Origin of the sequence: Streptomyces sp. NPDC006207 (assembly GCF_040613835.1) — a bacterium.
Lineage (GTDB): Bacteria > Actinomycetota > Actinomycetes > Streptomycetales > Streptomycetaceae > Actinacidiphila.
The window spans coordinates 1-57,311 of record NZ_JBEXSX010000029.1; the positions used below are offsets into that span (position 1 = coordinate 1).

General features: G+C 73.4%; 48 protein-coding genes. 26 read left to right on the forward strand and 22 right to left on the reverse strand.

What is annotated here, in order from left to right:
- The 5 genes from ABZ312_RS23125 to ABZ312_RS23145 all read left to right on the forward strand — a co-directional run.
- Positions 1–392: LLM class flavin-dependent oxidoreductase (locus tag ABZ312_RS23125; protein WP_500438655.1), on the forward strand; the 392-nt coding region annotated here is incomplete at its 5' end.
- Between the two features lie 18 nt (positions 393–410).
- Entirely contained in the window at positions 411–1,949 is a 1,539-nt protein-coding gene (locus ABZ312_RS23130) for an NCS1 family nucleobase:cation symporter-1 (RefSeq protein WP_500359638.1), read from the forward strand.
- A gap of 57 nt (positions 1,950–2,006) precedes the next feature.
- Positions 2,007–2,825, forward strand: a complete 819-nt coding sequence (locus ABZ312_RS23135; RefSeq protein ID WP_500321590.1) for an inositol monophosphatase family protein — start codon at positions 2,007–2,009, stop codon at positions 2,823–2,825.
- Positions 2,822–4,252, forward strand: coding sequence for a phytoene desaturase family protein (locus ABZ312_RS23140; protein ID WP_500321589.1), 1,431 nt, complete (start codon positions 2,822–2,824; stop codon positions 4,250–4,252). The genes ABZ312_RS23135 and ABZ312_RS23140 overlap by 4 nt, the downstream gene beginning before the upstream one ends.
- Positions 4,253–4,350: 98 nt before the next feature.
- On the forward strand, positions 4,351–5,334 hold the full coding sequence (locus ABZ312_RS23145; protein ID WP_500321588.1) for an aldo/keto reductase: 984 nt from the start codon (positions 4,351–4,353) through the stop codon (positions 5,332–5,334).
- Positions 5,335–5,394: 60 nt separating this feature from the next.
- On the opposite strand, the gene ABZ312_RS23150 is transcribed toward ABZ312_RS23145, so the two are convergent.
- Positions 5,395–6,135 carry an SIR2 family NAD-dependent protein deacylase gene (locus ABZ312_RS23150; protein WP_500438656.1) on the reverse strand — a complete coding sequence of 247 codons (741 nt, stop codon included), beginning with the start codon at positions 6,133–6,135 and terminating at the stop codon, positions 5,395–5,397.
- A gap of 154 nt (positions 6,136–6,289) precedes the next feature.
- Here ABZ312_RS23150 and ABZ312_RS23155 point away from each other — a divergent pair, with 154 nt between their 5' ends.
- The gene (locus ABZ312_RS23155; protein WP_500438657.1) at positions 6,290–7,213 is read left to right on the forward strand and encodes a cupin domain-containing protein; all 924 of its coding nucleotides are present in this window, start codon (positions 6,290–6,292) and stop codon (positions 7,211–7,213) included.
- A 42-nt stretch (positions 7,214–7,255) separates the two neighbouring features.
- On the opposite strand, the gene ABZ312_RS23160 is transcribed toward ABZ312_RS23155, so the two are convergent.
- On the reverse strand, positions 7,256–8,074 hold the full coding sequence (locus ABZ312_RS23160) for a nucleotidyltransferase domain-containing protein (protein WP_500321584.1): 819 nt from the start codon (positions 8,072–8,074) through the stop codon (positions 7,256–7,258).
- Positions 8,075–8,115: 41 nt separating this feature from the next.
- Here ABZ312_RS23160 and ABZ312_RS23165 point away from each other — a divergent pair, with 41 nt between their 5' ends.
- Positions 8,116–9,915, forward strand: coding sequence for a gamma-glutamyltransferase family protein (locus ABZ312_RS23165; RefSeq protein WP_500438658.1), 1,800 nt, complete (start codon positions 8,116–8,118; stop codon positions 9,913–9,915).
- Between the two features lie 177 nt (positions 9,916–10,092).
- Here the strand turns inward: ABZ312_RS23165 and ABZ312_RS23170 are convergent, their stop codons facing one another.
- Genes ABZ312_RS23170 through ABZ312_RS23180 form a run of 3 tightly spaced genes read right to left on the reverse strand, consistent with a single transcriptional unit; the run spans position 10,093 to position 12,665 of the window.
- Positions 10,093–10,611: an NUDIX domain-containing protein gene (locus ABZ312_RS23170; protein ID WP_500321582.1), complete on the reverse strand. Its 519-nt coding sequence runs from the start codon at positions 10,609–10,611 to the stop codon at positions 10,093–10,095.
- Positions 10,608–11,600 (reverse strand): ketopantoate reductase family protein, encoded by a 993-nt coding sequence (locus ABZ312_RS23175; RefSeq protein ID WP_500321581.1) that lies wholly within the window; start codon positions 11,598–11,600, stop codon positions 10,608–10,610. Before ABZ312_RS23175 ends, ABZ312_RS23170 begins: the two co-directional genes overlap by 4 nt.
- Positions 11,601–11,609: 9 nt before the next feature.
- Positions 11,610–12,665: an ADP-ribosylglycohydrolase family protein gene (locus ABZ312_RS23180; RefSeq protein ID WP_500321580.1), complete on the reverse strand. Its 1,056-nt coding sequence runs from the start codon at positions 12,663–12,665 to the stop codon at positions 11,610–11,612.
- A 95-nt stretch (positions 12,666–12,760) separates the two neighbouring features.
- Here ABZ312_RS23180 and ABZ312_RS23185 point away from each other — a divergent pair, with 95 nt between their 5' ends.
- A complete protein-coding gene (locus ABZ312_RS23185; protein ID WP_500321987.1) occupies positions 12,761–13,864 on the forward strand; it encodes a glycerate kinase in 1,104 nt (367 codons plus the stop codon).
- 70 nt (positions 13,865–13,934) lie between these two features.
- On the opposite strand, the gene pssA is transcribed toward ABZ312_RS23185, so the two are convergent.
- The 8 genes from pssA to ABZ312_RS23225 form a co-directional block, all read right to left on the reverse strand.
- On the reverse strand, positions 13,935–14,786 hold the full coding sequence (gene pssA, locus ABZ312_RS23190) for a CDP-diacylglycerol--serine O-phosphatidyltransferase (protein ID WP_500321579.1): 852 nt from the start codon (positions 14,784–14,786) through the stop codon (positions 13,935–13,937).
- The gene (locus ABZ312_RS23195; RefSeq protein ID WP_499514813.1) at positions 14,773–15,429 is read right to left on the reverse strand and encodes a phosphatidylserine decarboxylase; all 657 of its coding nucleotides are present in this window, start codon (positions 15,427–15,429) and stop codon (positions 14,773–14,775) included. The genes pssA and ABZ312_RS23195 overlap by 14 nt, the downstream gene beginning before the upstream one ends.
- Positions 15,430–15,600: 171 nt before the next feature.
- Positions 15,601–16,812 carry an acyl-CoA dehydrogenase family protein gene (locus ABZ312_RS23200; protein WP_500321578.1) on the reverse strand — a complete coding sequence of 404 codons (1,212 nt, stop codon included), beginning with the start codon at positions 16,810–16,812 and terminating at the stop codon, positions 15,601–15,603.
- A 12-nt stretch (positions 16,813–16,824) separates the two neighbouring features.
- The gene (locus tag ABZ312_RS23205) at positions 16,825–17,328 is read right to left on the reverse strand and encodes a MaoC family dehydratase (RefSeq protein ID WP_396569326.1); all 504 of its coding nucleotides are present in this window, start codon (positions 17,326–17,328) and stop codon (positions 16,825–16,827) included.
- Positions 17,329–17,383: 55 nt separating this feature from the next.
- The gene (locus ABZ312_RS23210) at positions 17,384–19,396 is read right to left on the reverse strand and encodes a protein meaA (protein ID WP_500321577.1); all 2,013 of its coding nucleotides are present in this window, start codon (positions 19,394–19,396) and stop codon (positions 17,384–17,386) included.
- A gap of 14 nt (positions 19,397–19,410) precedes the next feature.
- Complete coding sequence (ccrA, locus tag ABZ312_RS23215) at positions 19,411–20,748, reverse strand: crotonyl-CoA carboxylase/reductase (RefSeq protein WP_500321576.1); 1,338 nt, start codon at positions 20,746–20,748, stop codon at positions 19,411–19,413.
- Positions 20,749–21,145: 397 nt separating this feature from the next.
- On the reverse strand, positions 21,146–21,928 hold the full coding sequence (locus ABZ312_RS23220; protein WP_500321575.1) for a TetR/AcrR family transcriptional regulator: 783 nt from the start codon (positions 21,926–21,928) through the stop codon (positions 21,146–21,148).
- A gap of 109 nt (positions 21,929–22,037) precedes the next feature.
- Positions 22,038–23,825: a 3-hydroxyacyl-CoA dehydrogenase family protein gene (locus tag ABZ312_RS23225; RefSeq protein ID WP_500321574.1), complete on the reverse strand. Its 1,788-nt coding sequence runs from the start codon at positions 23,823–23,825 to the stop codon at positions 22,038–22,040.
- Between the two features lie 323 nt (positions 23,826–24,148).
- On the opposite strand from ABZ312_RS23225, the gene ABZ312_RS23230 reads away from it, so the two are divergent.
- Positions 24,149–25,636: a HEAT repeat domain-containing protein gene (locus ABZ312_RS23230; RefSeq protein ID WP_500438659.1), complete on the forward strand. Its 1,488-nt coding sequence runs from the start codon at positions 24,149–24,151 to the stop codon at positions 25,634–25,636.
- Here the strand turns inward: ABZ312_RS23230 and ABZ312_RS23235 are convergent.
- The 3 genes from ABZ312_RS23235 to ABZ312_RS23245 form a co-directional block, all read right to left on the reverse strand.
- Positions 25,602–26,117, reverse strand: coding sequence for a GNAT family N-acetyltransferase (locus tag ABZ312_RS23235; RefSeq protein ID WP_500358671.1), 516 nt, complete (start codon positions 26,115–26,117; stop codon positions 25,602–25,604). The genes ABZ312_RS23230 and ABZ312_RS23235 overlap by 35 nt on opposite strands.
- A 51-nt stretch (positions 26,118–26,168) precedes the next feature.
- A complete protein-coding gene (locus tag ABZ312_RS23240) occupies positions 26,169–27,224 on the reverse strand; it encodes an Rv2578c family radical SAM protein (RefSeq protein ID WP_500321571.1) in 1,056 nt (351 codons plus the stop codon).
- A gap of 161 nt (positions 27,225–27,385) precedes the next feature.
- Positions 27,386–28,552, reverse strand: coding sequence for an alanine--tRNA ligase-related protein (locus ABZ312_RS23245; RefSeq protein ID WP_500438660.1), 1,167 nt, complete (start codon positions 28,550–28,552; stop codon positions 27,386–27,388).
- A gap of 381 nt (positions 28,553–28,933) precedes the next feature.
- Between ABZ312_RS23245 and ABZ312_RS23250 the strand changes: the two genes are divergently transcribed.
- The 8 genes from ABZ312_RS23250 (at position 28,934) to ABZ312_RS23285 (ending at position 40,739) form a co-directional block, all read left to right on the forward strand.
- Entirely contained in the window at positions 28,934–29,377 is a 444-nt protein-coding gene (locus tag ABZ312_RS23250) for an SRPBCC family protein (protein WP_500438661.1), read from the forward strand.
- Between the two features lie 215 nt (positions 29,378–29,592).
- Entirely contained in the window at positions 29,593–31,986 is a 2,394-nt protein-coding gene (locus tag ABZ312_RS23255; RefSeq protein ID WP_500438662.1) for an MFS transporter, read from the forward strand.
- Positions 31,987–32,206: 220 nt separating this feature from the next.
- Complete coding sequence (locus tag ABZ312_RS23260; protein ID WP_500438663.1) at positions 32,207–34,696, forward strand: SpoIIE family protein phosphatase; 2,490 nt, start codon at positions 32,207–32,209, stop codon at positions 34,694–34,696.
- Between the two features lie 136 nt (positions 34,697–34,832).
- Positions 34,833–35,555: a class I SAM-dependent methyltransferase gene (locus tag ABZ312_RS23265; RefSeq protein ID WP_500358673.1), complete on the forward strand. Its 723-nt coding sequence runs from the start codon at positions 34,833–34,835 to the stop codon at positions 35,553–35,555.
- Positions 35,556–35,640: 85 nt separating this feature from the next.
- Positions 35,641–36,477, forward strand: coding sequence for a M55 family metallopeptidase (locus ABZ312_RS23270; protein ID WP_500358675.1), 837 nt, complete (start codon positions 35,641–35,643; stop codon positions 36,475–36,477).
- On the forward strand, positions 36,470–37,810 hold the full coding sequence (locus ABZ312_RS23275; protein WP_500438664.1) for a M20/M25/M40 family metallo-hydrolase: 1,341 nt from the start codon (positions 36,470–36,472) through the stop codon (positions 37,808–37,810). The genes ABZ312_RS23270 and ABZ312_RS23275 overlap by 8 nt, the downstream gene beginning before the upstream one ends.
- On the forward strand, positions 37,807–39,804 hold the full coding sequence (locus tag ABZ312_RS23280) for a S9 family peptidase (protein WP_500438665.1): 1,998 nt from the start codon (positions 37,807–37,809) through the stop codon (positions 39,802–39,804). Before ABZ312_RS23275 ends, ABZ312_RS23280 begins: the two co-directional genes overlap by 4 nt.
- The gene (locus tag ABZ312_RS23285) at positions 39,801–40,739 is read left to right on the forward strand and encodes a S66 peptidase family protein (RefSeq protein ID WP_500438666.1); all 939 of its coding nucleotides are present in this window, start codon (positions 39,801–39,803) and stop codon (positions 40,737–40,739) included. Before ABZ312_RS23280 ends, ABZ312_RS23285 begins: the two co-directional genes overlap by 4 nt.
- A 17-nt stretch (positions 40,740–40,756) precedes the next feature.
- On the opposite strand, the gene ABZ312_RS23290 is transcribed toward ABZ312_RS23285, so the two are convergent.
- Positions 40,757–41,458 carry a DUF4232 domain-containing protein gene (locus ABZ312_RS23290; protein WP_500438667.1) on the reverse strand — a complete coding sequence of 234 codons (702 nt, stop codon included), beginning with the start codon at positions 41,456–41,458 and terminating at the stop codon, positions 40,757–40,759.
- Positions 41,459–41,723: 265 nt separating this feature from the next.
- On the opposite strand from ABZ312_RS23290, the gene ABZ312_RS23295 reads away from it, so the two are divergent.
- Complete coding sequence (locus tag ABZ312_RS23295; RefSeq protein ID WP_500358680.1) at positions 41,724–42,911, forward strand: L,D-transpeptidase; 1,188 nt, start codon at positions 41,724–41,726, stop codon at positions 42,909–42,911.
- A 16-nt stretch (positions 42,912–42,927) separates the two neighbouring features.
- On the opposite strand, the gene ABZ312_RS23300 is transcribed toward ABZ312_RS23295, so the two are convergent.
- The gene (locus ABZ312_RS23300; RefSeq protein WP_500321560.1) at positions 42,928–44,064 is read right to left on the reverse strand and encodes a serpin family protein; all 1,137 of its coding nucleotides are present in this window, start codon (positions 44,062–44,064) and stop codon (positions 42,928–42,930) included.
- Positions 44,065–44,652: 588 nt separating this feature from the next.
- Here ABZ312_RS23300 and ABZ312_RS23305 point away from each other — a divergent pair.
- From ABZ312_RS23305 to ABZ312_RS23325, 5 genes are read left to right on the forward strand one after another with little or no spacing between them, the layout of a single operon-like run.
- Entirely contained in the window at positions 44,653–45,633 is a 981-nt protein-coding gene (locus tag ABZ312_RS23305; RefSeq protein ID WP_500438668.1) for an ABC transporter substrate-binding protein, read from the forward strand.
- The gene (locus tag ABZ312_RS23310) at positions 45,630–46,403 is read left to right on the forward strand and encodes an ABC transporter permease (RefSeq protein WP_500321558.1); all 774 of its coding nucleotides are present in this window, start codon (positions 45,630–45,632) and stop codon (positions 46,401–46,403) included. Before ABZ312_RS23305 ends, ABZ312_RS23310 begins: the two co-directional genes overlap by 4 nt.
- On the forward strand, positions 46,400–47,173 hold the full coding sequence (locus ABZ312_RS23315; protein ID WP_500358682.1) for an ABC transporter permease: 774 nt from the start codon (positions 46,400–46,402) through the stop codon (positions 47,171–47,173). The genes ABZ312_RS23310 and ABZ312_RS23315 overlap by 4 nt, the downstream gene beginning before the upstream one ends.
- A complete protein-coding gene (locus tag ABZ312_RS23320; protein ID WP_500321556.1) occupies positions 47,166–47,966 on the forward strand; it encodes an ABC transporter ATP-binding protein in 801 nt (266 codons plus the stop codon). The genes ABZ312_RS23315 and ABZ312_RS23320 overlap by 8 nt, the downstream gene beginning before the upstream one ends.
- The gene (locus ABZ312_RS23325; protein ID WP_500321555.1) at positions 47,963–48,466 is read left to right on the forward strand and encodes a methyltransferase family protein; all 504 of its coding nucleotides are present in this window, start codon (positions 47,963–47,965) and stop codon (positions 48,464–48,466) included. The genes ABZ312_RS23320 and ABZ312_RS23325 overlap by 4 nt, the downstream gene beginning before the upstream one ends.
- On the opposite strand, the gene ABZ312_RS23330 is transcribed toward ABZ312_RS23325, so the two are convergent.
- Together ABZ312_RS23330 and fes are read right to left on the reverse strand one after the other, a co-directional pair.
- Positions 48,439–48,957 (reverse strand): GNAT family N-acetyltransferase, encoded by a 519-nt coding sequence (locus ABZ312_RS23330; protein ID WP_500321554.1) that lies wholly within the window; start codon positions 48,955–48,957, stop codon positions 48,439–48,441. The two genes, ABZ312_RS23325 and ABZ312_RS23330, sit on opposite strands and share 28 nt — an antisense overlap.
- Positions 48,958–50,168: 1,211 nt before the next feature.
- Positions 50,169–51,521, reverse strand: a complete 1,353-nt coding sequence (gene fes, locus ABZ312_RS23335; protein ID WP_500321553.1) for an enterochelin esterase — start codon at positions 51,519–51,521, stop codon at positions 50,169–50,171.
- A 172-nt stretch (positions 51,522–51,693) separates the two neighbouring features.
- Here fes and ABZ312_RS23340 point away from each other — a divergent pair, with 172 nt between their 5' ends.
- From ABZ312_RS23340 to ABZ312_RS23350, 3 genes are all read left to right on the forward strand, one after another.
- Positions 51,694–53,619, forward strand: a complete 1,926-nt coding sequence (locus ABZ312_RS23340; protein WP_500438669.1) for a DUF5107 domain-containing protein — start codon at positions 51,694–51,696, stop codon at positions 53,617–53,619.
- 73 nt (positions 53,620–53,692) lie between these two features.
- Positions 53,693–54,763 (forward strand): RNA ligase (ATP), encoded by a 1,071-nt coding sequence (locus ABZ312_RS23345; RefSeq protein ID WP_500321551.1) that lies wholly within the window; start codon positions 53,693–53,695, stop codon positions 54,761–54,763.
- Positions 54,764–54,851: 88 nt separating this feature from the next.
- The gene (locus ABZ312_RS23350; RefSeq protein ID WP_499514843.1) at positions 54,852–55,265 is read left to right on the forward strand and encodes an SseB family protein; all 414 of its coding nucleotides are present in this window, start codon (positions 54,852–54,854) and stop codon (positions 55,263–55,265) included.
- Positions 55,266–55,342: 77 nt separating this feature from the next.
- Here ABZ312_RS23350 and ABZ312_RS23355 read toward each other — a convergent pair whose 3' ends face one another.
- Positions 55,343–56,812, reverse strand: a complete 1,470-nt coding sequence (locus ABZ312_RS23355; RefSeq protein WP_500321985.1) for a bifunctional phosphatase PAP2/diacylglycerol kinase family protein — start codon at positions 56,810–56,812, stop codon at positions 55,343–55,345.
- A 111-nt stretch (positions 56,813–56,923) separates the two neighbouring features.
- Complete coding sequence (locus ABZ312_RS23360; protein WP_499514844.1) at positions 56,924–57,304, reverse strand: DUF2795 domain-containing protein; 381 nt, start codon at positions 57,302–57,304, stop codon at positions 56,924–56,926.
- Positions 57,305–57,311: the final 7 nt, after the last annotated feature.

The window sequence follows — 57,311 nt, forward strand, 5'->3', positions numbered from 1 at the left end:
TCACCGAGGACGACTCCCCGCAGGCGCTGGCCCACGCCCGCGAGCAGTGCCGCTGGTTCGGCGGCATGGTCGGCAACCACGTCGCCGACCTGGTGGCCCGGTACGGCGAACACTCCGCCTCCGTGCCCGACGAACTCACCGACTACATCAAGGCCCGTCAGGGGTACGACTACTCCCACCACGGCCGTTCGGGGAACCCCGACACCACGTTCGTCCCCGACGAGATCGTCGACCGCTTCTGCCTCCTGGGCACCGCCGAGCGGCACATCGAGAAGCTGCGCGCCCTGAAGGCCCTCGGCGTCGACCAGTTCGCGGTCTACGACATGCACGACGCCAAGGAGTCCACCATCGACGCCTACGGCTCCACCGTCATCCCCGCACTGCGCGGCTGAGGGGGGAGCAGCGCACCCATGCCGGCCCCCACGCCGCCCGACCAGATCACGCACCCCGACGGCCGCGTCGAGCTCCGCCTCGACGCGGCCGTGCCGCACGGTCCGTACGCCAACGAGGACCTGCTGCCGATCCCCGTCGCCAAACGGCACTGGACCACCTACAACTTCACCGCGCTGTGGATCGGGATGGCGCACAACATCCCGTCGTGGACGCTCGCCTCCGGCCTGGTGGCCCTCGGCATGGACTGGAAGCAGGCGGTGTTCACCATCGCCCTGGCCAACGTCATCGTGCTCGCGCCGATGCTGCTCACCGGCCACGCGGGCCCCAAGTACGGCATCCCCTTCCCGGTGCTGGCCCGTTCCTCCTTCGGGGTGCGCGGGGCCAACCTCCCGGCGATGCTGCGCGCCGCCGTGGCCTGCGCCTGGTTCGGCATCCAGACCTGGATCGGCGGCCAGGGCATCTTCGTCCTCCTCGGCAAGATCTGGGGCGGCTGGGCGGGCGCCGCGCACGTGGCGGGCTACCCGTGGACGCTGTGGGTCTGCTTCCTCGCCTTCTGGGCGCTGGAACTCGCGATCATCTACCGGGGCATGGAGACGCTCCGCCGCTTCGAGAACTGGGCCGCGCCCTTCGTCCTCGTCGGCGCCGTCGTCCTGCTGGTCTGGATCACCAACAAGGCGGGCGGCCTCGGCCACCTGCTGGACCAGCCCTCCGCCCTCGGCTGGGGCGGGGACTTCTGGAAGGTCTTCTTCCCCGCCCTCATGGGCATGATCGGCTTCTGGTCGACCCTCTCCCTCAACATCCCCGACTTCACCCGTTTCGGGGCCGGGCAGCGCGCCCAGGTCTGGGGCCAGTCGCTCGGGCTGCCGACCACGATGACCTTCTTCGCCGTCCTGTCGGTGCTGGTCACCTCCGGCTCCCAGGCGGTCTATGGCGAGGCCATCTGGGACCCGGTCGAACTGGCCGGCAAGACCGACAACGTCATCGGCCTGCTGTACGCCCTGGTCACGGTGCTGGTGGCCACCATCAGCGTCAACATCGCGGCCAACGTGGTCTCCCCGGCGTACGACCTGTCCAACCTCGCGCCCCGGCACGTCGACTTCCGCACCGGCGCGCTGATCACCGGCGTCGTGGGGGTGCTGATCTTCCCCTGGAAACTGACCTCCACCCCCGAGCTGTACATCTTCACCTGGCTGGGCGTGGTCGGAGGTGTCCTCGGCACCGTGGCCGGCGTCCTCATCGCCGACTACTGGGTCGTCCGGCGCACCCACTTGGCGCTGCCCGAGCTGTACGAGGCAGGTGGCGGCCGTTACTGGTACCACCGCGGCTGGAACTGGCGGGCGGTGCTCGCCCTCGTCGTGGGCGGCCTGCTGGCGGTCGGCGGCTCGTACTCCACCGTCGACGCCGAGGGCCGCAAGCAGGGCCCGTTTCCCGTCGACGGCCTGATCCCGCTGCTGAAGCCGCTCGCGGACTACGGCTGGGCGGTCGGCCTGGTCAGCTCGTTCGTGCTGTACAGCGCCCTGATGCGGAAGGCGGGCCCCGCCGCACGGACGGCGTGAACCCGCCAAAGCCACCACGGGTGCGCGGCGCCGCGGACGATCTGGTCTGATGGAGGAGTGATCGATGACGCACTCTTCAAGGCGGTCGAGGACACGGTGCGCGCGACCGCCGAGGCGGAGGTCGTGCCGCGCTGGCGCCGGCTGAGCGCAACCGACATCAGCCACAAGACCGGACCGGGCGACCTGGTCACCGTCGCCGACCGCGAGGCGGAGCTGCGGCTCGCCGAGGAACTGCCGGCGTTGCTGCCCGGTTCGGTCGTGGTGGGGGAGGAGGCCGTGCACGCCGACCCGGGCGTCCTGCGCCGCATCGGCGGGGACGACCCGGTGTGGATCGTCGACCCCGTCGACGGCACCGCCAACTTCGTCGCGGGCAGGCCCGAGTTCGCCACGCTCGTCGCGCTCGCCCGCGGCGGCGAGGTGCACGCCTCCTGGACGTACGTGCCGAGGCTGGCCCTCATGGCCACCGCCCGACGCGGCGGGGGCGCCCTGCTCAACGGCGAGCCGATCCGCACCGCCCGCGACTCCGGCGGGTCCGCGCTCACCGTCGCCACCTCGCAGTTCGCCTTCCTCGACGAACAGGAGCGGCGCCGGTTCGAGGGGCTCGGCACCGACGGCGTCGAGTCCCGTCAGTGCACCTGCGCAGGGCTGGACTACCTGGAGGTCGCCCGGGGCGCCATCGACGCCGTCGCCTTCACCTGGGAGTCGCCCTGGGACCACGCGGCCGGACTGCTGCTGGTCACCGAGGCCGGCGGCGCCAGCATCACCGCGGAGGGCGTGCCCTTCCGCATCGGCGGCGGCAACGCCTTCCCCTTCTCCGTGGCGCGCGACGAGGCGACCGCGCGACGGGTCGTCGACCTCATGGCAGGTGACCGATGAGCAGGGCACACGTCACGGACGTCATCGTCGTCGGAGCCGGGCCCAACGGCCTGACCGCCGCGGTCGAACTCGCCCGCGCCGGGCACTCCGTGGAGCTCTTCGAGGCCGGCGACCAGGTCGGCGGCGGCGCGCGCACCGAGGAGCTGACCCTGCCGGGCTTCCGCCACGACCCGTGCTCGGCCGTGCACCCGCTCGGCGCCGGCTCGCCCGCGTTCAACGCGATGCCGCTCGCCGACCACGGCCTGCGGTGGCTCCACCCCGAGCTGCCGCTCGCGCACCCCTTCGACGACGGCACCGCGGCGGTGCTGGACCGCACCGTCGGCGCGACCGCCGCCTCGCTCGGACCGCGCGACGCGGGCACCTACCGCAGGCTCCTGGCCCCGTACGTCGGCCGCTGGAAGACCCTCGCCCACGACTTCCTGCGCCCCCAGTGGCGGGGACTGCCCCGCGACCCGCTGCGCTTCGCGAGCTTCGGGCTGACCGGGCTGCCGCCGGTGTCCGTGCTCGCCCGGCTGTTCCGCGACGAGAAGGCCCGCGGGCTGCTGGCCGGTCTCGCCGCCCACGCGATCGCCCCGCTGACCAGCCCGCTCACCGGTGCGACGGCGCTGATGTTCGCCGTCTCCGGCCACGAGGTCGGCTGGCCGGTCCCGCGCGGCGGCTCGCAGTCGCTCGCCGACGCCCTCGCGTCCTACCTGCGGCTGCTTGGCGGCACCGTCCACACCGGCGTCATGGTCCGCAAGCTCGACGAGCTGCCGCCGGCGCGCGCGTACGTCTTCGACACCTCGCCGACCGCGCTGGCGCGCATCGCCGGGCTCGGCGACGCGTACCGGAACTACCGCTACGGACCCGCGGTCTGGAAGGTCGACTACGCCCTGGACGGCCCCGTGCCCTGGACCGCGGCAGAGGCCCGCCGGGCCGGCACCGTGCACATCGGGCCGAGCTTCGGCGAGATCGGCGACGCGCTGAACCGGGCGGTACGCGGCCGCCCGCCGCAGACCCCGTTCCTCATCACCGCCCAGCCCACCGTCGTCGACCCCGGGCGGGCGCCCGAGGGCAAGCACGTCTTCTGGGCGTACGGGCACGTGCCCAACGGCTTTCGGGGCGACGCCACCGAGGCCGTCGAGCGGCAGATCGAGCGCTTCGCCCCCGGCTTCCGGGACCTCGTCCTTGCCCGGGCGGTCAGCGGACCGGCCGAACTCGCCGCCCGCAACGCCAACTACGTCGGCGGTGACATCGCCAGCGGGGCCTTCGCCGGCCTCCAGACGGCCTTCCGCCCCAAGCTGCAGTGGAACCCGTACACCACCTCGCGCCCCGGGGTCTTCCTCTGCTCCTCCGCCAGCCCGCCCGGCCCGGGGGTCCACGGCATGTCCGGCCACCACGCGGCCCGCGCCGTGCGCCGCCACCTGGAGGGGACCGCCCGCCGGTAGCCCGGTAGCCCGGTAGCCCGGTAGCCCGGTAGCCCGGTAGCCCGGTAGCGCCCGCCCCGTCGGCCGCGGCCGGCGGGGCAGCGACTAGCATCGAAGGCATGGAGCAGCGCGTATTGGGCAGGACGGGCCGCAAGGTGTCCGTCGTGGGTCTCGGCACCTGGCAGCTGGGCGCCGACTGGGGCGAGGTCCGCGAGGAGGACGCACTCGCCGTCCTGGACGCGGCCGTGGCGGAGGGCGTGACCCTCTTCGACACGGCGGACGTCTACGGCGACGGACGCAGCGAGCAGCTGATCGGGCGCTACCTCCGGGAGCGCCCGGACGCCGGGATCTTCGTCGCCACGAAGATGGGCCGCCGGGTCGCCCAGGTCCCCGAGAACTACGTCCTGGACAACTTCCGCGCCTGGAACGACCGGTCCCGGGCCAACCTCGGCGTCGACACCCTCGACCTGGTGCAGCTGCACTGCCCGCCGACCGCCGTCTACTCCTCGGACGCGGTCTTCGACGCCCTCGACACCCTCGTCGAGGAGGAGCGCATCGCGGCCTACGCCGTCAGCGTCGAGACCTGCGAGGAGGCGCTGACCGCGATCGCCCGGCCGGGCGTCGCGAGCGTGCAGATCATCCTCAACGCCTTCCGCCTCAAGCCTCTGGAGCAGGTCCTGCCGGCCGCCGCCGAGGCCGGGGTGGGCATCATCGCCCGCGTGCCCCTCGCCTCCGGCCTGCTGTCCGGCCGCTACACCAAGGACACGGTCTTCCCGGCCGACGACCACCGCACCTACAACCGGCACGGCGAGTCCTTCGACCAGGGCGAGACCTTCTCCGGCGTCGACTACGCGACCGGCCTGGAGGCCGCCGCCGAGTTCACCGCCCTCTCCCCGCAGGGCGCGACCCCGGCCCAGACGGCGCTCCGCTGGATCATCCAGCAGCCCGGCGTCACCACCGTGATCCCCGGCGCCCGCTCCGTCGAGCAGGCCCGCGCCAACGCCGAGGCCGCGGCCCTGCCGCCGCTGCCGCAGAGCACGCTGGACGCCGTGCGGGACCTGTACGACCGGCGCATCCGCGCCCAGGTCCACCACCGCTGGTGACCGCCGCGGCGAACCTGCCCTGAGCCGTGCCCCCGGACGATCCGTCCGGGGGCACGCGCGTCACCCCGCGGCGGCCTCGCGGGCGATCCCGTCCAGGAGCGCGGGCAGCGAGCTCCCGATCGGCTCGCGCACCAGCTCGTCCGCGATCACGTCGTACGGCGTCGGCTCGGCGTTGACGATCACCAGCCGCGCCCCGTGCTCCGCCGCGATCCCGGCGAGCGACGCCGCAGGCTGCACCTGCAGGCTGGTGCCGACCGCGATGAAGACCGTGCAGCCCTTGGCGATGGCCATCGCGTTGCCCAGCACCACCGGATCCAGCCGCTGCCCGAACATGACGGTCGCCGACTTCAGGATCCCGCCGCACTTTCCGCACGCCGGGTCCGGCTCGCCCGCCCGGACCCGCGCCAGCGCCTGGTCCATCGGCGCCCGGTCGTGGCACCGCGTGCACACGACGGCGCGGGCCGTGCCGTGCAGCTCCAGCACCTTGCGCTCGGGCAGCCCCGCCATCTGGTGCAGCCCGTCGACGTTCTGCGTGATCACGCGCACCGCCACGCCCGACCGCTCCAGCCGGACGATCGCGTCATGCCCCGCGTTGGGCCGAGCCTCCAGCGTCGGGCTCTCCATGCGCATCCGCCACGACCTGCGGCGCACATCGGGATCGGCCATGTAGTGCTCGTACGTCACGAGCTTCTCCGCCTCCGGATCGCGCCGCCACAGCCCGTTCGGACCGCGGTAGTCCGGGATGCCGGAGTCGGTGGAGATACCTGCGCCACTGAGGACGGCTACGAGAGGCCTGGCCATGCGCCGAGGGTAGGACGGCTGGCGGCCCGGCGCGAACGTATATCGGGGGTGCCGCTCGCCCACCGGCCACACCCGCGTTCACCTGCGATTTTGTCTCGACTAACAGCGGTCGTGAACAGTCTCGTACCACTGGACCAAGCAGGGAAAGGTGACCATGAAGCAGTCAGCAGAGGTCTTGCGGGCCCCCCGATCCTTGAGCATCCGCCGGGGGAACTCCCTTGAGTTCGTCGAGTCGCACCCGAGTGAGCCGGGCAAGGGCGTCAGGGTGGCGCATTTCCTCGGCCCGGACAGCGGCGCCAGCCACTTGTCGATCGCGATCGTCGAACTCGAGCCCGGTGGCCAGGTCATCGGTCACCGGCACCCGTTCGAGGAGTCGTTCTTCGTCCTGGAGGGCAACCCGCTGCTCGCGGTGGCCGACCACCGGTACGCCCTGCGTCCCCATGACTTCGGCCTCGTGCCCTACGCCGTCGGTCACGCGTGGAGCAACCCCACGGATCAGCGCGTGCGCATGTTGCGTGTGCACGCTCCCCAGCCGCGCCCCATCGACGGCAGGGGGACGTGGGGGGTGTTCGAAGCGCCTGAGACCCGGGTGCCGACGCAGGGCGTGGCCGTCGACGAACTCGACCCGGCCAAGCCGTACGTCGGTCACTTCGATCAGACGGACATGGCGCCGCCCGGGTCGATCTCCATGCCCGGCTACCACGGGGCGAACGTGCAGAACGTCCAGATCCGCATGATGGTGGACGACCTCCTCGGGGCGCGCCACCACGCGATGTTCATCGTGCAGTTCACCCCGGGCGTGGTGGACAACGCCCCGCTCAAGACGGCGAAGGAGCACTTCCATCCGTTCGAGGAGATCTACTACCTGATCTCCGGACAGACGCGGTCCTTCTGTGACGGTGAGCAGGACCTGGCCGGGGTCGGCGACCTCGTCTTCGCGCCCGTCGGCGCGTCGCACGGATTCGCGGCCCTCGGCACGGAGCCTCTGTGCTGGATCGAGGTGCAGTCGCCGATGCCGCCGGCGAGCGGCGGGTTCACCTTCCACAACGACTGGGCGCAGCACACCAACATCGGTTGATCCGCTCGTCCGGCGCCGGGACCCGCGCGTTTCCGCCCGGGGTCAGCCCAGCGCCGCGCGGACGTCCGCGACGAGGGCGGCGGCGTCCTCCACCGCCGTGACCGGGTCGCCGAGGCCGGACAGCACCGCTTCGGCGCGGGACCGGAAGCCGGGCGGGGTGTCGGGGAGGGCGCCCGCGGCGGCGAGGGCGCCCTTCTCGTTGAGGCACCACACGCGGTGGTGGGCGTGGAGCGACTGCGTCAGCACCCCGACCGCCCGTGAAAGGCACAGGGCGGCGTGCAGGACGTCCCCGCCACCCGCGGACTTGCGGGCGTTCACGACCAGGAAGTCCGCCTCCCAGGAGGCCCCGACGAGGGCCTCGCGCAGCGGCTCCGGGTAGACCAGCGTCCGCTCGCGCAGCGCGGTCAGCTCACCCGCCGGGTCGGCCAGGACGCGGCCGAGGGCGACCTCACCGGCGTACACGGGGGACCAGAAGCCCAGCGGATGGCCGGCCTGGACACCGACCTCGTAGCGGCCGGCGCGGCAGTCGTCCCACACCCGCCCCACCCGGTCCAGGTCCCGCAGGATCCAGTCGACCTGGACGCCGTCGACGCGCAGCCACGCCCCGCCGTTCACCCAGGGACCCCAGCCGCCGGGGCCGGCGATCTCCACCGGTGTGCCCGTCGCCTCGTCGGCGAGCGCGGCGAGCGCCGCCAGGTCCGGTTCGCCCCGGTAGTACACGCCGAGGTCCCAGTCGGAGTCGGGGCGGTGCGTTCCGCGCGCCCGGCTGCCGCCCAGCATCACCGCGACCACACCGGGGACCCGGGCGAGCGACCGTGCCATGGAGGAGACTGGGGGTACGTGTTCGCGCTCGTGGGGCATCGTGCGAGTGTAGGTGCACCCCCGGCGCGAGGAGTACGGAATTGTTCACGACCCGGCCCACCCTCCAAGGCACCTTCGGCATGGCCTCCTCCACGCACTGGCTCGCCTCGCAGTCGGCGATGGCCGTGCTGGAGAGCGGCGGCAACGCCTATGACGCGGCGGTGGCCGCCGGGTTCGTCCTGCACGTGGTGGAGCCGCACCTCAACGGGCCCGCGGGCGAGGTGCCGATCATCGTCGCGCCCGCCGGCGGTCCGGTGCGCGTGCTCTGCGGCCAGGGCCCCGCCCCGGCCGGGGCGAGCGTCGACCACTACCGAGCGCTGGGCCTGGACTTCGTCCCCGGCACCGGTCCGCTCGCGGCCGCCGTGCCCGGTGCGTTCGACGCCTGGATGGTGCTGCTGCGCGACCACGGCACGAAGCCGCTCGCGGACGTGCTCTCCTACGCCATCGGCTACGCCGAGCACGGCCACCCCGCGGTGGAGGCGGTCGGCGCCACGGTCGGCTCCGTCCAGGCGCTGTTCGAGACGGAGTGGACGACCTCGGCCGAGCTGTACCTGGCCGGCGGCCGCCCGCCCCGGCCGGGAGACCTGCTGCGCAACCCCGACCTCGCCGCCACCTGGCGGCGGTTGCTGCGGGAGGCGGAGGCCGCCGGCAGCGACCGGGAGGCGCAGATCGAGGCGGCCCGGCGGGTGTGGCGCGAGGGCTTCATCGGCGAGGCGCTGGCCACCTTCGCCGCCCGTCCCGCGATGGACACCACGGGGGAGCGGCACGCCTCCACCCTGACCGGGGACGACCTCGTCGCGTACGAGGCGCACCACGAGGACCCGGTGACCTTCGACTGGAACGGCTGGACGGTCTGCAAGGCGGGACCGTGGAGCCAGGGCCCGGCTTTCCTGCAGCAATTGGCCCTGCTGCCGCCGGATCCCGCGGAACTGGAGTACGGCTCCGTCGACTACGTGCACACCCTGGTCGAGGGCACCAAGCTGGCGATGGCCGACCGCGAGGCCTGGTACGGCGACGCCCAGGACGACGTCCCCCTCGCCGAACTGCTGTCACCCGCCTACAACGACGCACGGCGCGCCCTGGTCGACCAGGCGAGGGCTTCCCACGAGCTGCGCCCCGGCAGCCCGCGCGGCCGTACTCCGCGGCTGCCGCACTTCCCGCTCCACGACGCCGCCGCGGCAACGGGATTCGACGCCATGGGCGTCGGCGAGCCGACCGTCGCCCACAACGGCGCGACCCGCGGCGACACGTGCCACCTCGACGTCGTCGACCGCTGGGGCAACATGGTCGCCGCCACCCCCAGCGGCGGCTGGCTCCAGTCCAACCCGGTGGTCCCCGGGCTCGGCTTCCCGCTCGGCACCCGCCTGCAGATGACCTGGCTGGAGCCCGGGCTGCCGAACTCCCTCACCCCGGGCCGCCGTCCGCGCACCACGCTCACCCCGTCGCTCGCGCTGCGCGACGGCGTGCCGGTGATGGCCTTCGGCACCCCCGGCGGCGACCAGCAGGACCAGTGGTCGCTGCACTTCTTCCTGGGCGTCGCCCTGCGCGCCCCCGTCCGCGGCGGCCTCGACCTCCAGGGCGCCATCGACGCGCCCAACTGGCACAACGACAGCTTCCCGAGCTCCTTCCACCCCCGGGAGATGCGGCCCGGCAGCCTCACCGTGGAGAGCCGCTTCGAGGAGTCCGTCATCGCCGGGCTCCGCAGCCGCGGCCACGACGTCACCGTTGCCGCCCCCTGGTCCGAGGGCCGCCTGTGCGCGGTGGCCCGCGACCCGGAGACCGGCGTCCTGTCCTCCGCGGCCAACCCCCGCGGCATGCAGGGTTACGCGGTGGGCCGCTGACCCGCCGCCCGGGCAGGCGCCGGCCGCCGGCACGGCCGGCAGGGCGGCGCGGACCTGTGGTGGAGGCCGGTGGCGGGACTGCTCCTCGGTCTCCGGGGGCGTTGCCATGCGCCGGGCGGACAGCCCCGTGGCCCGCGACCCGGAGACCGGTGCGGCCGACCCCCGCGGCATGCGGGGTTACGCGGTGGGCCGCTGACCGACCACCGGGGGGCGGCCGTTGACCAGTTCGACGGGGCAGGCGCCGTCCGCCTGTGCGGCCAGGGCGGCGCGGACACGGCGGTAGAGGCCGGGGGAGAGGTACTCCTCGGCCTCCTCGGGCGTCGCCATCCGCCAGGCGGACAGTTCCTCCTCCTGCAGCACGATCGCGCCGAGCGCGGCCTCGCCGAGCACGCCGCCGTCGTACAGGTAGGAGGTCAGCGGCGGGCGGCCCGGCCACTGCACCCAGTCGACGGCGAGCAGGGCGCCCGGCTCGACGTCCAGACCGACCTCCTCCAGGGTCTCCCGGCGCGCCGCCTCGCGGGGGGTCTCCCCGTCGGCCGACTCGATGGTGCCGCCGGGCAGCACCCACTTGCCGTCCTGGCGGTAGGTGGTCTCGGCGATCAGGATCCGGCCGTCGCCGTCGCGGAAGAGCGTGCTGGCCCCGGCGAGGATCTTCGGCAGGCTGTCGATGTAGGCGTCGAAATCGGTGGTCGTCACGAGCCCCAACCTACGGGTTCGCGACCCTCGACGGCGGCGGCCACCTGCGCCGGGTCCAGGCTTCCGGGGGCGCGGCGGTCGCGTGCCGCACGGTTCGCGAGCCGTCGCAGCGTCTCGTTGACCGGGACGGGTATCCCGTGGAGCCGTCCCAGCAACACGATCTCGCCGTTGAGCCAGTCCGCCTCGACGCTCCCGGTGCCCCGGGTCAGGCTCTGCCAGGACGAGCCGCCGCCCCGGGCGAAGCCGTCGACCGGTCGCAGGCTCACCCGGTCGCCGCGGACCGCCGCCTGCTCCTCCTCGCCCGCGTACGGGATGCCGGCCGCGTCGAGCACCTGGGCGCCCTCGGCCCGCGCCCGCTTGACGAGGCCGGCGGCCGTGTCGTCCCAGCCGCCGCAGAGCGCCTCGACCGCGTTGCCGAGGTTCGACAGCAGCTTGGCGTACTTCCAGCGCATCACGTCGGCCACGACCGGGGCGGCGAACGAGGACTTCTCCAGGTCCGCGGAGACGGCCCGCGCGAGCCCGTCCGTTCCGTGCGGGTAGCGGCCCAGGTGGAGGATGCCGGTGAGCGGACCGCAGGGGGCGACCACCTCGCCGGGCTCCAGGTGGGTCGACGGCAGCCACACGCACATGCCGTACACGTCGCGGAAGCGGCGCAGCGCCATGCGTTCGTTGGCGACGCCGTTCTGGGCGCAGACCAGCGGCAGGTGGTCCGCGACCGGGGCCCAGGCAGCGAGCGCGGCCTCCGTGTCCTGCGTCTTCACGGCGAGCACCAGCACGTCGTCCTCGCGCAGCGTCAGCCCCTCCGGGCCGCCGGCCACCGGGACGGGCAGCGACAGCGTCCCGTCCGGCGTCCGCAGCGTCAGCCCACGCTCGCGCAGCGCCTCCAGGTGCGCTCCCCGCGCGACCAGGACGACCTCGTGACCGCTCTCGTACAGCCGGCCGCCGATCGTCGCGCCGACCGCGCCCGCTCCCACAACGATGTATCGCACACGCGGACCCTACGGCACGAGCAGCGCCGTGCGACGGGCGAGTTCGCTGATCGCCACGCCGTCGAAGCCGAACACCGCGCTGCGCACCCGGTCCTCCAGCGGTTCGGTCCACTGCGGCGGGATCGCCGCTGCGCCGCAGAACACCCCGGCCACCGAACCGGCGGTCGCGCCGCCGGAGTCGGTGTCCAGACCGCCGCGCACGGTCAGCGCGATCGTGGCGGTGAAGTCGCCCGCGCCGTACAGCAGCCCGGCGGTGACGAGCGCGGCGTTGGGGACGGCGTGGATCCAGTGCAGCCCGCGCGTCTCCTCGTCCAGCTCCGCCATCGTGCCGGCCCAGTCCAGCCCCGCCGCGTGCAGCGCCATCGTCCGGCGCACCGTGCGGGCCAGCCGGCAGCCCGGCGGGACGTGCTGCAGCGCCGACTCCAGCGCGGCCCGGGCGTCGGGCGCGGTGAACGCCGCCGCGATCAGCGCCGCGGCCCACATCGCGCCGTACACCCCGTTCCCCGTGTGCGACAGCACCGCGTCCCGGCGGGCGAGCGACGCGGCCCGCCGAGGGTCGCCGGGGGAGGTCCAGCCGTGGACGTCGGCGCGGATCAGCGCCCCGATCCACTCCTGGTACGGGTTGTCGGCCGTGGCCGTCAGCGGCGGCTTCATCCCGCCCGCGAGGTTGCGGTACGCCGCGCGCTCGGCGGTGAAGGTCTGCAGGTAGGGAAGGCGCAGCAGCCACAGCTCGCCGACCTGCTCGGTGGTGAAGTCCGGGCCGTACGTCTCCAGCAGGTCGAGCCCGAGGATCGCGTAGTCGACGTCGTCGTCCCGCGCGCTGCCGTGGATGTTGCCGCGGGTGCACTGCGGCCACTCCGGGCGCAGCTCGAACTCCGCCGGATCCGCAGGCGGGTCCAGCGCCGGGATGTAGTCGGTCAGCGGCAGCGCCCCGGCCCGGCGTAGGTAGCGGTCGATGCGCTCCCGGGTCCAGTGGTCGCCGCGCTCGACGGGCTTGCCGAGCATGTTGCCGGCGATCCGGCCGAGCCAGCCGCCCAGGATGCGGTCGTGGAGAGAGAGGGCCATGCCTCCGGTGTACCGCCCGGACACCCCGGGATAGGGTCCAAGCGGCGCGACCTGCCGTAAGGGAGATCAATGTGACGGACGCACGGCCCGCGCGGGTGCTCATCGCCGCGGACAAGTTCAAGGGCTCGCTCACCGCCGTCGAGGTGGCGGAGCGGCTCGGGGCGGGGCTGCGGAACGCCGCCCCCGACCTCGTCGTCGAGTCCGTGCCGGTGGCCGACGGCGGGGACGGAACGGTGGACGCCGCCGTCGCCGCCGGATTCGAGCGGCGCCTGGTGGAGGTCACCGGGCCGCTGGGGGAGCCGGTCACCGCCGCGTACGCACTGCGCGACGGCACCGCCGTCGTGGAGATGGCCGAGGCCTCGGGGCTGCGGCACCTGCCGCCCGGCGTCTTCGCGCCGCTGACGGCGACCACCCGCGGCACCGGTGAGCTGCTGCTGGCCGTGCTCGACGCGGGCGCGCGGTCCGTCGTGCTCGGCGTCGGCGGCAGCGCGACCAACGACGGGGGCGCGGGCATGCTCGTCGCGCTCGGCGCCCGCCTGCTGGACGGCCGGGGCGAGCCGGTGGGCCCGGGCGGCGCGGCGCTCGCCGGGCTGGCCTCGGCGGACCTGTCCGGCCTCGACCCGCGGCTCGCTGCGACCGAGGTCGTCCTCGCCAGCGACGTCGACAACCCGCTGCTCGGCCCGAAGGGCGCCGCCGCCGTCTACGGCCCCCAGAAGGGTGCCACGCAGGAGGACGTCGCCACGCTGGACGCGGCGCTCGCCCACTACGCGGAGGTGCTGGAGGCCGGTGCGGCCGCCGAGGCCCCGGGGGCGGGTGCGGCCGGCGGGGTCGGGTTCGGGGCGCTGGTGGGCCTGCGCGCCTCCTTCCGGCCCGGCGTCCAGGTGCTCCTGGACATGCTCGGTTTCGCGGCGGCTCTGGAGCGGGCCGACCTGGTGATCACGGGCGAGGGCTCGCTGGACGAACAGACCCTGCACGGCAAGGCCCCGGCCGGTGTCGCGGCCGCCGCCCGTGCCCGGGACGTGGACGTGGTCGCCGTCTGCGGCCGCCTCGCGCTGTCCGGCGCCGCCCTGGGCGCGGCCGGCATCCGGCGGGCGTACGCCCTGACCGACCTCGAGCCGGACCCGGCGCGCTGCATGGCCGAGGCCGGGCCGCTGCTGGAGCGCCTCGCCGAGGACATCGCGCGCGACCTGCCGGCCTGACCTGGGAACGTCAGGGGCCCCGAGCCTTCCCGGCTCGGGGCCCCTGACACGTACGTCGTACGTCGTGCGGCTACGGAAGCTGCGCCGTACGCGCCTCGCGGCGGTTGTTGCGGATCGTGTTGACCCGGCGGGTCGTCGCGAAGAGCGGGATCACCGCCGCCGCGCAGATCTGCAGGGCCGCGCCCGTCTGCAGCAGCACGTCACCGCCGGGGACGGCGAACGCCCAGCAGACCAGGCAGCCCATGCTCAGCACGATCCAGGCCAGCGTGATCGTGGCGAGCCGGCCGCGGGGCTTGGGGTACTCGACCCGGCTGACCATCAGCCACGCCACACCGACGATGGCCAGCACCGTCGGGATGAAGGGCAGCTCCAGCAGCACGACGGAGATGACCGTCATCGCCCCGAAGGGGCTCGGCATGCCCTGGAAGATCCCCTCCCGCACCGTCGTGCAGGAGAACCGGGCCAGGCGCAGGACGACCGCGAGCAGCACCACGACCGCCGCCACCGCCGACAGCTTGCCGTAGGCGTCGTCCGAGATCAGGCCCCAGACGACCACGAAGTAGGCGGGGGCCAGGCCGAAGCTGATCAGGTCGGACAGGTTGTCCAGCTCCGCGCCCATCGCCGAGCTGCGCAGCTTGCGCGCCACGAGGCCGTCGAAGAGGTCGAAGACCGAGGCCATGAGCATCAGCAGCACGGCGGTGGCGGCGCTGTGCCGTGTCATGCCGCCGTCGGTGTTGCCCATCAGGTGCGGGACGAGCACCCCGGTGGTGGTGAAGTACACCGCCATGAATCCGCAGATCGCGTTGCCGAGGGTGAGGCCGTCCGCTATCGACAGCCGCGTCGACAGCGGCATGTCATCGTCGTCGTCCTCGTCCACCGCGGCGACCCACGGTGCCTGGGTGTCGGGATCAATCACGGTCAAGGCGCGTCACCCCAGCCACGGTGGTCTGGCCGACCTCGACGTCGGGCTCGACGCCCTCCGGCAGGTAGATGTCCACACGGGAGCCGAAGCGGATCAGGCCGATGCGCTCGCCCTGCTCCACCTTGGTGCCCTGCGGCACGTAAGGGACGATGCGGCGCGCCACGGCTCCGGCGATCTGCACCATCTCGATGTCGCCGAGCTCGGTGTCGAAGTGCCAGACGACCCGCTCGTTGTTCTCGCTCTCCTTGTTGAACGCCGGAACGAAACCGCCGGGGATGTGCTCGACGGACGTGACGGTGCCGGCGAGCGGCGCGCGGTTCACGTGGACGTTCAGCGGGCTCATGAAGATCGCGACGCGGGTGCGCCCGTCCTTCCACGGCATGATGCTCTGCACCACACCGTCGGCCGGCGAGATGACGCGGCCCTGGGTGATCTCACGCTCGGGGTCGCGGAAGAACCACAGCATGCCCGCCGCGAGGGCGGTGGTGGGGACGGCCACGGCCGCCCAGCGCCCGGAGCGGCGGGCGCGGACGAGGCTGATCGCGGCGGTGGCCACGGTCGGGAGGAGCCACGGCGACGCTCCGCGCGCGAGGCGTACGCCGGCCCGGCTGTCGCGTTGTGCAGAGGAATGGCTGTGGGGCATGGAAGACCTTCGTAGCGGAGGGTGCCGCAATGATGGTGCAGGGGACGGCGGCTTTCCGTGAATGGTATCGGGAGTGACCGGCAACTGGGCAAGCCAGCAGTCGAGTCAGTGGCCGGTATTTGATGACTGGGTGTGACCTTTGGCTCGCACAAAGTGTCACAACCCAGACATTCACCCCTGGATTCGGTACTCCTCGAGCAGCCGACGCCCGATGATCATTTTCTGGATCTCGGCGGTGCCCTCACCGATGAGCAGCATCGGGGCCTCGCGGTAGAGGCGCTCGATCTCGTACTCCTTGGAGAAGCCGTAGCCGCCGTGAATGCGGAAGGCGTCCTCCACGACCTCCTTGCAGTACTCCGCGGCCAGGTACTTCGCCATGCCGGCCTCGAGGTCGTTGCGCTGGCCGGAGTCCTTCTTGCGGGCCGCGTTCACCATCAGCGCGTGGGCCGCCTCGACCTTGGTGGCCATCTCGGAGAGCTTGAACTGGATCGCCTGGTGCTGCGCGATCGGCTTGCCGAAGGTCTGCCGCTGCTGGGCGTACGCGATCCCCAGTTCGAAGGCGCGCTGTGCGACGCCGCAGCCGCGGGCGGCCACGTTGACCCGGCCGACCTCAACCCCGTCCATCATTTGGTAAAAACCGCGGCCGCTCTGACCGCCCAGGACGCGATTTGACGGAATCTTCACATCCTCGAGGATGAGTTCGGTCGTGTCGACGCCCTTGTACCCCATCTTCTCGATCTTGCCGGGCACGGTGAGGCCCTTCACCGTCGGGTTCGGCCCGAAGCCCGGCTCCTTCTCGATGAGGAAGGTCGTCATCGACTTGTGCGGGGCCGCGTCCTCCGGCTGGCCCTCGTCGGTCCGGCACAGCACCGCGACGAGGTTGGAGGTGCCGCCGTTGGTCAGCCACATCTTCTGGCCGTTGATGACGTAGTCGTCACCGTCCCGGACCGCCTTGGTGCGGATCGCCGAGACGTCCGAGCCGAGGCCCGGCTCGGACATCGAGAAGGCGCCGCGCACGTCGCCGGCGGCCATGCGGGGCAGGAAATGGTCCTTCTGCTCCTGGGTGCCGTGCTGCTTGAGCATGTAGGCGACGATGAAGTGCGTGTTGATGATGCCCGACACGCTCATCCAGCCGCGGGCGATCTCCTCGACCGTCAGGGCGTAGGTGAGCAGGGACTCGCCGAGGCCGCCGTACTCCTCGGGGATCATCAGGCCGAAGATGCCGAGTTCCTTGAGGCCCTCAACGATGTCGGTGGGGTACTCGTCCTTGTGCTCCAGCTCGTTGGCGACCGGGATGATCTCCTTGTCGACGAAGCTGCGGACGGTGGAGAGGATCTCCTGCTGGACGTCGGTCAGCCCGTCGGTCTGCGCGAGGCGGCTCATGTCTGCTGTCTCCTAGGCGTTCAGCTCGGGGCGGCCGGGCTGCTCGCCGCCGCGCTCCTTGATGTACGTGGCGGTGGGGACCATCACCTTGCGGCGGAAGACGCACACCAGGGTGCCGTCCTGCTTGTAGCCCTTGGTCTCCACGTGGACGATCCCGCGGTCGTCCTTCGACTTCGACGGCCACTTGTCCAGCACCGTCGTCTCGCCGTAGATGGTGTCGCCGTGGAAGGTCGGCGCCACGTGCTTGAGCGACTCGACCTCCAGGTTGGCGATCGCCTTGCCGGACACGTCCGGCACCGACATGCCGAGCAGCAGCGAGTAGACGTAGTTCCCCACGACCACGTTCTTCCCGAAGTCGGTGGTCCTCTCCGCGTAGTTCGCGTCCATGTGGAGCGGGTGGTGGTTCATGGTCAGGAGGCAGAAGAGGTGGTCGTCGTACTCGGTGACCGTCTTCCCGGGCCAGTGCTTGTAGACGGCACCGACCTCGAACTCTTCATACGTACGGCCGAACTGCATCTCTCCTACGCCTCCGGGGTGTCGAACGTGTTCGTACGGGTGTTCGCTGCCGGGGTCACGCGGCGACCTCCAGCGGCTCCAGCTTGTTGGCCCTGCGGATCTCGTCCACGATCCTGCCGATGATCTCGGTGATCCCGAAGTCCTTCGGCGTGAACACGGCCGCGACGCCGGACTCGACCAGCTTGGCCGCGTCCGCCGGCGGGATGATGCCGCCGGCGATGACCGGCACGTCGTCGACCCCGGCCCTGCGGAGCCGGTCCAGCACGTCCGGGACCAGCTCGGCGTGCGAGCCGGAGAGGATCGACAGGCCCACGCAGTGGACGTCCTCGGCGACCGCCGCCGACACGATCTGCTCGGGCGTCAGCCGGATGCCCTGGTAGACCACCTCGAAGCCGGCGTCCCGTGCCCGTACGGCTATCTGCTCGGCGCCGTTGGAGTGACCGTCCAGGCCCGGCTTGCCCACCAGCAGCCGCAGCTTGCCGGTGCCCAGCTCCTCGGCGGTCAGCGCCACCTTGCGGCGTACCGCGGCCAGCGGCGTGCCCGGCTCGGCGGTGACCGCCACGGGGGCGCTGCTCACGCCCGTCGGCGCGCGGAACTCGCCGAAGACGTCGCGCAGCGCCCAGGACCACTCGCCGGTGGTGACACCCGCGCGGGCGCACTCCAGGGTGGCCTCCATCAGGTTGCCCGTCCCGGCGGCCGCGGCCTTGAGGGCCTCCAGCGACCGCTGCGCCCGTACTTCGTCCCGGTTGTCGCGCCAGTCGTGGAGGGCGGCGACGACCCGTGCCTCGTTCTCCGGGTCGACGGTCATGATGGCGCCGTCCAGGTCGGAGGTGAGGGGGCTGGGCTCGGTGCCCTCGTAGCAGTTGACGCCGATGATCTTCTCCTGGCCGGACTCGATCCGCGCCCGGCGCTCGGCGTGCGAGGAGACCAGCTGCGACTTCAGGTAGCCGGACTCCACGGCGGCCATGGCGCCGCCCATCTCCTGGATGTGCTCGATCTCGGCCAGGGACCGGTCGACGAGCTCGGCGACCTTCGCCTCGACGACGTGGCTGCCGTCGAAGATGTCGCCGTACTCCAGCAGGTCGCTCTCGTGGGCCAGCACCTGCTGGATGCGCAGGGACCACTGCTGGTCCCAGGGGCGCGGCAGGCCGAGCGCCTCGTTCCAGGCCGGCAGCTGCACGGCGCGGGCCCGGGCGTCCTTGGAGAGCGTCACCGCCAGCATCTCCAGCACGATGCGCTGGACGTTGTTCTCCGGCTGGGCCTCGGTCAGGCCGAGCGAGTTGACCTGGACCCCATACCGGAAGCGGCGCTGCTTGGCGTCCTCGATGCCGTAGCGCTCGCGGGTGATCTCGTCCCAGATGCGGGTGAAGGCCCGCATCTTGCACATCTCCTCGACGAAGCGCACGCCCGCGTTCACGAAGAAGGAGATGCGCGCGACGACGTCGCCCATCCGCTCCTGCGGCACCTGGCCGGAGTCGCGGACCGCGTCGAGGACGGCGATCGCGGTGGACATGGAGTACGCGATCTCCTGCACCGGCGTGGCCCCGGCCTCCTGCAGGTGGTAGCTGCAGATGTTGATGGGGTTCCACTTGGGGATGTGGTTGACCGTGTACGCGATCATGTCCGTCGTCAGCCGGAGCGACGGGCCGGGCGGGAAGACGTACGTCCCGCGCGACAGGTACTCCTTGACGATGTCGTTCTGCGTCGTCCCCTGGAGCCTGGTGACGTCGGCGCCCTGCTCCTCGGCGACCACCTGGTAGAGCGCGAGCAGCCACATGGCGCTGGCGTTGATGGTCATCGAGGTGTTCATCTCCTCCAGGGGGATGTCCTGGAAGAGCCGGCGCATGTCGCCGAGGTGGGCGACCGGGACCCCGACCCGGCCCACCTCGCCGCGGGCCAGGATGTGGTCGGGGTCGTACCCGGTCTGCGTCGGGAGGTCGAACGCGACCGACAGCCCGGTCTGGCCCTTGGCGAGGTTGCGCCGGTACAGGGCGTTGGACGCCTCGGCGGTGGAGTGCCCCGCGTACGTCCGCATCAGCCACGGACGATCCTTCTGACGCTCGCTCATGCTCGTTCCCGTTCTCAGACGTTCCGGAAGCGGTTGATGGCGTCGAGGTGCTCGGCGCGCAGCTCCGCGTCGCGGACGCCGAGGCCCTCCTCTGGGGCGAGCGCGAGCACGCCGACCTTGCCCTGGTGCACGTTGCGGTGCACGTCGTGCGCTGCCTGGCCGGTCTCCTCCAGGCGGTACGTCTTCGACAGCGTGGGGTGGATCTTGCCCTTGGCGACGAGGCGGTTGGCCTCCCACGCCTCGCGGTAGTTCGCGAAATGGGAGCCGACGATGCGCTTGAGCGACATCCACAGGTAGCGGTTGTCGTACTCGTGGTTGTAGCCCGAGGTCGACGCGCAGGTGACGATCGTGCCGCCCTTGCGGGTGACGTAGACCGAGGCGCCGAAGGTCTCGCGGCCCGGGTGCTCGAAGACGATGTCGACGTCCTCGCCGTCGGTCAGCTCGCGGATGCGCTTGCCGAGGCGCTTCCACTCCTTCGGGTCCTGGGTGTGCTCGTCCTTCCAGAACCGGTAGTCCTCGGCGGTGCGGTCGATGATGGCCTCGGCGCCCATGCGGCGGCAGATCTCCGCCTTCTGCGGCGAGGAGACCACGCAGATCGGGTTGGCGCCGCCGGCCAGCGCGAACTGGGTGGCGTAGCTGCCCAGGCCGCCGCTGGCGCCCCAGATCAGGACGTTGTCGCCCTGCTTCATGCCGGCGCCGTTGCGGGAGACCAGCTGGCGGTAGGCGGTGGAGTTCACCAGGCCAGGGGCCGCGGCCTCCTCCCAGCTGAGGTGCCTGGGCTTGGGCATCAGCTGGTTGGACTTGACCAGCGCGATCTCCGCGAGGCCGCCGAAGTTGGTCTCGAAGCCCCAGATGCGCTGCTCGGGGTCGAGCATCGTGTCGTTGTGGCCGTCCGCGGACTCCAGTTCGACGGACAGGCAGTGCGCGACGACCTCGTCGCCCGGCTTCCAGAGGTTCACGCCGGGGCCGGTGCGCAGCACGACGCCCGCCAGGTCGGAGCCGATGACGTGGTAGGGCAGGTCGTGGCGCTTGGTGAGCGGGGAGAGCCTGCCGTACCGCTCGAGGAAACCGAACGTCGACACCGGCTCGAAGATCGACGTCCACACCGAGTTGTAGTTGACCGAGCTGGCCATGACGGCCACCAGGGCCTCGCCCGGGCCGAGCTCGGGCACGGGCACCTCGTCCAGGTGCAGCGACTTGCGCGGGTCCTTCGCGCGGCTGTCCACGCCCTCGAACATGCCGGCCTCGTCCTTGTGGACGGTGATGGCGCGGTACGACTCGGGAAGCGGCAGCGCGGCGAAGTCCGCGGCCGTGCTTTCGGACGCCATGATTGCGTCGAGGATGTCCTTCACGGTGATGCCTCCGGCGAAGCGCGACGTAGGGACGCTTGAGGGAACGTCGGGGGTTGCGGTGGGTGGTGCCGTCGGTTCGGCGGTGGTGCTGCTGTCCGTGGCGGTCGCACGGATGGAGCGGGGGCGCTTGGTGGCGCGGTGAATGCCTGTGACGCAGGCGTCCGGGCCTTTGGGGACAGACGGCGTGCGACGGATCCCAGCACGCCGCCCGCCCGGACAGTTCTCACGTTATGGCACCGCGTGCCACCCTGCAAGACACTGCGTGCCAACAATTTTTCTCAGATGGCACCACGGCTTCACGTTTGAGCAACACGCGAAAGCGCCCCCGGCGCGAGGGCCTGGGGGCGCTGGTGGGATGCCGGAGGCGCGGGAGGACGCCGGGGGCGCGAACGGGCGGCTACGCGCCCTTCAGGGCTTTTTCGATCGTCCGCATGACCTCGGCGGGCGAGGCGTCCGTGCGGGCCACCGCGACGACGACCTCGCCCTGCTCGGAGGTGAGGACCGGGGCGGGGGCGGGGGTGGGGCGCCGGCCGATGCCGGTGCCGAAGGTCTGCTTGATCACCTCGAAGGCGTGGTCCAGCTGGGCCTCGACGTCCCCCTTGCCGCCGGCGCGCAGCCAGCGCCGCAGCACGTGGTTGTGGGCGGCGACGACGGCGGACGCGGCGACCTCCGCCAGCAGCGGGTCGTCGTCCCCGTCGTGGTGGGCGCCCTCGTCGAAGTGGCCCAGCAGGTAGCGGGTGAACAGCCGCTCGTAGCGGGCCACCGAGGCGATCTCGCGCTCCCGCAGGATCGGGATCTCGCGGGTCAGGCGGTAGCGCTCCACCGAGACCTCTGGGGCCTCGGCGTACATGCGCAGCACCTCGGTGATGCCACGGCACACCGTGTCGAGCGGGTGCTCGTGCGGTTCGGCGGAGTCCAGCACCTGCCCGACGCGCACGAGGGTGTCGTCGTGGTCGGGGAAGATCGCCTCTTCCTTGGAGCGGAAGTGCCGGAAGAACGTCCTGCGCGCGACCCCCGCGGCCGCGGCGATCTCGTCGACCGTGGTCGCCTCGTAGCCCTGGCTCGCGAACAGGTGCATCGCCGCGGCGGCCAGTTCCTGGCGGACACGATGGCGCTGGGCGGTGGTGGAGGACGCACGGGCGGGCTTCACGGGCTGGGGCATACCGCGAACGTACTGCATTCCCGCTGCACCGTGGGCCGGGCCCGGTTTCCGGAGGCGGTGGGGCGGCCCCAGGAGACCGCCCCAGCCACCGGGATCGTCCCGGCCGTCCCAGCCGCTGCCCGCGTAATCAGCGGCGGGCATACTCGCGGAAGCCGCGGCCGGTCTTGCGGCCGAGGCAGCCCGCGGACACCAGGTGCTCGAGCAGCGGCGCCGGCGCCAGGCCCGGGTCGCGGAACTCCTTGTGCAGCACCTGCTCGATCGCGAGCGAGACGTCCAGCCCGACGACGTCGAGCAGTTCGAAGGGCCCCATCGGGTAGCCCCCGCCGAGCTTCATCGCCGAGTCGATGTCCTCGACCGTCGCGTAGTGCTCCTGGACCATCTTCACGGCGTTGTTGAGGTACGGGAACAGCAGCGCGTTGACGATGAAGCCGGCCCGGTCGCCGCAGTCCACGGCGTGCTTCCTGATCCGGCCGCAGACCTCGTGGACGGTGGCGTGCACGTCCTCGGCGGTCAGCACGGTGCGGACCACCTCGACCAGCTTCATGGCGGGGGCCGGGTTGAAGAAGTGCATGCCGATCACGTCCCGCGGACGCGACGTCGCGGTGGCGACGGCCACCACCGGCAGCGAGGACGTCGTCGTGGCCAGCACCGCGCCCGGCTTGCAGATCTTGTCCAGGGTCGCGAAGAGCTGCTGCTTGACCGGCAGGTCCTCGGCGACCGCCTCGACGGCCAGGTCCACGTCCGCGAAGGCGTCCAGCGATCCGGCCGCGGTCACCCGCGCCACGGCGGCGTCGCGCTGCTCCTGGCTGAGCCGGCCCTTGGCCACCGACCGGTCCAGGGACTTGGCCAGCGCCGCGACCGCCTTGTCGGCCTTCTCCTGGCCGCGGGCGGCCAGCACGACCTCGTAACCGGCCTTGGCGAAGACCTCCGCGATGCCGGTGGCCATGGTGCCCGAGCCCGCGACGCCGACGCTGCGCACGGGGCGCCCGCCGGTGGCACCGGCGGCCTCGGCCGGCGTCTCGGCGTCCGGGACGACGCTCGCGCTGCCGGGGGCCTGGTAGGTGTAGAAGCCGCGTCCTGCCTTGCGGCCCTTGAGGCCGGCGGCGGAGAGCTGCTTCAGGATGGGCGCGGGGGCGTGCAGCCGGTCGCGCGAGGCCTCGTACATCGCCTCCAGGACGGTCTGCGCGGTGTCGATGCCGATCAGGTCCAGCAGGGCGAGCGGGCCCATGGGCAGGCCGCAGCCGAGCCGCATGGCGGCGTCGATGTCCTCGCGGGTGGCGTACCGGGCCTCGTACATGGCCGCGGCCTGGTTGAGGTAGCCGAAGAGCAGCCCGTCGGCGATGAAGCCCGGGCGGTCGCCGACCGCCACCGGCTCCTTGCCGAGCGAGCGGACCAGCTCGGTCACGGAGTCCGTGGTCTCGGGGGAGGTGAGCACGGTGGAGACCACCTCGACCAGCTTCATGGCCGGCGCGGGGGCGAAGAAGTGCAGACCGAGGACGCGGTCGGGGCGCGAGGTGTGCGAGGCCAGCTGGGTCACCGACAGCGCGTTGGTGCCGGTCGCCAGGACGGCGCCCGGCTTCAGGAGGGCGTCCAGGGCGGTGAGGACCTCGCGCTTGATCTCGAAGTGCTCGGTGACGACCTCGATGACCAGGTCGGCGTCGGCCGCCGCCTGGAGGTCGGAGAAGGTGCGGAAACGGGCCAGGACGTCGCCGCGCTCGGCCTCCGTGATCCGCTCGCGCTGCACGGCGCGGGCGGTGGAGGCCTCCAGGGCGGCGACGGCGCGGAGCGCGGCCGCGTCGTCGATCTCGATGCCGATCACTTCGTGGCCGGCCCGGGCGACGACCTCGGCGATGCCGGTGCCCATGGTGCCGAGACCGATGACGGCGACGGTGGGGAAGGGTCGTGGACGGTCCATCGCGGAACTCCGAATGCTGAGGGTCCGCGCCGTGCGTCTCTGCTGCGCAGGCGCGGGGGCGGGAGAGTCGAGGAGCCGCGGGGGTGCGTACGCGTGTGTGGGCGTACCCGCGTGAGAACCGGCGAGCCCTGTCCCGGGGCTGCGCCGCGATGGTGCCGAACCGACAACGGCTGCACGCGGTGGCTGCGTCACCAGGCCCACGCGTGCGTTGGTTAGAGGGTAACCGGTGAGTAACCTCGGCGCCAGCCCTCGCGCCCATGTGATTTACGCCTCCTACAGATGAGCGCGCCATTAGGGTGGACGCACGGGGGAGAGGGGGGACCGTGGAACGGGAGCACGGGGGCGCCGGTTACTCGGCGCGGCGCGCGGACGAGCTGTACGGGGCCGTACGGTCGGGGGAGACGGACGTCGCGCGGCTGCGCGGGCGCGGGGAACCGCGCCGCGTCCTGGGGCTGCTGGAGTTCGCCGGCCAGGGGCGGTGCGAGGAGCGCGGCGCCTATCTGAGGCGGCTCGCCGCCTCACCGGACGCCGCCGCCATGGTGCGGCCCTGGCTGGGGCCCGCCGAACGCGCGCGCCTCGACGTCGCCGGCGGGCGGGCCCCCGCCGTCCCTGCGCTGCTGGCCATGCTTCCCCGTGGCACGGAGGAGGAGCGCCGCTATGCCCTGGAGGCGTTGGCGGTGAAGCGCCCCATGGAGGCGACGGCACCGCTCTTCGACCTGCTCGGCGCATCCGGGCAGGAGGAGCCCTCCTGGTACCCCGGGTTGATGGAGGACACCATCAGCCGCATCGTCATCGGTCGTCACCTGCCCTTCTGGCGCTGGGCAGCCAGGACCGGCCCCGTGCCGCCCGCCGTCTGCGTGCCCCTGCTGCTGCGTCAGGCCTGCCAGGAGGCGCCCCGGGCCCGGCGGCTCGCCCTGACCCTGCTCGGCTGCGACCGCGACCCGGCGCATCTGGACCTGTTCCTCGCGGCCGCCGGCGACCCGGACGAGTCGGCGGCCGAGGAGGCGCTCGTCGCCCTTTGGCGGCGGGACGTCCCCGAGGCCCGGGACCGCCTCGCCGCCGTGCTGACCGAGCCGTCGCGCTCCGTGCAGGAGCGTCTCGTCGCCTCCGTCCTGCTGGGGAGGGCCGGTGACCGGCGGGCCTTCGAGACCCTCGTGCTGTTCCTCAACCACCGCGACGCCTGGAACACCCTTGCCGCGGCCGAGGCCCTGATCCGGCTCGGCGACCCGCGGACCGCGCGTGCCGCCGCCGCGCTCGCCACGAACCGGCTGCGGATCCGCTACGCCCTGGCCGCCGTGCATCTGCTGGGGCGGTTGCGGGCGCCCGAGTCGCTGCCCGCACTCACGTCCACCCTCACATGGCTCATGGACGAGGGGCGGACGGGCTACCAGGCGGCCGCGGGCTGCGTCGAGGAACTGGGACGGCTGGCGGACGTGCGGGCGGTGCCCGTCCTGACCCGGGCCGTTGCGGATCCCCGCCTGCGCGCCGCGGCGGTGGACTCCCTCGGCCGGATCGGCGGCCCGCAGGTACTGGAGACGCTGCTCGGCGTCGCTTCTGACGAGGACGCGGAGGTGCGGGTGGCCGCGGCGCGCGGACTGGCCCGCTACGAGGACGAGCCCCGCGCGACCGCCGCCCTTGTGGGGCTGTGCGCGCCGCCGTACCCCAGGCGGATCGTGCGCGCCCTGGTGCGGTCGGGCGATCCGGTGGCCGCAGCGGTGCTGGCCGCGGCGCGGGAGGAGGCACCGAGTGCCACGACGCGCCGTCTCGCCGGGCGCTTCAGACCAGATCCGTCGCGTACCGCAGCTCCTTGAGCGGGACGCCGTCGTACCTCTCGATCTGGTCGGTGCCGTCCGGTGCGAGACCGGACCGTTCATAGAAGCGCAGCGCCCGCGCGTTGTCCGCGAGGACCCACAGGCGCAGGCTCCGGAAGCCGCGTTCACCGGCGCGGGCCCGTACGGCGTCCATGAGCGCGCGGCCCGCGCCCCTGCCGATCCGGTCGGGTCGTACGTAGATCGCGTACAGCTCGCCGACCTCGGCGTCGTCCGGCTCACCCCGGTAGGGGCCGAGCGAGGCCCAGCCCGTCACCTCGTCGCCGTCCGTGGCGACCAGGGTGTCCACCCGGGTGCCGCCCGCGTCGAACCACTCCCTGCGACGCTCCGCGTCCGCCCCGATGTCCATCGCTTCGAGGTACGCCTGCGGCACGATCCCCGCGTAGGCCGCCTGCCATCCCCGTACGCGGATCGCCGCCACGGCGTCGATGTCATCGCGGGTCATCACCCTCACAACCGTCATGCCGCGACGTTAAGGGGGGTGGAGCCCGGTGGGCACCCGCTTTTCGTGGGCTCAGATCAGGGTCAGTTGCGTCGGCGGGGCCGGCTGGGCGGGCTCGGGTGCGGCGGGCGGCCCGGGGGTGTCCTCCTCGGGCGCGGAAATCCGGCGCGCGGTCCCGGAGCGGCTGGGCCCGATCCCGAACTCGGCGGCGAACTCGTGCACTTGGCGGGTGATGCGCCGCTGGTACCAGGTGGGCGCGTAGGCGCCGTCCGCGTAGAGCGCCTTGTAGCGGGAGATCAGCCGCGGGTGGTGCACCGAGAGCCAGGCCATGAACCACTCCCTCGCCCCGGGGCGCAGGTGCAGCACCAGCGGGGTGACGGACGTGGCACCGGTCCCGGCGATCGCGCGGACCGTCTCGCGCAACTGCTCCGGGGAGTCGCTGAGGTACGGCAGCACCGGCGCCATCAGGACGCCCGAGGGGATGCCGTGCTCATTGAGCGTGCGGCAGACCTCCAGGCGCTTCGCCGGCGACGGCGTGCCCGGTTCCACGGTGCGCCACAGGTCCCGGTCGGTGAAGCCGACGGAGACCGCGGTCGAGACGTCGGTGACCTGGGAGGCCTGCACCAGGAGGTCCAGGTCGCGCAGGATCAGAGACCCCTTGGTGAGGATCGAGAAGGGATTGGCGTGGTCGCGCAGCGCGGCCAGGATGCCGGGCATGAGCCGGTAGCGGCCTTCCGCGCGCTGGTAGCAGTCGACGTTGGTGCCCATCGCGATGTGCTCGCCCTGCCAGCGGGGCGAGGCGAGCTCGCGGCGCAGCAGCTCGGGCGCGTTGACCTTCACGACGATCTGGGAGTCGAAGTCGAGGCCGCTGTCGAGGTCCAGGTAGGTGTGCGTCTTGCGTGCGAAGCAGTACACACAGGCGTGACTGCAGCCGCGGTAGGGGTTGATCGTCCACTCGAACGGCATCCGGGACGCGCCGGGTACGCGGTTGACGATCGTGCGGGCGCGCACCTCGTGGAAGGTGATCCCGCGGAACTCGGGGGTATCGAACGTACGGGTCACGGCGTCCACGCCGAAGAGCGCGGGTGTGGTCGCCGCCGTGTCGCGGCTCAGGTTGTCCCACCTCATGCCGCCTCCTTCGTTGCTCTCCTCCCGAGAATAGAACATCTGAGCGAATAGCGTCGAGGGGATCCGGGGGATTCCCGGGACCACTGTGCGTGACCGCGTGTGACGCAGGGCCCCGGGCGTGCCGTAGGCGCCGTCCGGGGCCCTGCCGGGGCCGTCCACCGTCACTGCGGCCGCAGGCTCAGGACGAGGTCGCGCGGCAGGCCGTGGGTGTCGTGGAGGTAGTGGAAGTCCTCCTCGTCCAGCGGGCCCCGGAAGCGGGGGCGGGCCAGCACCTGCCGGCCGCGCTCCAGGAGCCGCCCGAACCGGCGCTCCTCCTCGAGCAGCACCCGGAGCGGCTCGTCCGGGTCCACGCCCTGGCGGAAGTGGTCCAGGGTGTGCCGGACCAGTTCCTGCGGCAGATCGCCGAGGCAACGGGACGGGTCGTCCCGCCACAAGGTGGTGAGGACCCGCCGCACCAGCCGGCGCAGCACGTACCCGCGGCCGGTGTTGGACGGGCGCACCCCGTCACCGATCACCACCACGGCCGAGCGCAGGTGGTCGCAGACCAGGCGCAGCGACGGTTCGTCCAGTGGCCACAGGGACGGTACGAGACTGCGCCAGGGGGTGAAGACGTCGCACTCGAACACCGACGTGCGTCCCTGCAGCAGCGAGGCCAGGCGTTCCAGGCCGAGTCCGGTGTCGACGTTGCGCTGGGGGAGCGGCACGAGCGAGCCGTCCTCGAGCCGGCGGTGGCGCATCATCACGTGGTTCCAGACCTCGACCCAGCGGTCGTCGCGGGTGGGCGTGGACCGCGGCGGGGTGTCGCCGGTCCACAGGAAGATCTCCGAGTCGGGGCCGCACGGGCCGGTCGGCCCGTTGGACCACCAGTTGTCCTCGACGGTGAGTTCCACCGGGACCCCGTGCTTCTCCCACAGCTCCAGGGAGCCGGTGTCCGGACCCGTGCGGTCGTCGCCACCGAAAACCGTGACGTGCAGCCGCCCCGGGTCGATGCCGAAGCCCTCGGTGAGCAGTCCGTAGCCCCAGTCGAGGCTCTGCGGGCCCTCGTAGTCGCCGAGCGACCAGGTGCCGAGCATCTCGAAGACCGTCAAATGGGTGGGATCGCCGACCTCTTCCAGGTCGGTGGTGCGCAGACAGCGCTGCACGTTGACCAGCCGGCTGCCGAGCGGGTGCGGGCGCCCCTCCAGGTACGGGGTCAGCGGATGCATGCCCGAGGTCGTGAACAGCACCGGGTCGCCGGGCGGCGGCAGCAGCGTCGATCCGGTGATTCTGCGGTGGCCCCGGTCCTCGAAGTACTCGACGAACGTGCGGACGATCTCTTCGGTGTTCATGGGGGGTGGCTCCTTCGCATGGAGGGCGGGGAGGCACCGGAGAACGGGTCCGCTCGATCACCGGAATCGCGGCGGGGCGCCACGAGACCACCGGCGGGCCGTTCCCGGTCGCCGGTGGTGAGGAAGGGGGTACGTCAGGCGGCGGCAACCGGCGAGCTGGTCGCTCGCGCGGTCGCGGTGATGCTGTGGCCGGTGACGTTCATGGAGCCGACGATAACGCGCCACGGCCGGCGGGGCACGTGATTTCCCGCCGGGCGGCGGCCGGACCCCGTGGGCCGTCGTACGGAGGTGCCCCTCCGGGAGGGCGGCCCGATTTCGCGGGCACGCGGCCGTGGTGATTGGCTTGTCGGCGACGGCACACGGATCGACGGAGGACGGCGCATGGCACAGGTCGAGGCCACCACTCAGCGCGAGATCGCGGCGAGCCCGGAGAGCGTCTTCGCGGCGCTCGCCGACTACGCGGGCACCCGGCAGCGACTGCTTCCCGAGCAGTACAGCGAGTACGAGGTGCGCGAGGGCGGCAGCGGCGCGGGCACCCTGGTGCACTGGAAGCTGCAGGCGACCGAGAAGCGCGTGCGGGACTGCCTCCTCGCGGTGACCGAGCCGACCCCGGGACAGCTGGTCGAGAGCGACCGCAACTCCACCATGGTCACCACCTGGACGGTCACCCCGGCCGGCGAGGGCCGCGCCAAGGCGGTCGTCACCAGCACGTGGACCGGCGCCGGCGGCATCGGCGGCTTCTTCGAGCGCACCTTCGCCCCCAAGGGCCTGAACCGCATCCACGACGCGGTGCTCGCGCGCCTCGCCGCGGTGACCGAGAAGTAGCAGGCGGCACAAGGGAGGCGGCCGGAGCCGGGTGACGCCCGGTCACCTCCCTTGACGCGCCGCACGGGTACGCGCCCCATGCGCCGGGCCGGCGCCCGGTGGGCGCACGCCGGTGGGCACGTCACTTGAAAGGGTGGATCTGCCGCGCTCCGGCGCATCCCCGGCGCCCCAGATCGTTGTCGCAGGGCAGGCGCGACGAGGGGAGCGGTACGCAGATGGGCGGCACCACCGGGACGACCCTGTCCGAGGAGACCGGCACCCTCACGGACGTGACCGGCGCCGGCACGGGCCCCGAGGACCGACCCGCAGCCGTGCCGCAGGAGCAGGGGGCGCCCGTCGGCGGACTGAGCCCGCGCAGGGTGCGTCTGGTCTTCCTCGGGCTCATGCTGACCCTGCTGCTGGCCGCGCTCGACCAGATGATCGTGGCGACCGCGCTCCCCAAGATCGTCGGCGAGCTGCACGGCCTGGACAAGATGTCCTGGGCCGTCACCGCTTACCTGCTCGCCTCCACCGTCGGGCTGCCGATCTACGGCAAGCTCGGCGACCTCTTCGGGCGCAAGAGCGTCTTCCAGTTCGCCATCGTCGTCTTCGTCATCGGCTCGGCGCTCGCCGGCTGGTCGCGCTCCATGGACGAGCTGATCGCCTTCCGCACCGTCCAGGGTGTCGGCGGCGGGGGGCTGATGATCGGCGTCCAGGCGATCATCGCGGACATCGTCCCGCCCCGGGAACGCGGCCGGTACATGGGCCTGATCGGCGCATCCTTCGGCCTGGCCTCCGTTGCGGGGCCGCTGCTCGGCGGTTTCTTCACCGACCACGCCTCATGGCGCTGGTGCTTCTACATCAACGTGCCCTTCGGGCTGCTGACCCTGGCCGTCATCGCCGTCGTCCTGAAGCTGCCGCGGCCGGCCGTGCGCCCCCGGCTGGACGTGCTGGGCGCACTGTTGCTGGCAGCCGGCTCCACCTGCCTGGTGCTGCTGACCAGTTGGGGCGGGACGACGTACGCCTGGCGCTCGGACGTGATCATCGGGCTGGGCGCGGCATCGCTCGGCTGCGCCGTGCTGTTCGTCGTGGTGGAACGGTTCGCCGTCGAACCCATCATCCCGCTGCGGCTCTTCCGCGACGGCATCTTCACCGTCTCGGCCCTTATCGGGGCCGTCGTCGGCGTCGGCCTCTTCGGCGCCGCCAGCTACCTGCCCACGTTCCTGCAGATGGTGAACGGCGTCAGCGCCACCGAGTCCGGGCTGCTGATGCTGCCCATGATGCTCGGCGTCGTCCTGGCCTCCGTGGTCTCCGGCCAGTTGATCAGCCGTACCGGGCGCTACAGGGTGTTCCCGCTGGCCGGCGGGGCGCTCTCGGTGGCCGGCATGTGGCTGCTGTCGCTGCTGGAGACCGACACCCCGCGCGTGGAGTACAGCGTCTACATGGGCGTGCTGGGGCTGGGCATCGGCCTCGTCCTGCCGGTGCTGATCCTCGCCGTGCAGAACTCCGTGCGGCCCGCCGACCTCGGCGCCGCCACCAGCGCCAACAACTACTTCCGGCAGATCGGCGGCTCGGTGGGGGCGGCCGTCTTCGGCACCCTGTTCGCCAACCGGCTCGCCGACGGGCTCGCCGACCGGCTGCCGCGCGGCGTCGACCTGCCGGACCCCCAGTCGATCACGCCGCAAATGGTGCACGCGATGCCGGCACCGCTGCGCGAGGCCTATGTGCGGGCGTACGCCGAGGCCATGCCGCGCATCTTCCTCTACCTGGTGCCGGTTCTCGCCCTCGGCTTCCTGCTCGCCTTCCTGCTCAAGGAGAAACCCCTGGTGACCCAGCACGTCCCCACCGCCCGCAAGGCCGACACCGTCGGCGTCGGCGTCCCGGTGTGCGGCACCGTCCAGCACGCCGACGGCAGCACCGTAGGCCGGGCGGCCCTGACCCTCATCGATGTGACCGGCCGACAGATCGGGCGTGGCGCGACTGGTGAGGACGGACGTTACGCGTTGAGCACCCCGGGCAGCGGCAGTTACGTCCTGATCGCCGCCGCCGGGGGACACCAGCCGCAGGCCGTCAGCGTCACCGTCGGGGAGCGCCCCGTCGAGCTCGACGTGGTGCTCGGCGGCGCCGGGCGGCTCGCCGGCACGGTGCGCACCGCCGACGGCACGGCCGTACGGGAGGCCACCGTCACCCTCACCGACTCCCGCGGCGACGTGGTGGCCACCACCCGTACCGGCAGGGAGGGCGACTACGTCCTGAGCGACCTCGTCGCGGGGGAGTACACGCTCGCCGCCAACGCCCCCGCCTACCGGCCCGCGGCGCTCCCCGTGTCGGTGCACGCGGCCCGGGAGACCCGGCAGGACGTCGAACTCGCGGGCGGCGCGATGCTGCGCGGCACCGTGCGCGGCCCGGGCGGCAGCCCCGTCGAGGACGCGCGGGTCACCCTGCTGGACGCGGCGGGCAACGTCCTGGACACCGTGACGACCGGCCCTGACGGCGTCTTCCGCTTCGTCGACCTGGCCGCGGGCGAGTACACCGTCGTGGCCTCGGGGTACCCGCCGGTGGCCACCGTGCTGCGGCTCAGCGGCGGTGAGCGCACCGAGCGCGACGTGCACCTGGGCCACGAGGACTGACCTGCCCCTGACGGCCCCTCAGTGCCGGGGCGTGCGCCCGCGCATGCCCCGGCGCATCCACGGCCCCCCGCGGGCGCACACCGGATTCGTCCAATGCCCTCCGCGGCACCCGGTGTCGGTCGTACCGTGGTTGCGGAGCCGCAGATCTTGCGCCGGGGGCCGACCACCTCCGCGCCTCTGTCGGGATCCGGGCGCCGCAGGGGAAGGAGCCGCTCGCGTCATGCAACGTCGCACTCCGCCGGGGGAGGGGAGCCGCGCCGCGCTGCCGGAGCAGCGGACCGGACTCTCCGGACGCGTCCCGCTCGCCGTGGTCGTGGTCGACGGCGACGGGCTCGTCTCGCACTGGAGCACGGGCGCCCGCAAGCTCTTCGGGCCCACCCGGGAGGAGGCCGTCGGCCGCCCTGCCGTCGACCTGCTGCCGGTCTCCGGCGCGCTCGGCGAGGAGCCCGGCCCGGACGGACCCGAGGTGCCGCCCGGGGCCGACCTCGACGCCACGCTCAGCGGCGTGACCTCCTACCCGACCGCCGGCCTCGCGCGGCTCAACCAGGGACCTGACCCCGACCCCCTCGGCCTCCCCGGCGACGTCCTGTGGTGGGCCTACCCGCTGGTCGGCCCGGGTCCCGAGCGCCTGCTCGTGCTGGCCGCCGACGCCGCCCTGGTGCACGGCGAGGACGACTCCCCTCCCCGGGAGTCCGAGCGGGTCGCGCCCGGCTTCGCCCTGCACACCGAGTTCCCCGGCGCGGACGGGCTCGCCAAGCGGCTCCCCGAGATCCTGCCCAGCATGAGCGTCGCCGAGAGCGGGCGCATCGTCTCCCAGGTGCTGGAACTCGGCTACCCCGTCCTGGAGATCAGCCGGCACGACCGGGTGCCCGTCACCCCCGACTGGGGCGTGCCCCGACGGGACGAGCGCAGGGCCCGCAGGCGGCGTGCCGTCCGTGAGTCCGCCACCGAACCGCGCGCCATCGGGTCCGAGGCGCTCGAACCCGACCTGGAGTACGCCGCCGTCCGCGAGCGCCTGGAGTTCCTCAACGAGGTCAGCGGGCGCATCGGCAGCTCCCTGGACCTGACCCGCACGATCCGGGAGGTCAGCGCCGCCGTCGTACCGCGCTTCACCGACGTCGCGGGCACCTACCTGCGCGAACAGGTGCTGGCGGGCGAGGGCTTCCCCGACGGCCCGCCCGACGTCACCATGTGGTACCGGGTCGCCCTGGAGCACACCGACGAGCCCGGCCGCTGGGACGACGTCGTACCGGTCGGCGAGTCCATGCCTTTCCCCGAGCACACACCGTTCTTCCAGTGCATGACGAGCGGTCAGCCGGTGCTGGTGCCCAGGATCACCGAACCCATGGGCGAGGCGATCGCCTCGCAGTTCGAGAAGCGCGACATCCGGCCGCTGATCACCGGGCGGTCGATGCTGGTCGTGCCGCTGAAGGCGCGCAACGTCGTCCTCGGTTTCATGATCCTGTTGCGGCACGGCGAGCGCCCGCCGTTCAACGACATGGACCGCGTGACGGGCGCCGAACTGGCCGCCCGCGCCGGGCTCGTCCTGGACAACGCCCGCATGTACACGTACCAGGAGAACGTCGCCGACACGCTGCAGGACAGCATGCTGCCGCAGATCACCCCGCGCATGCCGGGGTGCGACGTGGCGACCCGCTACCTGCCCGGCACCCGGCTGGGCCGGGTCGGCGGCGACTGGTTCGACACCATCAAGCTGCCCGGCTCCCGGCTCGCCCTCGTCGTGGGCGACGTCATGGGGCACGGGCTCAACGCCGCCGCGATGATGGGCCAGTTGCGCACCGCAGTGCAGACCATGGCCGCGCTGGACATGCCGCCGGCGCAACTGCTGCGCAACCTCGACGACCTGGCGCAGCGCCTCGGCGAGCACTACCTCGCGACCTGCCTGTACGCCGTGTACGACCCGATCCGGTCCGAGCTGCTCATCGCCAACGCGGGCCACATCCCGCCCGTGCTGGTGAGCGCCGAGGACGGCCGCAGCGTGCTGCTCGACGTCCCGACGGGTGCCCCGATCGGCATCGGAGGGGTGCCCTTCGAGACGGTCAAGGTCGCCGTCGGCCCCCGCGACCGGCTCGTGCTGTGCACGGACGGGCTGGTAGAGGTACGGGGCCAGGACATCGGGGCCGGGCTCGCCGCGCTCTGCGAGAGCGCCGCGCATCCCGCGGCCTCGATGGACGACGCCTGCGACACGATCATCCGCGCCCTTAACCCGCCGGGTGGCCGCAAGGACGACGTCGCCCTGCTGATGGCCCGGCTCAACGGCATCGCCCGAGAGGACGTCGTCACCTGGCAGCTCGCCCTCGACCCCCGCGAAGTGGGCAGGGCCAGGATCCTGACCCGGGGCGCCCTGGAGGGCTGGGGGCTGGAGGAGGCGGCGGAGGCGGCCGAGCTGATGGTCGGCGAGGTGGTCACCAACGCCGTCCGGCACGCGCACTCCCGGCACGTCGAGCTGCGCCTGGTGCGTACGGACGCGCTGCTGTGCGAGGTCTCGGACGACGACCACGCCGTACCCGTCCTGCTCGGCGCCGGGCCCGAGGACGAGTCGGGGCGGGGACTGCGGATCGTGAGCCGGCTGGCGCGGGAGTGGGGCGCGAGCCGTACGGCGCAGGGCAAGACGGTCTGGTTCGAGCAGGCGCTGCCGTGGCGGCGGACCGGCGGACGCGGCGGGGCCCCGGCCGGGCCTCGAACGTAGCGAACGCGAGGTCACGACTTCGCCCGGACGCTTGCCCTCACCGACGGCCGCCGGTAGCACGGACGCTGACGGGGCTTCGGCCGCGCGGCCGGGCACGGTCCGCGGCGACGGACACGTGGACCTGGGGAGAGATCGCATGGACGTCACCGGCACGAACCTGCAGGCGTGGGAGGGCTTCTGGCGCGACGCCCCCGGAGAGCCGGGGGCGGTGTTCTGGGACGCGGAGGCGGAGGTCACCGCGGCGGCCCACCTCCCCTTCTTCGAGGCGCACTTCGACCCGTCGCTGCCGGTCGTCGACCTCGGCTGCGGCAACGGCACCCAGACCCGCTTCCTGGCCAAGCACTACGGACGGGCCGTCGGGGTGGACCTCGCGGCGGCCGCGATCGGCCACGCGCGGCACCAGGACCCGGGCAGTGTCGCCGAGTACCGGCAGCTCGACGCGGCCGACCCCGAGGCGGTCCGGCGGCTGAGCGAGGAGCTGGGCGAGGCGAACGTGTACATGCGCGGAGTGCTCCACCAGTGCCTGCCCGAGGAGCGCGCACCGCTGGTCGAGGGCATCGCCGTGCTGACCGGCGGGCGCGGCCGGGCGTTCGCGGACGAACTCGCGGCGTCGGCGAAGGACGTGCTGGCCAGGTTCGCGCAGGGGCCGGGCGGGCCGCCCGCCAAGCTCGCGGCCGTCTTCTCGCACGGGATCGCGCCGGCCGCGTTGCCCGATGAGACCGTCCCGGAGCTCTTCCGCGCGGCGGGGATGGAGGTGCTCGCACGCGGTGAGGTCGCGCTCGTGACGACGGAGCGGCGGGCGGACGGCACGCGGCTCGAGGTACCGACGAACTGGCTGGTGGCAGGGGGTGCCGGCTGACGCCACCGGTCTGGGCCACTGAAGTTTTCCACAGGCGGGGCGGGGGCCTGGTGTGCCGCGGTGACTTTGCGTAACGTTCCATGCCATGAAGATCCTGATCAGCGCGGACATGGAGGGCGCCACCGGGGTGACCTGGCCCGGTGACGTCCTGCCCGGCACGGAGGGCTGGCAGCGGTTCCGGCATCTGTTCACCTCGGACGTGAACGCCGCGATCGCCGGCTTCTTCGACGGCGGCGCCGACGAGGTCCTGGTCAACGAGGCCCACTGGTCCATGCGGAACCTGCTGCTGGAGCAGCTGGACGAGCGGACCCGGATGGTCACCGGGCGGCACAAGGACCTGTCCATGGTCGAGGGCGTGCAGCACGGCGACGTGGACGGCATCGCCTTCGTCGGCTTCCACACGGGTGCGGGGACGGAAGGGGTGCTCGCCCACACCTACCTCCCCAACTCGATCACCGGCGTGTGGGTCAACGGCGGTCCACCGGCGAGCGAGGGCCGGTTGAACGCACTGGTGGCCGCCGAGTACGGAGTGCCCGTCGTGCTGGTCACGGGGGACGACCGGACCGGCCTCGACGCCCGCGACTACGCGCCGGCGGCGCGGACGGTCGCCGTCAAGGACTACGTGTCGCGGTACGCGGCCGTGTGCCGGCCGCCGGCCCGTACGGCGGCGGACATCCGCTCCGCCGCGAAGGACGCGACCTCGCTCGCCGTGCGCCACGAGCCGGCGCGGGGCGGGCCGTTCACGATCGAGGTCGAGTTCGACGCGGCGCACCTGGCGGGGGCCGCCGCGATCGTGCCCGGTGTGGAGCGCACGGGCGAGCGCCGCGTCACGTACACGTCACCGACCATGTACGAGGGGATCCGCTGCTACAAGGCCGTGACCACCCTCGTCTCGGCAGCTGTGGAGGAGCAGTATGGCTGACACCCTGGCACTGGACGAGGCGGTCCGCTTCACCTCGGAGCTGATCCGGATCGACACCACCAACCACGGCGGCGGTGACGGCAACGAGCGTCCCGCGGCGGAGCACGCCGCGCGGCTGCTCGACGAGGCCGGGATCGAGGCCCGCATCCTGGAGTCCGCACCGGGCCGGGCCAACGTCGTGGCGCGGATCGAGGGTGCCCCACGCGCCGGGAACGGGCAGGGCGCGCTGCTGGTCCACGGCCACCTGGACGTCGTGCCCGCCCGGTCGGAGGACTGGAGCGTGCACCCCTTCTCCGGCGAGGTACGGGACGGAGTGGTCTGGGGCCGCGGCGCGGTCGACATGAAGGGCACGGTGGCGATGGTGCTCGCCACCGTCCGCTCCTGGGCCCGCCGGGGCCTGCGCCCCGAGCGGGACATCGTGCTCGCGCTGACGGCCGACGAGGAGGACAGCGCCACCTACGGGGCGACCTACCTCGTCGAGCAGCACGCCGAACTGTTCCGCGACTGCACCGAGGGCATCAGCGAGTCCGGCGGCTTCACCTTCCACGCCGGACCCGGGCTGCGGCTGTACCCCGTGGCGGCCGGGGAACGCGGCACCGCGTGGCTGAAGCTCACGGCGCACGGCAGGGCGGGGCACGGCTCCAAGGTCAACCCGGCCAATGCGGTGACCCGGCTCGCCGCCGCCGTCTCCCGCATCGGCGAGCACCGCTGGCCGGTGCGGATCGTCCCCACGGTGCGGGCGGCGCTGACCGAACTGGCCGCGCTGCACGAGGTCGAGCCCGACTTCGACGACGTGGACACCCTGCTCACCAAGCTGGGCACCGCCGCCGCCCTGGTGGAACCGGTGATCCGCAACAGCGCCAACCCGACCGTGCTCGAAGCCGGCTACAAGGTCAACGTCATCCCGGGCAGCGCCGTCGCCTACGTCGACGGCCGGGTCCTGCCCGGCGGCGACGAGGAGTTCACGACCACCATGGACGAGCTCACCGGCCCGGACGTCGAGTGGGAGTTCCACCACCGCGAGATCCCGCTGGAGGCCCCCCTGGACGCGCCGGTCTACGCCGCGATGCGGGAGGCGCTGATCCACTTCGACCCGGATGCCCACGTCGTGCCCTACGTGATGGGCGGCGGCACTGACGCGAAGCAGTTCTCGCGGCTCGGCATCACGGGGTACGGCTTCTCCCCGCTGAAGCTCCCCGAGGGCTACGACTACGCGGGGATGTACCACGGCGTCGACGAGCGGGTCCCGGTGGAGGGGCTGCACTTCGGCGTCCGCGTACTCGACCGGTTCATGCTGGGCCGGCAGGACACGACCGACGGAGCTGCCCGATGACGCGTGCCCCGATCATCGCCCCCTACGGTGCCTGGGAGTCGCCGGTCGACGCCCGCACCGCCGCCTCACACGACGGGCGCCCCGAGTTCCCCGGGTTCGTCGGTGACGAGGTGTGGTGGACCGAACCACGGCCGGCGGAGGGCGGCCGCCGCGCCCTCGTCCGCCGCCGCGCGGACGGCAGGGTCGACGGCCCGCTGCCCGCGCCGTGGAACGTCCGCACCCGCGTCATCGAGTACGGCGGCCGGGCCTGGACGGGTACGGCACGGCCCGGGGGAGGACCGCTGATCGTCTTCTCCCACTTTCCGGACCAGCGGCTCTACGCGTACGAGCCCGACGCGCCAGGCGCCGTGCCGCGGCCGCTGACCCCGCTCTCCCCCGTCGGTGACGGGCTGCGCTGGGCCGATCCGCAGATCCATCCGGACCGCGGTGAGGTGTGGTGCGTACTGGAGGAGTTCACCGGGGCGGGCCCGAGCGACGTACGACGGGTCCTCGCCGCCGTTCCGCTCGACGGCTCGGCCGCCGAGGACCGCTCCGCCGTGCGTGAACTCTCCGACGACGCACACCACTTCGTGACCTCGCCCCGGCTCTCCCCGGACGGCCGGCAGGCCGTGTGGACCGCCTGGGACCACCCCCGGATGCCGTGGGACGGCACGGAGCTCAAGTACGCCGCCGTCGGCGCGGACGGCACCTTCGGCGCCGCCCGGAGGATCCTCGGCGGCCCCACCGAGTCGGTGGCCCAGGCGGAGTGGACACCGGACGGGACCCTGATCGCCGCCACCGACCGCGACGGCTGGTGGAACCTGCACCGTGTCGACCCGGCCACCGGTGACGCGGTCAACCTGCGGCCGGCGCAGGAGGAGTTCGCCGGGCCCGGCTGGCAGATGGGCGCCCGCTGGTTCGCCCCGCTCGCCGCGGGGACGCTGGCGGTGCTGCACGGCAAGGGGGCACAGCGACTGGGGATACTCGACGCGGCGACCGGCGAGCTGGTCGACGCGCCGGGGCCGTGGACCGAGTGGACCGCCGCGCTGTCCACCGAGGGCACCCGGGTGGTCGCCGTGGCAGCGTCGGCCCGCAGCTCGTTCGAGGTCCTCGAACTCGACACCTGCACCGGCCGTACCCGCGTCATCGGTGCCGCCCACCACGACACGGTGCCAACGGAGTTCCTGCCCGAGCCCGTGGAACGCACCTTCACCGGGCCCGGCGGACGGGAGATCCACGCCCAGCTCTACCCGCCGGCGAACCCCTACTTCGCCGCGCCCGAGGGAGAGCTGCCGCCCTACGTCGTCTGGGTGCACGGCGGCCCCACCAGCCGGGCCCCGCTCGTGCTCGACCTGGAGATCGCCTACTTCACCTCACGGGGGATCGGTGTCGTCGAGGTCAACCACGGCGGCTCCACCGGCTACGGGCGCGCCTACCGCGAGCGGCTGCGCGAGCAGTGGGGCGTCGTCGACGTCGAGGACTGCGCCGCCGTCGCGAGGGCGCTGGCGGAGGAGGGCACCGCGGACGGGCAGCGGCTCGCGATCCGCGGCGGCAGCGCCGGCGGCTGGACGAGCGCGGCCTCCCTCACCGGCACCGACGTCTACGCCTGCGGCGTGATCAAGTACCCCCTCCTCGACCTCACCGGCTGGGCCGAGGGCGGTGAGACCCATGACTTCGAGTCCCGCTACCTCGACTCGCTCATCGGCCCCTACGCCGACGTCCCCGAGCGCTACCGCGACCGTTCGCCGGTCACCCGGGCCGACCGTCTCACCGTGCCGTTCCTGCTGCTGCAGGGGCTGGAGGACGTGATCTGCCGGCCCGTGCAGTGCGAGCGGTTCCTGGAGCGGATCACGGGACGCGGTGTCCCCCACGCCTACCTCACCTTCGAGGGCGAGGGGCACGGCTTCCGCCGCGAGGACACGATGATCACCTGCCTCGAGTCCGAACTCGCCCTCTACGGCCAGGTCTTCGGCTTCACCCCGCCCTCAGTACCCCCTCTGGAGCTCACCAAGTGACACCGCTCGTCCCGCTCACCCGCCCCCGTCGCCTGGTCCCCGGGGACCGGGTCTGCGTCGTCGCCCCCAGCGGACCCGTCCCCCGGGAGCGGCTCGACGCGGGGCTCGACATCCTCCGCGGCTGGGACCTCGACCCGGTGGTGGCGCCGCACGTCCTGGACCGGCACCCCACGTTCGACTACCTGGCCGGACAGGACGCGGCGCGCGCCCGCGACTTCCAGGAGGCGTGGTGCGACCCGTCGGTGGCCGCCGTGCTCTGCGCGCGCGGCGGCTACGGCGCCCAGCGCATGACCGACCTCCTGGACTGGGAGGCGCTGCGGGCGGCCGGGCCCAAGACCCTCCTCGGCTTCAGCGACATCACCGCGCTGCACGAGGCCTTCGCGGTCCGGCTGGGCCTGGCCACCCTGCACGGCACGATGACCGCGGCGGAGGGCTTCCTCAAGGACGAGCCCACGCGCGCACAGCTGAAGGACACCCTCTTCGCGCCCGAGCGGACGCGGGTGCTCGGCGCACCGACCGCCCGCCCCCTCGTCCCCGGCACGGCACGCGGTGTCACCGTCGGCGGCTGCCTGGCCCTGCTCGCCTCCGGCCTCGGCACGCCGGACGGGCGGCCCGGGGTGCCCGGCGGCATCCTCCTGCTGGAGGACATCGGCGAGGAGCCCTACCGGATCGACCGGATGCTGACCCAGTTGCTGCGTGCCGGCTGGCTGGACGGCGTGGCGGGCATCGCCCTCGGCTCCTGGCGGGACTGCGGCCCCTACGAGGAGGTGCGGGCGGTGCTGCTGGACCGGCTGGGCGGACTCGGCGTCCCGGTCGTCGAGGAACTGGGCTTCGGCCACTGCGAGACCAGCCTGACCGTGCCGCTCGGCGTCCCCGCGGTGCTGGACGCCGACGCGGGCACCCTCACGGTGGAGGCGCCCGCACCGGCCGGCTGACCTGGGGGCCTACGCCCTCAGGACGGCTGGTCCGCCGACAGCGCGGTGACGGCGACGACACCGTCGCACTCGGCGAACACCCCGTCGTCCAGGGCGACCTGGTGCCTGCCCGCCCCGCCGGGCAGGCCCAGCACCATCGTCGGGTACTGCACCGGCGCCTCCCCCGAGACGCAGGAGCCGTCGCCCTCGCCCTGGACCTGGTGGAACGTCAGCTTCACCCACGCGCGGCCGCCCGGCGCCAGCCTGACGGGCGCGGCCGCACCGGTGTGCCGCACCGTCAGCGGCACGTTCATCTCCGGGGAGCCGTTGGCCGCCCCGGCCACCGTCGGGAAGCCCTCGACGACGCAGGGCGCGCCGGAGGTGTTGGTGAAGCCGGCCACCGCCGCCCCGGTGCCCGTGCCCTGGGGACGTACGGCGGCCTGGTGCGCCGCGGTCGCCTCCAGGTCCTCCGCGCCGCAGCGGTCCGCGGGGCCCGCCGTGGAACCTGACGAGGAGGCGGAGGATCCGGTGCCCCCGGGCTCCGGGGACGTGCTGGAGACCGGGAGGGTGCCACCCGCGGTCCGTGACGGCGCGGCGGCCGACGCAGCGGTCGGCGGAGCGGTCGGCGAGGGCGCGCCGCCCGCGACGTCGTCATCTCCCCGGCACCCCGTCAGCAGCACCGCCGCCGTTGCCGCCAGGGCCACCGCGATCGTGGCCCGCCTCGTGTTCCTGCGCTCCATGACGTCCCCCTGGTCGTTCCGCTGTTCCGCTGTTCCGCTGTTCGGCTGTTCGGCTGTCCCGTTGTGCCACCCCGGCCCACGACCGGCGTTCGCCGCGGAACACGAGGCCGTGCCGCGCCCGGGTTCCGTGCGTACACGCCTGGTACGGAACGGTGACGCGACGGAGCCGTCCGGGCCGCGGAGTTCCGGTCGCCGGAATGCGGTGGACCGCCCCGAGTCCGGGCAGGAGCAGAGGTACGACTCGACAGGGGAGGAGAGCCGTCACATGACCAACGACCGGACCCGGAACCGGAGGACGACCCTGCGCGTACGAGCCGGGACGCTCGCCCTGGCCGTCGCCGCGTCGCTGTCGGCGTGCAGCGGCTCCGGCAGTGGGCCCCACGCCGCGGAGCCACGGCCGGCGATCGCCGTCGCCCCCGCCTCCGGCGGGCGTGCCGTGCCCGTCGACCGCAAGGTCACCGTGCGGGCCACCGCCGCGCGGATCGACTCCGTACGCGTCACCGCCGCCGGCCCAGGGGCGTTGCGCGGCACGCTCGCGTCCTCCAAGGAGAGCTGGACCTCGGCAGGCCGGCTGGCCCCCGGTGTGACGTACGACGTGCTCGTCCGTGCAACCACCTCCGACGGCAAGCGGCTGACGGAGCACACCACCTTCACCACCGCCGAGCCCGAGCGCACCTTCGTGGGGGAGTACCACCCGGACAAGGGCACCACGGTCGGCGTCGCCATGCCCGTGTCGATCGTGTTCAACAAGCCCATACGCGACCGCGCGGCCGTCGAGCGCAAGCTCGGCGTCACCGCGAGCCCGGCCGTGGACGGGGCCTGGAGCTGGATGAAGGACTGGAGCGGCCGCGACCGCGTCGACTACCGCCCGCGCACCTACTGGAAGCCCGGCACCGAGGTCACGCTCCGCATGGACCTCGACGGCGTCGACGCGGGCGGCGGCCTCTACGGCACGCAGAACCGGGTCGTCCGCTTCCGGATAGGGCATTCGGTCGTGACCACGGTCGACACCGCCCGCAAGACCCTCACCCTGCGACGCGACGGAGCGGTCCTGCGCACCCTCCCCGTCTCCACCGGCAAGTCCGGTTTCGAGACGTGGAACGGCACCATGGTCGTCCTGGAGAAGACGCCCAGCATCACCATGAACTCCCGCACCGTGCGCATCTTCGGTCCCGAGGCGTACAACCTGAAGGACGTGAAGTGGGACGTCCGGCTCACCACGTCGGGCACCTTCGCGCACGCCGCGCCCTGGAACGAGGGCAAGTTCGGCCGCGTCAACGGCAGTCACGGTTGCATAGGGCTGAGCACGGCCGACGCCAAGTGGTTCTACGAGCACGTGTCACCGGGCGACCCGGTGACCGTCGTCCACTCCACCGACACCGTCCAGGTCAACAACGGCTACGGCGCCTGGAACGCGAGCTGGGCGGACTGGCGGGCGGGGAGCGCCCTGTGACCGCCGCCCGCTGAGGTCAGGGCGTCACCCACCCCGCCACGAGGACCGCCGGGAAGAGCCGGTGGACGGCGAGGAAGCCGAACGGGCGCAGGAACCCGACGCGTACGCGCCTGGCCTGCTGGGCCCGCCCGGGAGCGCTGCCGGCGATCAGGGAGACGGCCGTGACCGCGGCGGCGCGGAAGCCCTTCGCGCTGAAGGTCGCCGTGGCCGCCTGCTTCGCCGCGCCGACGGCAAGGGGCTGCGCGCTGATGCCGGGGAAGTGCCCCGCGCCGCTGTCCCGGGCCGTGGCGAGCCCGAACAGCGCGGCGCGGTCGAGGAGGTCGTGCTCGGCGCCGACGGTGAACGGCACCGTGGTCAGGTCGAGCGCCGGCGCCGGTTCGAAGCTCGTGACGTCCTCGACCACGACCCCCGGCCCGGGACGCCCGTACGGCAGCAGGTTGCCGGGCAGCACCGGGTACGTCCCGCCGAGGGCGGCCACGCCGGCGGCGATCACCTCGCCGGGGGCGACGTGGTCGGGGCCGAGCAGGAGGTGGACCTCGATCCCGTTGGTGCCGTTCACCTTGGCCATGGTCAGCGGGCCGAAGGGGGTGGTCGCGACCCCGGCCATGTCCAGGTGCGGCGAGCTGCGGAAGAGCGTCCCCGTGTGGTGGTCCTGGAAGGGCTCGGCCCAGTCGGTGCGCAGGGCCAGGGCGTTCGCGAGCAGCAGGAGGGTGTGCCGGTCGACGGCGACCGGCATCCTGGGGACCATGCCGTGGGTGCGCTCCGCCGCCCAGGTGTCCAGGGTCTTGCGGTCGGTCTCGGTGTCGCCGCTGAAGTGCCCGTGGGCGCCGGCCGGGAGCAGCGAGAGCCAGCCGGGCGCGAGCGGCAGGGAGGCGCGGGTCCACAGGCCCACGGCGGTGTCGACGCCGTCCATCGCGTCCAGCCGCGCGAGCAGCCGTCCCGAGGCGGCGGCCGCCGTCGTGGCGTCCGTGCCGACGGCCTGTTCCAGTTCGGTGCGGGCGGGGCCCGCGGCACCCGCGGCGAGAAGGGCCAGCAGCGGCCACACTCCCGCTGCGGAGAGGACCGTCGCCCCGGCCGGGCCGGCGCCCAGGGTCTCCCGGGCCCATCGCGCGGTCAGTGCGTTGACCGCGCCCACCAGCATCCGGTCGTCCATGTCCCCCACCCCGTCGGCCTCGTCCGCGTCAGGCGATCATCCCAGCGAACGGGTGGGGCGGCCAAGTGACCGGCGGGACCCCGCGCGACACGATTCGGCGGGCACAAGTGAGCCCGCGCTCACCGCGCGGGCTCGTCGGCTACAGTTCCACGACCTACGAGGTGGGACTCCCTTCGCCGGCATGGTCCGGATCAGGTGCTAGGGGTCGCTCTCCGGTCTCAAAACCTCTTCCCAGACCTTCGAGCCTCTCAGCCCGGCCGTTGTACCCGGTTGCGGTGGAAGCCGCTGCTTCCGCTCCGGCTCCGGTGCTACCGGACTCCCTCGCTCGCCCCGTAGGCCACTTCCACTGTACTCAGGGCTAAAGCGGACCACCAGGGGCAAATGCCTCCAATTCATTATTTTCTCCATGTAATTCCGGCCCTCGTGCCCCCTGTGCCCCTGCTCTCCCGTCCGCGACACGACTGTCATCGAGGAGCCGTTGTGCGATCCGTTGACGCGGCCGCGCGGCGCCCCTACCGTCACTTGGCGCACCACCCAATGAACGACAGTTCACTGTGCGAACGGAACTGATCAGATCAGGGAGTGCCCATGCGTCGCACCTTTCCCCTGCTCCTGTCGGCGGCAGCGCTCCTCGCCGCCGGACTCACCGCTTGCGGCGACTCCGGCGACTCCGCCGGCAAGGGCGGTCCCTCCGGCTCCGGCAGAGGCACACGGAGCGTCACGGTCGGCGCCATCGCCATCGTCGACACCGCACCGGTGTACCTCGCCCAGAGCCAGGGCTTCTTCAAGAAGCACGGCATCGACGCGAAGATCACCTCGGTGCAGGGCGGCGCCGCCAGCATCACCGGCGTGATGGGCGGCCAGTTCGCCTTCGGCTTCGCCAACACCACCTCCCTGCTCACGGCACAGCAGCAGGGCCTGCCGCTCAAGGTCGTCGCCAACGGCGTCGCCTCCACCGGTGAGCGGGACACCGACTACAGCGCCGTCCTCGTCCCGGCCGGCAGCCCGGTGAAGTCCGCGAAGGACCTCGCGGGCAGGACCGTCGCGGTCAACCAGCTGAAGAACATCGGCGACACGACCGTGCGCGCCGCCGTGCGCAAGGACGGCGGCGACGCCTCCAAGGTGGAGTTCGTCGAGATGCCCTTCCCCGACATGCCGGCCGCCCTGTCCAAGGGCCGGGTCGACGCGGTCTGGGAGGTCGAGCCCTTCGTCACCCAGGCCACGGGCCAGGGGGCCCGCGCCGTCGCGTGGCCCTACGCCGATGCCGCGCCGGACCTCACCGTGGCCATGTACTTCACCACCCAGCAGACCGTCCAGCAGGACCCGGAGCTGGTGAAGGACTTCACCGCCGCCATGAACGAGGCCCTCGCCTACGCCGACGCCCACCCCGACGCGGTGCGCGAGACCCTGAAGTCCTACACCTCGATCCCCGCCGAGGCCATCGCCAAGATCAAGCTCCCCAAGTGGCCGACCGAGATCAACCGGGAGTCCGTCCAGACCGTCGCCGACGACGCCCGCCAGGACGGCACGCTCACCAAGGACGCCGACCTCCCGGCCCTCCTGCCATGAGGGGACGCGACGCCGCGTACGGAGCGGCCGGCCTCGCGGTGCTGTTCGGCACCGCCGAGGCCGTCCCGCGGCTCGGCTGGGTCTCGCGGGACTTCCTGCCCCCGGCGAGCGAGATCCTGCGCACCCTCGGCCACGAATTGACCACCCGTCAGCTCTGGTCGGCGCTCGGCGACACCATGAGCGCCTGGGCCCTGGGCCTGGCCATCGCCTTCGTCCTCGCCGTCGCGCTCGGCACCCTCATCGACGCCGTTCCCGGCGCCCGTGCCGCCACCGCCTCCACCGTCGAGTTCCTCCGCCCCATCCCCTCCGTGGCGCTCATCCCGCTCGCCACCCTCCTCTTCGGCGCCGACCTCGGCTCCAGTCTCCTGCTGGTCGTCTACGCCGCCTTCTGGCAGGTGCTCATCCAAGTGCTGTACGGCGTCGCCGACGTCGACCCGGTCGCCCGCGAGACCGCCCGCTCCTACCGCCTCGGGCACTGGACGACGCTGCGCCGCCTCGTCTGGCCCACCGCGCTCCCTTACGTCATGACCGGACTCCGGCTCGCCGCCTCCGTCGCCTTCATCCTCGCCGTCACCGCCGAACTGGTCATCGGCAGCCCCGGACTCGGACTGCGCATCCAGCTCGCCCAGTCCGGCGGCGCCGTCGCCACCGTGTACGCCCTGATCACCCTCGCCGGGATCATCGGTGTCGTCGTCAACCTCGCCGTACGCCGCCTGGAGCGGTGGCTGCTGGCCTGGCACCCCTCCGTGCGCGGGGAGGCCGCCGCATGAGCCGCCTCGCGCGCCTCCTGCTCGCGGCCCTGCGGGTGCTGGGACTGCCCGTCCTCCTCGTCCTCGGCTGGTGGGCTTGGAGCATGTGGCAGCCCAGCTTCTACGTCCCCCCGCCGCAGCGCATCGCCGCCGTCTTCGGCGACGTGTGGCTCACCGCGCGCCTGACCGACGACGTCCTGCCCAGCCTCGCCAGGCTCCTCGCCGGGTACGCGCTCGCCGCGCTGCTCGGCGTCGCCCTCGGCACCGCCGTCGGCCTCTCGGCCCGGCTGCGCGCCGCCACCGAACCCGCGCTGGAGTTCTTCCGGGCGATCCCGCCACCCGTGCTCGTGCCGCTGATCATGCTCGTCGCCGGGCTCGACACCACCATGAAGGTCCTCGTCATCGTCTCCGGCGCGATCTGGCCCGTCCTGCTCAACACCATCGAGGGCGTCCGCGCCGTGGACGAGGTGCTCGCCGACACCGCCCGCGTCTACGGCCTGCGCGGCCCCGCCCGGCTGCGGCGCCTCGTCCTGCCCGCCGCGAGCCCGCAGATCATGGCGGGACTGCGGCAGGCGCTGTCGCTGGCCATCATCCTCATGGTCATCGCGGAGATGTTCGCCAGCACCTCGGGCATCGGCCACTCGGTCGTGCTGTTCCAGCGGCAGTTCCAGATCCCCGAGATGTGGAGCGGCATCGTGCTGCTCGGCCTGGTCGGCTTCCTGCTCTCGCTCGCCTTCCGCGCCCTCGAGCGCCGGGTCCTGCACTGGCACCAACGGGAGACACATGCTTGAGATCACCGGACTGCGCAAGGTGTACGAGGGCCGCGGCCGCGTCGTCGAGGCGCTGCGCGGCATCGACCTCACCGTCGACCGCGGCGAACTCGTCTGCGTCGTGGGCCCGTCCGGCTGCGGCAAGACCACCCTGCTCAAATGCGTCGCCGGACTCCTGACGCCCACCGCGGGCCAGGTCCGGCTCGCCGGGCGCGTCGTCGACGGACCGCCGCCCGGCATGGCGGTGGTCTTCCAGGAGTACGGCCGCAGCCTCTTCCCCTGGCTGACGGTCAGCCAGAACGTCGAACTCCCGCTCCGCGAGAAGCGCGTGCCCCGCCCGCGCCGCACCGCCCTCGTCCAGCAGGCGCTTGCCGCCGTCGGCCTGGCGGACGCGGGCGCCGCCCACCCCTGGCAGTTGTCCGGAGGCATGCAGCAACGCGTCGCCATCGCCCGCGCCGTCGCCTACGAGCCCCAGGTCCTGCTCATGGACGAGCCCTTCGCCGCCGTGGACGCCCAGACCCGCGCCGACCTCGAGGACCTCCTCCTCGGGCTCTGGCACCGTCTCGGCATCACCACGATGCTCGTCACCCACGACATCGACGAGGCCGTCTACCTCGCCCGCCGTGTCGTCGTCCTCTCCGCCGCGCCCACCGTCGTCCAGGAGGACCTGCCCGTCGACCTCCCCCACGACCGCGACCAGATCATCACCCGCTCCGACCCTCGCTTCGCCGAACTGCGCGCCCACGTCTACGGGCACATCCGCGCCGCCAAGACGGGTCCGGGACGGCCGCCCGCGGGCACCATGAAGACATGAGACGGTCCACGGCCGCGCTCGGCAGCGCGGTATTCCTCCTCGCGGCGCCCGGCGTCGTGGCGGGACTCGTGCCCTGGTGGCTCACCCGGTACGCCTCCGGCGACGGCCCCTGGCCGGTACGGGTGGCCGGCGGTCTGCTCGCCCTCGCTGGGGCGGCAGTGCTCCTGCACGGCTTCGCCCGCTTCGTACGCGAGGGGCGCGGCACGCCCGCGCCCGTCGCCCCCACCGAACGCCTCGTCACCGGCGGCGCGTACGCCCGGGTCCGCAACCCCATGTATCTGGCCGTCGTGGCGCTCGTCGCCGGGCAGGGACTGCTGCTCCTGCGGCCGGTCCTGTTCCTCTACGCCGCCGCGGTGTGGCTGACGGTCGCCGCGTTCGTCCGCTGGTACGAGGAGCCGACGCTGCGCGCGGCCCACGGCGAGGCGTACGAGGCGTACCGCCGGGCCGTGCCCGCGTGGCTGCCGCGGTTCCCTCAGACCCGGTCGAAGGGCTCCGCGTAGCGGAACGCCCCGCTGACCGAAGGGGTGTAGGCGGACAGCGGGCGCACCTGGAAGTACGGCCCCCAGGCCGGTTCGGGCGGCGTGATCCGGTAGTCCGTGCTCGCCCGGAAGCCGTACCGGCCGTAGTAGTCCGGGCTGCCCAGCAGCGCCACGAGCGGTTCCCCGAGGCCGTCCGCCGCGCCCAGCACGGTGTGCACCAGCGCCAGGCCGACGCCCTTGCGCTGGTACTCCGGCGCGACGCTCAACGGGCCCAGACCGAGCACGGGCGTGCCGCCGGCGTGCGCCCGCGTGCAGACGACATGGCCGACGACGCTCTCGCCGTCGGCGTCCACGGCGACCAGTGACAGCTCCGGCAGCCAGGCGTCGCACTTCCGCAACTCGGCCAGCAGCGTGACCTCGACGGGGACGGGATGCTCGGCGGAGGCGAACGCCTCCGCGGTGAGTGCCTGTACGGCCGGGACGTCTTCGGGGGTCTCACGTCGAATCAGCACCCGGGCAGTCTGGACGCCCCGCCCCTGCCCGGCAAGCGCATTTCGAGCGCGGCCATTGCGTTGGCCGCCCTTCCGGGGGGGTGTCCACGGCGGTTCGCGGCGGCCCGGCGCGGGGACTGCCGCGCATACCGCGTGGTCACGGGGGCGTCCCGCGGTGGTCGTCATCGACCGCGCCGCGCGAGGCGCCCGCCCGGTCGGCGGGTTGACGACGCGTGTGCGCGCCGTCGCCCGCCGGTTCGGGCGTGGATGCCCCGGCCGCGGCGCGGACGGCCTTGTCCACCGTGCCGCGGTGGCGAAGGGGTTCGGGTCGTCGACGGCTCCGGTGACGCCGCGAGCGGACAGGGCGTCGTCGTGCCGGTTCGGCAGTGCGCAGGCATCCGCCGCGCTCTCCGGTGGCGCCTGCGCCACGCCGGGTGGGCGGCCAGGCTCATGCCGTGGTCGTTGCGGGCCCCCGCGCCCGCGCGGCCGTCACGTGCGCCGGGCGGCGCGCAGCCGCGGCCGACGGCCGGGGCCAGGGGTGCCGTCCCGGGTCAGCACGCGTCCCCGTAGTGGCCGCGCCGGGTCGTCACCGCCCGCGGCACGGGCGTGCCGCGCCGCCGCGTGAGGCCGGCTCCGTGTCGGCCTGGGCGGATACGCGGGTGCGGGGGAGGGGCAGCGCGGCAAAGAGGCCTGGCCATGGGGCACTTCCCGGGCCCGTGCCGCGCCGGGTCGTCACCGCCCCCGGCGCGAGCGTGCCGCGATGCCGTGTGAGGCCGGCTCCGTGCCGGCCTGGGCGGATACGCGGGTGCGGGGGACGGGCCGCGCGGCAAAGAGGCCCGGTCGTGGGGCACGTCCCTCGCCGTCCCGGGCCGGTACGCGTCCCCGTAGTGGCCGCGCCGGGTCGTCACCGCCCGCGGCACGGGCGTGCCGCGATGCCGTGTGAGGCCGGCTCCGTGTCGGCCTGGGCGGATACGCGGGTGCGGGGGACGGGCCGCGCGGCAAAGAGGCCTGGCCATGGGGCACTTCCCGGGCCCGTGCCGCGCCGGGTCGCCACCGCCCCCGGCGCGAGCGTGCCGCGATGCCGTGTGAGGCCGGCTCCGTGTCGGCCTGGGCGGATACGCGGGTGCGGGGGAGGGGCCGCGCGGCAAAGAGGCCTGGCCATGGGGCACTTCCCGGGCCCGTGCCGCGCCGGGTCGTCACCGCCCCCGGCGCGAGCGTGCCGCGCCACCGCGTCAGACCGGCTCCGTGTCGGCCGGGGCCGATACGCGGGGGCCGGGGAGGGTGCCCGGGAAGGGGCCGCGCAGCAAGGAGGCGAGGCCGTGGGCGAGTTCCTCGCGCCAGCACAGGTAGTCGTGGCCGCCGTTGTACTCGTGGTGCGCCACCTCGTAGCCCTGGGCCAGCAGGGTGTCCCGCAGCCGCCGGACCACGGCCGTCAGGCCCCATTCCTGCAGGCCCGCCGACAGGTGGAACCGCACCGGTCTTCGCGCCAGCGACGCCACGCGCCCGGTCAGCCACTCTTCGGGCAGGGCTCCCGCGCGCCGCCCGGCCGGCCACCAGAAGGCGCCGGACTGGGCGAGCACGTTCCCGAACCGCTCGGGCCGGCGCAACGCGGCGTACGCGGCGGCCAGTCCGCCGAGGCCCTGGCCGGCGACGACCGTGCGTGCCGGGTCGCCGCTGACCGGCCACCGACGCGCGGCCCAGGGCAGCAGTTCACGGGTCAGGAAGGCTACGAAGCGGTCGTCGCAGGTGAGTTCGCGGCGCCGGGTGTCGCTGTCCAGCGCGTCCGGCATCAGCGCGACGAGCGGGGGCAGGGCGCCGGCCGCCACGAGCCCGTCGAGCAGCGCCGAGACGTCGAGGTGCTGCTGCCACACGTCCCCGTCGAGCAGCACCACCACCGGCAGCCCGGCGAGGTCCTCGTAGCCGGACGGGGCGTAGGCCCACACACGGCGCCAGTTGCGCAGGTGAGCGCTGCGCATGGTGTGGACGGACACCTCGCCCACCGGCGTCCCGGGCCGGTTCCGCCCCGCGCCGAGCGGCGCCGGTGCCGCGGGGAGGGCGACCACCGACAGCGGCTCGGTGCCCCAGCGGGTGGGGAAATCCGCCCGGTTGAGCGGGTCGCGCCGCGGGTTCCGCCGCAATCCGCGCAGGTACGCCTGGCCCTTGGGCCCCGACGGGGCCACGCCCGCGCCGTCGCCCTCGTCCACGCAGAGCGCGTACGTGGCGCGCCAGTCGGCCCGCATCCTTATCGTCCAGTGCCACACGTCCGTGCCCGGCACGCGCGACATCAGGTTGCCGGCCAGGTCGTCAGGGTCGAGCACCTGGTTGGGCAGGGCCAGTACGGCGCGCGTTGCGGCCGTGCCGCGCCACAGGAAGGTGACCGCGGCGTGCCCGGGGTCGCCGTCCAGGCGCTCCACCAGTGGTGTCCCCTCGGCCTCCACGGCCCGCCAGAACTCGGCCTCGCGCTCGGGGCGGGCGGCGAGCGCCGCCAGCCGCGGACTGTGCGCGCGTTCGACCGGGGCGGGACGCGGAACGCGGGGCGCGCGCGAGGGCGTGCCGTTCGGCGGGCTCCACAGCGTGGACAGCATGATCGGCAAACCCTCCCGGACCTGTCCGACGGCAAAAGAAGGCCAAAATGACGTTCACCATATATTGAAGTCCGCACGCGGCCCGTTCCGTGAGGTCCAAACCCCTGACGGCGCAGGCCGAAAGGGGGTTCCATGTCCTCACCCGACCACCGGTGACAGAGAGAGGGACCTCTTGGCCACCACCGTGCGACGCACCACCCTCACCCTCCCGGCCAGCCCGCTCGGCCCGGAGAACCCCCTGCCCGCGCTCCGCGCGTCCGGGGACCCGCACGTCCTCGACCCCGCCGAGAGCGCCGCGCTCCCGCCCGGCATGGCCCGGCGCATCGCCTACGGGCAACTGCGCACCCTGCTCCCCGTACCGCGTCTCGACGGCTACACCCGCGAACGCGTGCCCACCGCGCTGGACGCGGTCGTCCTGGAGAACGACCGGCTGCGCGCCACCGTCCTGCCCGGCCTCGGCGGCCGCCTGTACGCGCTGCACCACAAGCCCACGGGCCGTGAACTGCTGCACGCCGACCCCGTCCTGCAGTACGCCGACTTCGGCCTCGCCGGCGCCTGGTTCTCCGGCGGCGTCGAATGGAACCCCGGCGCCACCGGGCACACCACGCTCAGCTGCGCCCGGCTCCACGCCGCCCGCGTCCCCGCCCCCGACGGCGGCGAGATGCTCCGCCTCTGGGAGTGGGAGCGGCTGCGCGACCTGCCGTTCCAGATCGACCTGTGGCTCCCCGAGGGCTCCGACTTCCTCTACGCGGGGGTACGCGTCCGCAATCCTCACCACCGGACCGTTCCCCTCTACTGGTGGTCCAACACCGCCGTACCCCAGACACCTGGCACCCGCGTCGTCGCACCCGCCACCCACGCCTGGCACTTCGGCGCCTCCCGCACCCTCCAGCGGGTGCCCGCCCCCGAGGCGCCCACCGCCTCCGAGCACCCCGCGGACTGGTTCTACGACCTGCCCGACGGCACCCGCCCCTGGATCGCCGCCCTCGACGCCGACGGCCGCGGCCTCGTGCAGACCTCCACCGACGCCCTCGGCGGCCGCAAGCTCTTCGTCTGGGGCCGGGGTCCCGGCGGACGCCGCTGGCAACGCTGGCTCGCCGGGGACGAGGGCGACGCCCCGGGCTACCTGGAGATCCAGGCCGGACTCGCCCCCACCCAGCTGGAACACCTCCCCCTGGCCCCGGGTGCCGCCGTGAGCTGGCTGGAGGCCTACGGCCCGCTGGAGACCGCTCCCGGCGCCGGTTCCCGCGCCGTGGCGGAACGGCTGGAGGCGGTCCTGCCGCGCGAACACCTGCGCGCCGCCCACGAGGCGTGGCTGCCCGCCGCGGACACCGAGCCCAAGGACGTCCTCGCCACCGGCTCCGGCTGGGGTGCGCTGGAGGTCACCCGCGGCCGCTTCGACCTGCCCGGCACGCCCTTCGCCGCCGACACCATGGGCGAGCGGCAGAAACCCTGGCTGGAACTCCTGCTCGCCGGGGTCTTCCCGCGGCTCGGCGAGGACTCCGTCCCCGGCCCCGCGCTCGTCTCCCCGGAGTGGCGGGAACTGCTGGAGACCGCGGCCACCTACGAGGGCAACGGCTGGGCCCTGGACTACCACTTGGGCCTCGCCCAGTGGCACGCAGGTGACCGCGCCCAGGCCGTGCTCAGCTGGGAACGGGCCGCCGCGGGGTCGGGTTCGTGCCTGCCGCTGCACTGCCTGGCCGTCGCCGACCAGACCGACGGCAATCCGGAGCGCGCCGCCCAGCGCCACCTCGACGCCTTCCGGGCCGTCCCCGGGGGCGACGCCTGGGCCACCGCCGCGGGCGCCCTGGCCCGCGAGGCCGTACCGGCCCTTCTGGCCGCCCGCCGCCCCGGCGACGCCGCCGCCGTGCTGGAAGCCCTGCCCGGCGCCCTCCGCGCCCGCGGGCGCTTCCGGCTGCTGCACGCCCAAGTCCTGCTCGCCGCGGGCGACGTCGCGGCCGCTCGGGCCGTCTTCGACGAGGGCTTCACCGTCGACGACCTCAGGGAGGGGGAGGAGTCGCTGCACACCACATGGCAGGCCCTCACCGACGAACCGCTGCCCCGGGCGTACGACTTCCGGATGGCACCGGCACCCTGAAAAACCGTTCGCCCGCGACGCGCGGCACCCCGCACAGTGGTCCGATCCACGCACCACCACGAGGGGGAACCCGATGTCGACGCTGCGCGTCACGGCCGAACGGCTCACCGTCCACGACCACCCGAACGCGGACGCCCTGGAACTCGCCCAGGTCGGCCTCTACCGGGCGGTCGTGGCCAAGGGCGCCTACCGGACCGGTGACTTCGCGCTGTACATCCCCGAGCAGTCCGTGCTGCCTTCCGCGCTCATCGACGAGCTCGGCCTGACCGGACGGCTCGCCGGCCCCGCGGCCGACCGCGTCAAGGCGGTGCGGCTGCGCGGCGAGCTGTCCCAGGGCATCGTCTGCCGCCCGGCCGCGCTCGAGGGCACGGACCTGGCGCGGGCCGCCGGCGACGCCACCGACTTCGCGGAGCTGCTCGGCATCACCAAGTGGGTGCCGCCTGTCCCGGTGTCGATGAGCGGCGACGTGGAGTCCGCGCCGGACCTGCTGCCGTGGATCGACATCGAGAACGTCAAGCGCCACCCCGAGGTGTTCGGCGAGGGCGAGCCGGTCGCGATCACCGAGAAGCTCCACGGAACGGCCTGCTGCCTGACCTACCTCGCCGACTCGGGACGTGTGCTGGTCACCTCCAAAGGGCTGGGCGCCCAGCGCCTCGCCCTGAAGGAGGCCGACGGCAACCTCTACTGGCGCGCCGTCCGCGGACACGGCCTGCCCGACGTCGCCGCGGCCCTCGCCGGCCGGCTCGGCGCCACCCGCGTGGCGATCTTCGGCGAGGTCTACGGCGCCGGTGTCCAGGACCTCGGCTACGGCGCCGACGCGGGCCGCGGCACGCCCGGCTACGCGGCCTTCGACGTCGCCGCCGAGATCGACGGGGCGGTCCGCTGGCTCGACCCCGCCGAGGTCCTCCCGGCCGGGAGCGTGCCGCTGGTGCCCACGCTCCACCAGGGCCCGTACGACCTCGACGTCGTCCTGGAGCTCGCGCGGGGCGCCGAGACCGTCTCCGGCCGCGCCCTGCACCTGCGCGAGGGCGTCGTGGTCCGGGCGGCCCCCGACCGGCACAGCCCCGAGCTCGGCGGACGCGCCGTCCTCAAGGCGGTCAGCGACGCCTACCTCACCCGCAAGGGCGGCACCGAGTACGAGTGACACCCGCGGAGCACGCATGACCGTTCCCCCGCTGGGTACGCGCAGCCCCCGAGCCACCCCGTACGCAAGCAACGGAAAGGGAACGGCCATGACCGATTTCACCACTCCGAACGGTGCGCAGCCCCCGGCACAGCGTGCCCTGCACGAGATCGCCACCGGCGGTGACAACGCGGCCGCGCTCAGCACCCTGGCCGCCAGCGACATCCTGCTGCCGGTGCCGGGGGCGCCGGAGGAGTCCGCTGGGGACGGGGCGGAGCAGGAGACGATCAGCCTGCCGGTCTTCGAGCAGGAGGACGGGACGAAGCTGGTCCCGGTCTTCACCTCGGAGGTGCGCCTGGCGCACGCCCTGCCGAACGCGCGGGGGTACCGCATCCTGCCCCTCGCGGCGCTGAGCAGCGGCTGGCCGTCCGACGAGCTCACGCTCGCGATAGACGCGGGATCGCCGGACACCCTCACCATCAAGGGCGAGGGCGTCCGTGCGCTGGCAGGCCTGTCGGGCTGACCGACGGCGTCCGCCCACCCGCGCGTGCCACGCGGGCCGCGCCCCCGGGGAGCGCGGCCCGCGTCGTGCTGCCCGGGTCAGAGCGGCCGGTAGACGGTCAGGGCCTCGTTGGCCTTGTCGATGATCAGGTCGCGCGGTGCGGGCGCCACCTCGCCGTCGAAGGCCAGGCGGACGCCGGGGTCCACGCCGCCGATCCGCAGCCGCCGCAGCAGGGCCGTGGTGGAGCCGGTGAGGGCGGCCGCGAGCAGACGGGTGCGGGCGTAGGGGCTGCCGGGGACGATGCGGACGTCGAGCTGCCCGTCGGACAGGGCACGGCGGCGCAGCGGCGCCGGGCCGATGCTGCGGTAGGCGCCGTTGCCGGCGAAGAGCATCCACACCGAGTGCCGACGTCCGTTGATCTCCAAGTCGATCGGGGCGGAGGTGCGCAGCACGTGCAGCGCGGCCAGCACCCCCGCGGGCCAGCTGCCCACGCGCCGCGACCAGCGTTCGCGGTAGCGGACCAGGTCGGGGTAGACGCCGATGCTGAAGGTGTTGAGGAAGACCGTGGACCGCGCGGACCCGTCCTCCTCGCCAGCGGCGTCGCCGGTCGGGGAGACCCGCGCGACGTCGACGGCGATCGCGGTGCCCTCCCGGGCCGCCCGTGCGGCGTCCTCGATGCTCTCGATCGACAGGTCGAGCGCGAAGTGGTTGTACGTGCCGCCGGGGGAGACGAGCAACGGCACACCGTGCCGCAGCGCGACCGACGCGGCGAGGCTGACGCTGCCGTCCCCGCCGTGGATGCCGAGCGCGCCGCCGGCCTCCGCGGCCTGCTGGGCGGCCTTCTCCAGCATCTCGGCGAGGTCGTCGTCCTCGGAGCACTCCTCGACCACGGCCTCGGGCAGCGCGCCGCGCAGCCGCTCGGCCGGCGGGCCGAGCAGCGGCGGAGGGCCGGAGACCTCGTTGACCACCGCGTACAGCCCGCGGCCGTCGGGCAGGGCCGGGGCGTCGGCCCGGGGGGTGGGGGGCACCGCCAGCTGCCGCCCGGTGGGGACCAGGCCGCGCACGGCCAGGGCCGCGCCCGCGCCGAGGGCCATCCCGGCGGCGACGTCGCTGGGGTAGTGCACACCGGTGTAGATCCGGGAGAACGCCACAGACCAGGCGACCGGCAGCACCACGGCGCCCCAGCGGGGCGATTCCAGGGCGACGCCGGCGGCGAACGCGGCGGCCGACGCGGCGTGGCCGGACGGGAAGGACGTGGTGCCGGGCTGTCGCGACAGCCGGCGCATCACCGGCACGGCGTCGAGGACCGGGCGGTTGCGGCGCACCGCGCCCTTGCCGACGGTGTTGACCACCGCCGACGCCACCGCCAGCGACGCGGCGCCGCGCAGGGCGGCGCGCCGGCCGGTGCGGCCGCCGACGGCCGCGATGCCGGCCGCGACCCCGAACCACAGCAGCCCGTGGTTGGCCGCCTTGCTGAGCCGCGGCAGCACCGGCTCGGCGGCGGGCCACGAACGGGTCGCCACGTTCAGGAACAGCTCCTTGTCCCATGCGCTCAGGATCCGGCGCACAACGGCTACCTCCACGATCGATCGATTCCCGGACGGTGCGGTCGGTGCGGGCGCGCGGCGCGCGGGACCGGTGGACCGGCCCCGCGGCCCGCGTCGCGGTCGTGCGGCCCGTCAGGCCTCCGGGCGCATGCCCAGCGTCCGTACGACTTCCTGGACGTTGGCGTACCGCCGGTTGTCGCCGGGGAGTCCGTCCACCAGGTCGGTCAGGGGGTCCGGCGCGTGCCGGTCGCGCAGGGCCCGCAGCAGGTCGCCGCGCCGGGCGGGGAACGGCTCCCGGGTCAGATGCCTGCCGAGCTCGAACCGCACCGCCGTGCCCTCGGGGGCACCCGCCCAGGCGGGCCCGGTGCCGACCTCGGGGTCGTCGTCGGCGGCGGGTTCGGGGTCGTGCCACTCCTCGACCCGGGTGGAGTGCCCGGAGCGCAGCAGCTCGCGCAGCTCGTGCTTCATCTCGTCGTCACGGTGGACGCTCAGACGGTCGCTTCCTCGTTGCACGGTGGCT

Coding starts and splice junctions, on each gene's coding strand:
- ABZ312_RS23130 (WP_500359638.1), top strand. CDS start 411: ATGCCGGCCCCCACGCCGCCCGACCAGATCACGCACCCCGACGGCCGC.
- ABZ312_RS23300 (WP_500321560.1), bottom strand. CDS start 44,064: ATGGACGACCGGATGCTGGTGGGCGCGGTCAACGCACTGACCGCGCGA.
- ABZ312_RS23325 (WP_500321555.1), top strand. CDS start 47,963: ATGAGACGGTCCACGGCCGCGCTCGGCAGCGCGGTATTCCTCCTCGCG.
- ABZ312_RS23310 (WP_500321558.1), top strand. CDS start 45,630: ATGAGGGGACGCGACGCCGCGTACGGAGCGGCCGGCCTCGCGGTGCTG.
- ABZ312_RS23345 (WP_500321551.1), top strand. CDS start 53,693: ATGTCGACGCTGCGCGTCACGGCCGAACGGCTCACCGTCCACGACCAC.
- ABZ312_RS23195 (WP_499514813.1), bottom strand. CDS start 15,429: ATGCCCCACAGCCATTCCTCTGCACAACGCGACAGCCGGGCCGGCGTA.
- ABZ312_RS23320 (WP_500321556.1), top strand. CDS start 47,166: ATGCTTGAGATCACCGGACTGCGCAAGGTGTACGAGGGCCGCGGCCGC.
- ABZ312_RS23155 (WP_500438657.1), top strand. CDS start 6,290: ATGAAGCAGTCAGCAGAGGTCTTGCGGGCCCCCCGATCCTTGAGCATC.
- ABZ312_RS23315 (WP_500358682.1), top strand. CDS start 46,400: ATGAGCCGCCTCGCGCGCCTCCTGCTCGCGGCCCTGCGGGTGCTGGGA.
- ABZ312_RS23265 (WP_500358673.1), top strand. CDS start 34,833: ATGGACGTCACCGGCACGAACCTGCAGGCGTGGGAGGGCTTCTGGCGC.
- ABZ312_RS23270 (WP_500358675.1), top strand. CDS start 35,641: ATGAAGATCCTGATCAGCGCGGACATGGAGGGCGCCACCGGGGTGACC.
- ABZ312_RS23305 (WP_500438668.1), top strand. CDS start 44,653: ATGCGTCGCACCTTTCCCCTGCTCCTGTCGGCGGCAGCGCTCCTCGCC.
- ABZ312_RS23295 (WP_500358680.1), top strand. CDS start 41,724: ATGACCAACGACCGGACCCGGAACCGGAGGACGACCCTGCGCGTACGA.
- ABZ312_RS23255 (WP_500438662.1), top strand. CDS start 29,593: ATGGGCGGCACCACCGGGACGACCCTGTCCGAGGAGACCGGCACCCTC.
- ABZ312_RS23200 (WP_500321578.1), bottom strand. CDS start 16,812: ATGAGCCGCCTCGCGCAGACCGACGGGCTGACCGACGTCCAGCAGGAG.
- ABZ312_RS23180 (WP_500321580.1), bottom strand. CDS start 12,665: ATGGCCCTCTCTCTCCACGACCGCATCCTGGGCGGCTGGCTCGGCCGG.
- ABZ312_RS23245 (WP_500438660.1), bottom strand. CDS start 28,552: ATGAACACCGAAGAGATCGTCCGCACGTTCGTCGAGTACTTCGAGGAC.
- ABZ312_RS23205 (WP_396569326.1), bottom strand. CDS start 17,328: ATGCAGTTCGGCCGTACGTATGAAGAGTTCGAGGTCGGTGCCGTCTAC.
- ABZ312_RS23275 (WP_500438664.1), top strand. CDS start 36,470: ATGGCTGACACCCTGGCACTGGACGAGGCGGTCCGCTTCACCTCGGAG.
- ABZ312_RS23160 (WP_500321584.1), bottom strand. CDS start 8,074: ATGCCCCACGAGCGCGAACACGTACCCCCAGTCTCCTCCATGGCACGG.
- ABZ312_RS23210 (WP_500321577.1), bottom strand. CDS start 19,396: ATGAGCGAGCGTCAGAAGGATCGTCCGTGGCTGATGCGGACGTACGCG.
- fes (WP_500321553.1), bottom strand. CDS start 51,521: ATGCTGTCCACGCTGTGGAGCCCGCCGAACGGCACGCCCTCGCGCGCG.
- ABZ312_RS23240 (WP_500321571.1), bottom strand. CDS start 27,224: ATGAGGTGGGACAACCTGAGCCGCGACACGGCGGCGACCACACCCGCG.
- ABZ312_RS23235 (WP_500358671.1), bottom strand. CDS start 26,117: ATGACGGTTGTGAGGGTGATGACCCGCGATGACATCGACGCCGTGGCG.
- ABZ312_RS23220 (WP_500321575.1), bottom strand. CDS start 21,928: ATGCAGTACGTTCGCGGTATGCCCCAGCCCGTGAAGCCCGCCCGTGCG.
- ABZ312_RS23250 (WP_500438661.1), top strand. CDS start 28,934: ATGGCACAGGTCGAGGCCACCACTCAGCGCGAGATCGCGGCGAGCCCG.
- ABZ312_RS23225 (WP_500321574.1), bottom strand. CDS start 23,825: ATGGACCGTCCACGACCCTTCCCCACCGTCGCCGTCATCGGTCTCGGC.
- ABZ312_RS23350 (WP_499514843.1), top strand. CDS start 54,852: ATGACCGATTTCACCACTCCGAACGGTGCGCAGCCCCCGGCACAGCGT.
- ABZ312_RS23145 (WP_500321588.1), top strand. CDS start 4,351: ATGGAGCAGCGCGTATTGGGCAGGACGGGCCGCAAGGTGTCCGTCGTG.
- ABZ312_RS23290 (WP_500438667.1), bottom strand. CDS start 41,458: ATGGAGCGCAGGAACACGAGGCGGGCCACGATCGCGGTGGCCCTGGCG.
- ABZ312_RS23260 (WP_500438663.1), top strand. CDS start 32,207: ATGCAACGTCGCACTCCGCCGGGGGAGGGGAGCCGCGCCGCGCTGCCG.
- ABZ312_RS23150 (WP_500438656.1), bottom strand. CDS start 6,135: ATGGCCAGGCCTCTCGTAGCCGTCCTCAGTGGCGCAGGTATCTCCACC.
- ABZ312_RS23140 (WP_500321589.1), top strand. CDS start 2,822: ATGAGCAGGGCACACGTCACGGACGTCATCGTCGTCGGAGCCGGGCCC.
- ABZ312_RS23280 (WP_500438665.1), top strand. CDS start 37,807: ATGACGCGTGCCCCGATCATCGCCCCCTACGGTGCCTGGGAGTCGCCG.